A 42,824-nucleotide genomic window follows, 5' to 3' on the forward strand; every position below is an offset into this window, starting at 1 on the left:
AAAATAAAATTTAGCTTTGCGATGGATCGGAAATAAAATTTAACCCTACGACGGATATGAAATAAAATTTAGCCGTGTGGCAGGTAAGAAATAAAATTTAACTCCGCAGCGGGCGCGACTTGTCGCAGATACGGCTCGTCACGTAAATTTTACCTGCATCTGCTAATTTTATTAATTTTACCCACGCTTGCCGCTTTTATTAAATTTTGCCCGCTGCCGCTTTCGTTAAATTTAGCTCGCGTCCGAGTTTGCATTCGCTCGCAATTATCAAATTTGCTCGCATTTGCCCGAGCTCGCATCGGCTTGCTCTCGTTAAATTTGATCCGTCCGCGCCGCCGATTAGTTTAAAATTCCAAGCCGCAACGATACGCGCTCGCTACATAAATTTTATCTCGCGCCTGCCGTTTGCGTTAAATTTGGCTCGCGCCTGCTTGGATGTCGCCGCTCGTGCGATCAATAAATTTATATCAATACGGGCGCCAAAATTTTAAGCTATAATGGCGCTAAATTCCACATTAAAGGAGCGAAAATGAGCGAAATTTTAGATCAAACGCTAGAGTGCGCGAAAGAAATTTTAGGCGCCCAGGCGCTGGATCTTAAGATCGAGCGCGCGGTCGTGGGGCTGTTTTTTAGCGGCGTGAAGCTGCAAGGGGGCGCGTGCGGGCTTAGCTATACGCCGCTAAAGTCCCTATCGGGCGCCGTTTGCTGCCCCTCGCAAGCAAGCGTGATGCCCGATTCGGGCAATATCGCAGGCAAGAGCGTGCGCTATCTTCTGCGCGATCTGGGCTCTGCCGCGCCACTTAAAAAGACGCTCGCGCTCGCCGCGCTAAATGCGCTCGGCAGGGCGTGTTTCGATAAAATCCGCGCCGATTACGATGTGAAATTCGGCGCCGATCCCTTTGAGCAGCTGCGGATCGGGCGCGGCAGCTTTAGCGTCGTCGTGGGCGCGCTGGTGCCCTACATCAAGACGCTGATGAAAAATGGCGCGGATTTTAAAATTTTAGAGCTTGACAAAAGCACGCTCAAGCAGGCGGAACTGCCGTTTTACCTGCCTGCAAGCGAGGCCGCAAGCGTCGTGCCGCGCGCAGATAACGTTATAATCACGGCTACGACGCTCATCAACGACACGCTCGATGGGCTTTTGCGCCTGAAAAAAAGCGGCGCCAAGCTCGTGCTCGTGGGGCCAACCACGCCGCTACTGCCGCAGGCGCTGTTTGAGCGCGGCGTGGACTTTGCGGGCGGCACGCTCGTGCGAGATGCGGACGCGGTACTCGATATCATCGCGCAGGCGGGCTCGGGGTATCACTTTTTGGGTAAATTTGCCGATAAAATTACGATTTGCAAGAGCTAGGGCGCGGATTGAAATTTTAAAATTCTGTGCGCAAAGGGCTTAAATTTAAAGGAGAAAAATATGCAAAAGTGCGTCTATATCGTGCACGGCTACGACACTTCGCCTAAGAAGCACTGGTTTGCTTGGCTTAAAAGCGAGATCGAAAAATCGGGCGCGAGGGCGGAAATTTTAACGATGCCTACGCCTGCGCATCCGAGGCTTGATGAGTGGCTGAAAACTCTACGCGAAAGCGTAAAATTTGAAGGCGAAGTTTATCTGGTCGGACACAGCCTCGGATGCCCTACGATCCTAAATTTCTTACAAAGCAGTGCCATGGGCGGCGCAGTAGAGGGCGTCGTGCTGGTCTCGGGGCTTGCAAAACCGCTTAGCGATCCGCAATTTAAAATTTTAGACGAGTTTATGGATAAAGGCTTTGATTTTGAGCGCATAAAAGCCGCCGCAAAACAGCGCGCGGTGGTTGCCGCAAAGGATGATTATATCGTGCCGTTTAGCTTTAGCCGCGAGCTAGCGGGGCAGATCGATGCTAAGTTTTACGAGGTGGAGAAGGGCGGGCATTTTTTGGATAGAGACGGCTTTACGAAGCTCGATCTTGTGTATGAAATTTTAGAAAAAATGATGAAATTAAAAGGCTAGATTTGGGGTAAACGCGCCCGCTATATCGGTATTTACTTCTGCATTTGCCGCTCGCGTTTTCTCTCCTGAAGCTTGGATTTGATTTAAAGAGCGGCAAAAATAAGACCTCTTCGTTAGCTGCAAAGCTCCGAGCTTGCATAGATAAGCCCGCGGTGCAATCGCCGTTTGCGAGGCGAGCTCCGCGCCGTTTTAAAATTTTGTAAACGCCGCAGCGACATAAGCGTGTTCTGCATAAATGTCAAAGCGCGGCGGCTAGCGAGAATTTCATCCGTGGCAAAATTTTGCACTCGACTTGCGCGAGCTAAATCCGTGTTCGAGCCTGCAACGCGTAGAAGATAAAATTTAGCGCCCGCGACGGAGCTTTTGCGACGACGAAATTTTAAAATTTTAAAGCAAGTAGATGAGCTAAATTTTAAATCTCGCCCAGCTTGCGCAGGTTAAATTCCGTGCCCAAGCCCGTGCCGCGCGAGAGATAAAATTTAGCGGGCGCGAAAGGCGCATAGGCCTAGCTTTTCTTTTTGTTAAACGTATGAAATCACAAAAACGATCAGACAAACAGGCGCGAACGCAAATGCAAACACCGCGCTCCAGCCGGCGGCATGCTCGCCCCAAAAATATCCCGCCGCGAGGCATGCCAAAAACCCACCGTAAAAAGCACCGAGCGATAAATTTTCTACCGCAAAAAGCAGTAAACTAAGATTTGGATTTTTTACAAACAGTTTGCTGTGCTTAAAATTTTTATACCTTTTGAGCAGATACCAAAGCGGCGCGCAAGCCAAAATCGCAAATGTCGCCGCAAAAACGGCGATCCTTAGCGCACCCTCAAAAGGCAAAACCGCCAAAATCAAAGCTGCCGCCCACCAATCAAGCAAGAAAACTATCGGAACCGCCAGCAAATATCTCGCCGCTCCGTGAAATTTATACCTTTGTTCCGCGTCATCGGTCTTAAGTCCCTTAAAATTTTTAACGAAATTTATATAAAACTTTTAGCGCATCTCTATATCTCTACCGCCCAAATAGTATTTTTCTAGCGGATAATTTAAATTCCCGCAGTTATCAAATTTAAAACCTTTTCCAATACCGACTACGGCATTTTTTCTCTCTTTATAGTATTCTCTAGTAATGTCAAAATTCGTTATCAAGTCATAAATATACTCGGAATGGTTAAATTGCATATAATTACCGTTAAATATAGCAAATTTATCAAGAAACAAAGTACCTGTGACTTCTTTATCGTCGCCGTTAACCATAACTATCGGTCTGTCAAATCCAACGCTCGTATCTTTCAAATTTATTTTTAGATATTTCTTTGGATCGGTTTTTTTAGCCTTTAGCTCTTTCATCAGTATCTCCTCAGTCGTTTTTCCCTCTTGGTAATATTTTTCTAATACATCAAAACAATTTGATAAGTTTATATTTTCTAGTTCATAGTATGCAACCTCATATCTACTGGACCAAAGACTACCGAAGGTTTTCAACCTATAATTATCAATCATCCAATATAGCTTTACATCATAGTCCAAATATGCCCCTGCTACTCTTTTATACAGCTCTTCCTTCGGCAAAATTCTATTTTCTTTGAGGCAGTATCCTTGCTTGTATTTGTCGTAGTCGGAAAGGGAAACTATCACAAAGCCTCGTGAAGTGGAATAATCGGGAATTATTCGAATAAATATGGCGCAGAGTATTATTATAAGAAGTAGCGTGCCCGCTAGGACTTTAAATTTAATAGACCTGTAGAATTTCATATCAGTCCTTTTCTATCCATCCATTCGTTAGAGGCTAATTCTTTCGGGTCTGGAGGAGTTTGTTTGCCCCACAAATAATAACTCAATATATCGGCGCCGTAATTGCCCTCTAATTCTAATCTCAAATCAGTTTCTTTTTTGCCCATCTCTTATCCTTTTTCGGTTACATTCGTTAAGATAAAATTTCAACCAATCTTATCCGCCGTGAATCCACATATCCAGCTCCTGTTCCGCCGGGGCTTTGATATCAAAATTTATATTTCCGCAATTATCGTATGAGAATTTACGTCGCAGATTTTTCATATGGGTATAAGCCAAGACTTTGTTAAAGTTTTCTAAACTCTCATATCCGCTTTTTATTGCCATTAAATTTTTAATAACATTATATTCAATGTAAAAACTTATATCATCGACATCAACATAATTCACAAAAAATTGATTTTCTTTAATTAAAAATGATTTTTCTAAAAACATTTTTCCGTTATGAAATGGATTTTTCTCTTCGGATAAGATGATAGGCTTTTTAAAGCCTAAAATTTCATCCTTATACACAAAGTATTTGGATAGATCGGAGATATCTATTTGCGTCTTGTCTTTTATCTCATAATCAAAACTCTTTCTGTCGGTATTTTCAACCAAAAAATCAAACCAGTTTTCTTCATTGAAATCGCCGATTAGATAGAGCTTGGAGATGCTCGCCGTATAAAAACTATGGCCGAAATTTTTTATATCGTGCTCATCGATAATGGTATTTCGCAGAACCTCATAGTCGTAATATCTTTTAAAATAATTTATAGCAGCATTTTGAAGTAGCTCTTCGTTGCTTAAAGCTCTATTCTCTTTTAGGCAGTATCCCTTTTGATATTTGTAATAGCTAAAAATAGTAACTACGCAGGAGCCTTGCGAAGCGGAGTAATCCGGCACGATGCGGATAAGCAGGGCGCAGAAAAGTAGTGCCGCGGCTAGGATTTTAAATTTAAGTTTGCGAAATTTCATTACGATCCTTTAGGCGCCGCCCGCAAGGCTAGCACACCTCGCCGCTGCGTTAAATTTATACCTTCGCTCCGCGTTCATTACTCTGACCTTTCTAAATTTGAGATAAATTTTAGCGACACTCAAAGTTTTCTGCCTAGAGCCAAAACCTCTTTGCATCGCTAAATTTCATATCCCGCGCTAGCCAATTTTAAATCGCCGAAACATTTAAATTTTTAGTTCTCGCGGCGCTCAAATTTTACTCGGCGCGGCGCGTAAAATTCAGCGACGTGGCGCCAAAAATTTCAGATAAGCTCTAAAGCCGCGCCTTGGTTTTATGCCCGCAAAATTTAACCGCACCACAAAAAGCTACTTCGCTGCGCAAAATTTAACCGCGCCGCGCCAAAGCTCTTTGCTTCTTCGGCTTGCTTAGCTCGTAGCCGAAGCGGATCTTTTTGCTCTCGCCCGGCTTTAGCTCAAAGTCCCAGCTAAGTAGTCCATCCTTGCCGAGGCTGCTCTGCTCGGGCGAGTTTTTTAGCGCGACCTTTACGTCCTCATGCGTCGAAACGGGCGCTCGCTCTTGCAAAACCACGTTCCACGCGCGCTTGGAGCTATTTTTGATCTCGTAATCCCAAGCCATGGAATTTTTGCTTTCGCCGCCGAAAAATGAGTTTTTTGTGAAGTTGTTTGCCTGCTCTTTTTTGACTTCGATCAGGCTATTTTTACCCAGATACGCTGTAGCCTCGGAGTTTGCGGCAAAGCCTAGATGCACGAGTCCGATCTGCACGCCGTCGAGCTTTATTAGCGTTTCGCTCTCCTCTATGTTTCTTACGGGGCTAAATTTAGCTCGCACGTAGGCCGCCTCGCTGCCGTAGCCGTCGATGAGCAGATCAAATTTCGCATCTAGGCTCTGTTTATCGAAGCTAAACTCGCCCGTCTCGCCCGCTTTTAGGCTTACGCCGCTGATTTTCCACACCTTTGAGAGCGAGCTTTCGATATTCGAGCCCGTCCTTTGATATGACGATCTAGCCTCCGCCGCAGGCGCCCTCTGCATATCCGCCACCTCTAGCATCACATCCTTTTTATAAGCCGCCGCGGGCGCCGGCTTTGCAGGCTCGCCCTCGTACCACGGATAAAACGGCTGCGGCGCGGTCTGCGAGGAGTATTCGTAAGGATACAGCGCGATCGTCAAATTCGCTAGCTCGGCATTTAGCGGATTTTGCACCGAGAGTTTTTGCGCGACCTCTATTTTACCGCTAGTAAGATCTGCGGAGAGCTCGTTGTGCGTGTAGGCGCTAACATCAACGGGGTAGCTTATTTTTACAAAACTCGGATCGCAGCCAAAGTTCGCGTTTAAGCGGCGCTCGTTTTTGATCCGGTATTTTGAAATTTTCTCTTTGAGCTTTCCGATTTGCTCGTCCGTCTTTGAAATTTCGCCCGCTACGAGCAGGACTTCGTCGTAAATTTTCTGCGAATCCGTCTTTAGGCTCGCCAAACTTCTATCTTTTAAGCTCGCAAAATCGCTTAAAAAGCGCTGCTGCGCCTTAAGCGCGACCAGGCGGTCGTTTAGCTCGCGCAGGCTCTTTTCGTCCGCCTCTTTTTTGGCGAATTCCGCGTTTTTCACGGGCTCGCTCTCCTCCAAAGACAATTCGCGCACTTCGCAAGAGCCCACAATCTCGATGCTGCGGATATCCAAGTACTCCGGTACGTTCACGCTGAAGTTTGATTTTTGCGCGCCGAAGTTTTGGTATAAGAAAGCGGAGTTCGCGTAGATCTCAAGGCTATTTTCCTGTGCGCTTAAATTTACGGCAAGCGCCGCAACTGCGCTTAAAAGAACTATTTTTTTCATTTTTGCTCCTTAAAAATTTTACGTAATTGTAACGATAAATTTTGATTTTTATGCTTAAAATTTAGAACGAATTTTAAAATTCCGCCTCCGCCGCCCGCTTTGAAATTTTAAAATTTAGCCGCCGTAAAATCCCCCGCCGCTAGCGCTATATAAACTTTGTTGCTCGCGAAGTAAAACTGATAAAAATGCAGGCGCTAGCCTGCCGTAACTTTAGCGGGGTGTGGGGCAGAGCCCCGCTCGCAGGCTCGGATCTTGTTCGAACCGAGAAGTAAAACCGATAAATTTTAAAATTTTACGTAGTAAAATTTCTGAAACTTTAGGCGAGCGAAGCAATGCGAAGGAAGCGCGGGGCGCTTTCTAGCCTTCGCGAGAAACAGCGAAGCTCTCCGTCGCAGCGGTGGCTTGGCTGTCGCAAGAAGTAAAACAATAAATTTTAAAATTTTGCGCAGCAAAATTTCTGAAACTTTAGGTGGGTCGAGGGAGCGAAGCTCCTCGTCGCAAGGACGAGCTTTGCTCGTCCGCGAAGTAAAGACTAGAATGGATACGTTAAACAGCAGACCCTGCCGACCTTTTCGTTGTAGCTGACGTCGAGCTTCAGATCGTATAGTTTGCTTAAAATTTCGCTCTTTATGATCTGCTCGGCCTTGCCGTATGCGACCTCGCCGCCGCCTTTTACGAGCGCGACGTAACCGCCCAAAAGCAGCGCGAAGTCCGGATTGTGCGTGGCTAAAACGACGGTGTAGCCGTTTTTGAGAAGCTCTTTTGTGGCGCGGAGGAATTTGTATTGGTTGGCAAAGTCTAACGCCGAGGTCGGCTCGTCGAAGATCACGATCTTGGGCTCGCTGCAAAGGGCGCGCGCGATAGACGCCATCTGCCTCTGGCCGCCGCTTAGGCGCGTGATGATCTTGTCTTTTAGGTGCCAAATTTCAAGCATTTTCATGTAGCGCTGCGCGAGTTTGTAGTCGCTTTCGCTCGGCTGCGAAAAGATCCCTATATGCGCCGTGCGCCCCATCAGGACGTATTCAAAGACGCTGTAGTCGTACTCGCAGACCTCGCTTTGCGAGACGTAGCCGATGATCTCGGCGCGCCCTTTGGCGCTAAGGCTCGCCATATCCTTGCCGTCAATTGAAATTTTACCGCGCAGAGGCTCAAGCGTGCCGCTGATTAAATTTAAAAGCGTCGATTTGCCCGCGCCGTTTTGCCCCAAAATCGTCAGCATCGCGCCCGCTTCGAGGTGTAAATTTACGTCGTGTAGCGTCAGAGGGGCGGATTTTACGTAGCCGAAGTCTAAGCTCTCAACTCTAACCATTTAGCTTCCTTTTGTTTTTAAGCAGAATGAATATAAAAAATAGCGTGCCGATAAAGCCCGTAAGCACCCCTAACGGGATCTCGCTTTGATTTATGCTGCGCGCTACGTCATCTACGATTAGCACGAAGATCGCGCTTAAAAATATGCTCGCGGGGATCGCTTTGGTGTTGCTTACGCCCACGATCATGCGCGTTAGATGCGGCATCAAAAGCCCCACCCACGCGACTATGCCGCTGATACACACGCTGCTTGCGGTTAGCAGCGTCGCGCAGACGATGATGATGCCCCGCTCCAGCACGACGTTTACGCCCAGCTTCGCCGCGGTCGCATCGCCCATGGATAGGACGTTTATGCGGTAGCTCATCAGCACCAAGATAGCGATACAAACCCCCATCACGGGCGCTATCATCGCTAGCACGGAGGGATCGACCTTCGCGAGGCTTCCTAACTGCCAATACACGATGTCTGCAAGCTTCGTCTCGGGATCTGCCATAAATTTTAAAAATCCGATCAGCGCGCCCATCAGACCGCTTACGATGATGCCCGCAAGCACGAGCATTATGGTGGCGCTCGAACGCAGCGCGCGCGTGATCAGAAGCGTAATGCAAACCGCCGCGAGCCCGAAAACAAAGGCGAAAAGCTGGATCAAAAGGATATTTAGATCAAGCAGGATCGCGATCGCCGCGCCCACGCAAGCCCCCGCGCTAACGCCTAAGAGATCGGGCGAGACGAGCTGGTTTTTAAAGACGCCCTGATACGCCGTGCCGCTGATGCCCAGCGCTGCGCCCACGAGCACTGCGGCGATGATACGCGGCAAGCGCACCTGCATGACGACATTGTGGACGTTTTGCGCTACTTCGCCGCCGCTAAGCGCTTTTAGCACCTCGGTGATGCTTAGGCCGAAGCGCCCTATACAAAGCGATATCGAGATCGTCGCGATCGTCGCCAGTATCAGCAGCACGAGCATAAATTTAAAATTTTTCATACCTTCCCTTGCTTTAAATTTTATCTTTTGTCTTAAATTTAATCTTTGAAATTTCACCTCGTTGAAACCCGTTTAAAATTCCGCTTTAAATTCCGTCTTCCGGCTCGTAGACGAAAGGCTTGCAGTAAAATTCCTTCGTGATAACTCCAAGATCAATATTTCAGAAAAGATCCGGATGAAAATTTTAGCCGCCTACAAGATTTGTAGTGGCGCCCTCGCGCCCGTGCGGTCTCAGCCGAAAATGATGTTTGTAGGCACAGCACAGACGCGCTTTTGTCGCGCCGCTTCAAGCTGCCAAACGCAGGCTTGACGACAGCGCCTCCGCCTCGCACGACATCTCCTACCGATGATGACACAGAGACTGCAGCGACTTTGATTTATACATCTAAATCCTTAAACAGATGTGGCATTTTAGCACATATCATATTAAATTTTTATGATTTCGGCTTTCATATACGTGAGCGAATCTAATGGCGTGCAGCTCTGTGCAATAAGGCTTTTAGCAAAATTTAGCTTGCGGATTTCAGATGAACGTCTACGAAATTTACGCTGAGATGGAATTTTAAAATTTCATCCTTTTGCGAAAGATAGACGTAAGCCTGATGACGGAATTTTGCCTGGCTAAATTCCGCCGATTTAGCAGCAGACACGGCGTGCGGCGAAATTTTATACAGAGTCTGAAGATTTGATTTAAAATTCCACGAACGGATGCGGTGCGAAAAATTTCTTTTTATTTGACCCCGGTTTTGCTAGCCACTTAGTTGTAGAATTTTAATTGCCGTTTGGCTGAGGGATTTTATTTGTCCGCAAGAGGTTAAATTTTATCATGAAATTTCGCATCGCTTAAAATGCGATGCGAAATGAATCCATCCGTCGCTACTGCCAGCCTAGAGCTTTGCGTTTTAAGCGCATGTCGCTTACCATTTTTAGCGCAAGCGCGACCGGATCGGTATCTACGTGCATCACAGAGCCAAGCGCCCGCCTGGTGCCCTCTTTGAAAAAGTGTATGACGTTTGCAGAGCCGTGGATTTGATACTCGACGCAGTGATATGAGTCGATGCCCATTAGGCGGAATCCGAGCGAGGCATCGACGCCCTTTTCGTTCGCCCACTCGGGAGAGGTGAAGGCAAGCGGCAGCTCGTAGAGATTTTTGCCTAGTACTCCTGCGATACCTGCGAAAATTCCGCTGGAGCGAGTGTTATCGATGCACTCGCCCACGTGCCAAACCGGCGGAAGCTCGTCTTTTTCTAAAAATGCCCGCAGCGACGCGCCTGCTTTTTTATACGCGCTTTTTTGGCAAAAGCCCAGCTTCATTAGCGGGAACGACGCGCAGCCGTTGGTTAGGATTAGGACGTTATTTTCGATTAGGGTTTGTGCGACATCTATGATAGCGCGCTCATAAGGCACTTTAGGATTGGTGCAGCCGACCATATTTACGATGCCTAAAATTTCACCGCTTTTTAGCGCGTGCGCTAACGGCTCCATGCCGCCGTAGTGTTTATGGACGAATTCTACCGAAAAGCCCACTTCGGCCTCAACTTCATACGGCGGGATATATACCGGCAGCCCCTTGCGCTTTTCGTGAGATTGCAATGCGCGATCTAGAATTTTACGCGCTAAATTCCTAGTTTCGGCGATATTGCTGTGGTGATGATCGTAGCCTATATGCTCGGCTCCGGGAAGCCTAGCCGATGAGCTTGTGGTAACGACCTTGGTCTGGAAGCAGTTAGCCACGTCCATGATCGCAGGATAGACATCTTGGACATCGGCGACCCAAAGATCAAGTGCGCCTGTGCCTATGACGAGTTCGGCAGTTACGGCGTTTGAGAGCGGCACGACGCCCCAATTGCGATACATCGCCGATAGTCCAGAACAGCACACGCCGTAAAATGCGATCCCCTGCGCGCCTATTGCGCGAGCCTTGTCTTGGTACTCTTTAGAATTTCCGATCTCCACTATTAGGCTTACCAATGTCGGCAGATGTCCGTGCACGGCGATATTGACCCAGCCTTTTTTGAGCGCGCCCATATTGCTTTTGGAAGTTACGCGATCTCCTACGCCAAATAGCGCATCCGTAGCGATATTAGCAGCTACTACGCCGGTGAAGGTAAAAGCAAGCCCACAGCGCAAAAGATGCTGCATCACGCTGCGCCAGTCTCCATCCGTGCCTACACCCGTTCGGTGATACGCCTCAAAGACTTCGTTATACGCACTAATCGGCAAGATATCCAGCTTGCGCCATACTTCTTGACGCTCCTTGGGCGCGAGCGCAGTGATGGTTTTATACTCGCCGCTACTTTGCGAAAGATCTGTTAAAAGCGTATCGGCAAGCTCGATCGCTACCTCTTTTAACTCTCTGCCTTCAGTTGGAATTCCAAAGGCTTTGGCGGTATTGATGATTTTGTATTCGCCTATTATGGGCAGATCTAGCTTGCCCTGCGCCGCCCATTTTAGCGACAGCAGAAGCTCTCTGGCGTGCGCGCCGTGTTGAGCTACGCCTGCAGCTACTTGACGCAATAGGTTGCGCGATACGATGAGATCGGCGTCTGCACCGCAAGTGCCGCGATCAGCCTTTTTAGTAATTTTGCAAGGCCCCATATTGCAGATCTTACAGCATACTCCGCTAAGCCCATAGCTACACATCGGCATCTGTTTGTCGAAGCGATCAAACGCCGTATCTACGCCGATCTGCTCCATCCTAAGCATCATTTCGCGCACGGCGGGATCGGGGGTTTTCTCAAGTACTTCTTGCTTTGTAGGGAAGGTCTTTTTGTATTCAAGCACCGCCTTCATATAATCCGCCGTAAATTCCGCCTCGTGAAAATGCTCGAAAAGATTGCCCTGCGCGTCTTTATGTGTGTGCGGACTAGCCTTTGCGGGCACTAAAACTTTTGGGATACCGTGCTCGTCAAATCCAATAATCGCGCGATGAGAGTGGGGCTTGTGATCATGGCAATGTTTGTCGTGCTCGTGCGAGCTGATGACGGAATCCTCGTCGCGCTCGTGCGAATACGCCGCAGAATTTGCGCCGTATTCGTGCAAATAAGCTGCGAGGTTTTCTTCTTGATCGTGTGGGTGGGTCGCAAGATCTTCGTCGCGTAGATGCGAGTGGATTGCGGAGTTATCGCTATGCTCGTGCGAGCAAGAGAAATGGTCTTTGCTGCTTGGGCTCTTCGTAGGATTTGAGATGGAATTTATCAAAGAATCGGCCATGGAATTTGTCGTAGAGCCTATCGCGGAATTTTGGGCGTTGCTTGCGCCTTGAGCGCTTGAGTACGCCGCAAAGTTCGTAATTGAAGCAGAGCTTGCGCTATCATCGTAGCCAGACGCGGAATTTCTGGCTTCGCAATCGCACTCGTCGCAGGAATTCTCACCTGCGGCGCGATTTTTAGAAATTTTGTCGCGAGTAAGCGAGGCAGAAGTTATAGAGTTTGCGGCGGAATTTTTAGCAGTGCTTGCACTTTTGTCGAAAACGGACGCGGCGGAGCTTTTGAGCGCGTCTGCGACAGAATTTTCTCCCGTATTCGTAGCGGAATTTTCATCCGTCGCAGCCTTCTTGCGTGAGCCTTTTTGTTTTGAGATTTTGTCGTTTGCCATGGTTGTCTCCTTAAAATTTATTTTAAAAATAAGTGAGAATGCAGCCCTCAATAAATATACTAAAAGACTACACTATTTAATTCTTATAGATAAAATTTAACGTGATTGTATTTTTTAATTGCTTTAAATTCCCTTAATAGCGCACTAAAATAAAAGATAAATTTTTATGAATAAAATATACTAAATAGCTTTATTTAAATTCCGCCGAGCGGCTCGATCATCTTAGATAATCGATTAGCTTGGCGGAGATTTCGCGAAACTGTAAAATTTTATGCCCCTTTTTCTCGCGCATAAAGTCCTGTGCGTCGCGCAATCTCGCAAAAGTGATGAGATCGTCGCCTCTGGCGCTTTGCAGTACGCTGCCGAATACATAAAACGCGTCCTGCGCCCGCAAAATTTCGCCGCTTGCGTAATCGGTGACGTAAAGCTCCGCGCCACCGAAATTTACGTCGGCGGAATTCGCCTCGCGGGGATTTGTGCTAGCGGAATTTGCCTCGCCTAAATTGCCGCTAACTGGATTTTTGCTCGCAGAATTCGCTCCGGCAGAAGCTTCGCTAAAATTTGCGCCCGAACTCCCACTTTCAAAAAAATATGCAAACATCGCCTTGGGCGAAGCAAACGCGAGCGCGCTGCCGTCTTTGAGCCTTGCATAGGCGCGAAATTCAGGGTGCGCGCTAGTATCGATGCCGTATTTGGCGCAGGTAAGATTTACGTCTTTGAGCCACGTAAGATCGCGCACGCTTTTAAAATTCTGCGCCAAATCGGAACCTGTATTATCTGACGCGCTTAAATTCTGCGCCGAGCCGGAGCTCTGAGCCGCGGAATTTTGCATCTCAGCTGCACCGCAAAGCGCTATAAATGCCGCCAAAATGAGTGGAAATTTCATGCCAAATCCTTCGATCTAAAGATAAAATAGCCCAAAACGAGGCTCGCCGCGCCCAGTGCAATCGGGTAGAGCAGCGAAAAGGCGATGAAAAGCCCGCGCCCGAAGTGATCTAGGATAAAATACGCCGTCGTGCCGATGACCGCAAGATCGGGATCAAATAGGCTGATAGCAGCGATTCGGAAGTCCTCCATCGGATTTGCTAGGGCGATCGCAAAGATCAGATTTTCGTTCACTCCCGTTTTTGCGAGCAGTCCGATCAGCACGAGATCCAAAAACGCAAGGCAGAAAAGCCAGACGAAAAACGCGAGCCCAAGCCCCATCTCTTGGCTTTTTGAAACGGCGCAGATCAAAAACGCGATCCCTAAAAACGCCGCGCACAAGCTAAAAAGAAGCCCCGTATAAAGCAGGCAGATCGCCCACGGAATGCCCGTGCCCTTGATCGCACCCCAAACGATCGCCAAAAGCAGCGACAAAAATATCGGCACGAAGACTCCAAATAGCCTTCCCAGCGCCTTGCCGTAGTAATACTGCGCCTGCGAGATCGGAAAGCTTAGCAGGTATTCGAGGATGTTTAGGTCGCGATCGGCTAGGATCGCCTTGCTGGTGGTTACGAGCACGAAGACGGGCAGGATGATGATGCAGATCTGAATAAATAGCAGCAGCAGTCGCGAAAGCCCGCTAAAGCCGAGCACGCGCGAGTCGGTCACCCCCGTGATAAAAAACGCCGCCACGAGCCCGCTAAAGATCAGCAGATAGAGCAAGAACCAGCGCGAGCGGAAGGACTCTTTGATGTCCAAAGCGGCGATGGTGAGTAAATTTTTCATTCTTTTCCTTTATTGCGCCTCGGTGCGCTTTTAAATTTATATTTCTCGCGCGGCTTAAATGCACCGCCCGTCTTTAAATTTTAGCCTCGTTTTGCAGCGCGGATTTACAGCCTTAAATTTTGCCAGCCGAGCTTTAAATAGGCGGCGAAATTTTATCCGCCGCTTGCGACTGCGGCTCGCGCATAAATTTTAAATTTACGGCAGGCTTACGGCGCCTGCGAACAGCGCGCCGTTTGCCGCCCGCTATCCATCATCCGCCGCAGTTTTAAAATTTAGCCGTTTAACGGACCGCTTAAATTTTAGCTTCGTAAAATTTCAAAAACGGGGCGTATCCCGCGGCATAAATTTTAAAATTCTAAAAATCCCGCATCGGCGAATTACGCGCCGGATAAATTTTAAATTTACGGCGAAATTTTAAGCTAGCGCGTCTGCGTAAATTTTAATTCGGCAGAACGAAATCTCGCGCCGTGCGTTAAATTTAGCTACGTTACAAGATAAAATTTTGCAGCCGTTTTTTTAAGCCTGGCTTTGCCTCACGCTGAAACCGCAAGATAAAATTTCGCGGCCGATCCGCCTGCAGCTCGCTTTGCGCCGACGCTGCGAAGTAAAATTTTATCTCATCTATGGCGGCGCGGGCGGCACGCTGAAATTCAGGCTTTAAATTTAGTGCAAAACGAAGCCGCTTAAAATTTCGTCTTAGCCAAAGCGTCCTTAATGCGCGTGCCCTGAATGCATATCGTGCGCAGTGCCGTTGCCCTCGTGCATCTGCCCCATATCGTGCGGCGCGCCTTGAGGGTGCGCCGTGCTGCCCGCATCGCCGCTCATGCCATGATCTGAGCCGTGAGTATGCCCCATATCGCCCATTCCCATGCCGTGCGAGCCGCCGCCCGCTTTAAGCGCCGCGACTACTTGATCGAAGCTGAAGTCTTGCTTGCCCTCTTGCTTGTTTTTAAACGCGCCCCAGCCGAACGACATAGGGGTTTTAAAGCCCTTGTAAAAATGCGCCGTGCGTGCGTCGATAAACTCGCCGTTGCCGCTAGCGTCATTGATGTAAATTTTGGCGTCCTTCAGCCAGTTTAGTTTGTCGTTGGTAACCATAAAATCCACCAAGCAGCCGATGTCGTCAAAGTAGTGGTTTTTGCCGTCCACGCGTACATCGACGCTGAAGCGGTTGTCGCTGATCGCCATCTGGCAGTGCTCGCACACGTCTCTGTCGTAGTGGACGTTGCCGTAGTCTTTCTCGTCGCCGCAGCCTAAAAACGTAAGCGCCGCAAGTGCGCAAAGCATAATTTTAAACATTTTTGTCATCTACGATCCTCCCTAGATCCATTGAAATCATTCTTTTTACCAGTCCTCCCACTTCCTCGAGCCTATGCGAGATAAAGATCAAGCTCTTATCTTTTGCGTGGTTGTGCAAAAGCGTCTTAAAACGCTCGCGCGCGCTCGGATCGAGATTGGCGGTCGGTTCGTCGAAAATCATCGCCTTGCTAGCTCTGCCGAATGCTAGCGCAATTAAAAATTTCTGCTTCATACCGCCGGATAGCTTATGAAAGGGTTTGTTTAAATTTGAACTCAGATCAAGCTCCATTTCGTCGCAAAATTTTACTATATCCGCTCTGCTTGCGTCCGCCGTGCGCTCGGCGAAGTAGATGAGCTCATTTAGACTCAGCTTAAGCGGCGGCGGGGTCTGCGGCACGAAGCTGATACCGCGTAGCGCGCGGCTGCGCTGCTTAAACGAATCAAATCCGTCGATGGCGACGCTGCCGCTTGTGGGTATGTATTCGCCTAAAATCGTCCGCATCAGCGAGCTTTTGCCCGCGCCGTTTTGCCCGACGAAAAGCACTTGCTCGCCGTCCGCGATATCTAGATCGATATCTTTTAAAACGAATTGATCTCCGAATTTCTTGCTTACGTTTTTAATCTCTATCATAGGCTTCCTTAGATCATATCTTTTAGTTTATTGCCGATACCGAGTGCGTCTTGATGACACACGTCGATACAGCGTCCGCACAGCGTGCAGTCGATCCCTTTTAGCATAAATTTGCTCTTATCGCCTAGGTTTTCGGATGCCTTTTTTTTGGTGATGTCTAACACGTGCGAGACGAAGCAGACGTCTTGGCAAACGCCGCAGTGATCGCACCTGCTCTTATCCCAAGTAATCTTGCTAAGGCTTGCTTTCGCCGCAAGCGAATAGGTGCTTCCTAGCGGGCATAGATGAGTGCACCACGCTCGCCTGCTAAAAAATACTTCGAGCAAAAACACAAAAACGATCCAAAGCCCCGCCAGCGAAAAGCCGTAGATGATGAAGCGCGATAAAATTCCAACTACGTTAAAAATTTCAAAAACGAGCAGGTCTGTAATAGCACTTAGCAGCAAAAATACCGCCCAGATCGCATATCGCATACCGCGAGGCAGGGTGCGCTCCTTGATGACGTGCTTGGCAATTAGCGTATTATGCAGCTTCTCGCCGATCTCGCTAAGCGCTCCGTAAGGGCAGATCCACGAGCAAAACGCCTTGCCGCCCGCGATGAAATAAAACAGCAAGATCGTGCCCGAGCCTATGAGTAGATTTATCGGCAGATCCTTGTGTGCGGCGATCACCTCAAGAGTCGCGAAAGGATCTGATAGATGAAAGCCAAGTATCCGCGAGCCGCTGATGTCGCCTTCTAAAATTTGAATATCCGCGCGAAAGGAAAGCACGAAAAGTAGATGTACCAAAAATACCGTAGCGTAGCGCAGAGCCCGAATGCTGGGGCGCCATTTGCCGCTTTTATTTCTAAGCGCGAAGGTCGAGAAAAAGCTCGTATTTTTGATCGTGCATCGCGAATTATATTTATCCAAGAGCTACTCTTTAAATTTTGAAATTTCATCCGCGAGCTTATCTAGGCTCTCGTCGCTTACGTTGGTTAAAAGCCCGCTCATTAGGCTGTTTTTGATCTTGCCCGCCTTATAGTCTTTGAGACTTGCTAAAATTTGATCCTTGCTCTTGCCTCCGATCGGCGGAGCGATCTTGCCGCGTCCGTCATCGCCGTGGCAGGGCGCGCAGCTTACCAGATAGGAGCTGCTAACCTTGAAATCGCGCTCTTTGACGCTCTGCTGCAAAATTTTAATATTTTTTACGTCCTTATCGTCGATGAGATCGACGCTTTTGCTCTGCGGCGCAGGCTTTGCTTGCGTTTGCGGCTTGACTTCCTGCTGCGGCGCGCTAGAATCGTCCGAACTAGCCATAAAGATCATCAGCGCGATCAGTGCTACACCCAAAATCAAAGCTAAAATTTTGCCCGGTTTCATTTCTGCTCCTTAAATTGTTTGTTGAACTCATAAATTTCTTTCGCCATCGTCTCTATCTGCTGCTCGCTCATGCCGTTTACGAGCTGCACCATAAGTGGGTTGGGCTTTTCTTTAAATTTATACTTTTTAATCATATCCACGATCTGCGCGTCGGTTTTATCCAGAAGCGACGGACCGATGATGCCGTTGGCGTAGTCGTCGTGGCACGCTGAACAGCGCAGGATAAAATCATGCCCAAGGCGCTTTTTCATCAGGTCGAAATTTAGCTTTTCGTATTGGTTTTTGATGCTCGAATATGCCACGATGTTTTTGGTCGTTTCGTTTACATCGCCGTTTAGGTTAAAATTTACCTTTCGCTCGCCGTAAAAATCGTAGCTTACGAACTTATCGTCCTTCTTGGGCGCTTCGCCGCTTTTAACGCTGATGCGAGGCTTGGCAGTGGAATTTTGATCCGCTTTCTGCGATGCGGAATTTAAACTCGCGGAATTTTGTTCTGCGGAGCTTTGCGAAACAGAATTCTGCCCCGCGGAGCTTGCCGCGGCGGAGCTTGAATCGTCGTTATCTCCGCAGCCGCATAGCAAAAGCGCCGCAGCTAGTGAGCAGAGGTAGAATTTAATGGAGTTTTTCATTGTTTTCCTTCATAGATTGATTTGTAATCCGCCCGCGGGATTATCTCGATGATACGCGCCGGGCAGAGCTCTGCGCACGCCCCGCAACCGACGCAAGCGCTACGGATCTGCGGGGCGAAATGCGCGCCCGCTTCTATCATCGCGATGGCATCAAGTGGCTGCGGGTAAGGGCACAGCGACGCGCATAGATCACAGACCTTGCCCTCTTTCGCCGCCAGCGCGGAGTTTAACTCGCGCTCCTGCTCGGTCTTGGCGGGCTTTAGGCGCAGATCGTCTGGTTTTAAAACCTGCCCGCGATACGCCAAACAGGCGTCTAAATTTTCAATCACGGCGATACCCATCGCAACCTTTTTAGGCTCGTTAGTCTCGTGGCTGAGCGCGCCGCTTGGACAGGCGAGCACGCAAGGAAGCGCGCCGCAAAGATAGCAGCCCCGCTCTTTGGCATCGATGACCGGGGTACCGATGTCAAAAAGATGCGTAATATCGAGCAGATAGATGCTGTGATAGGGGCAGACCTGCACGCATTGGCCGCACTTGATACAGCTAGAGCGGAAGCCGCGCTCCGCTAGCGCTCCGGGCGGGCGTAGATACAAAGAGGCGGAATCCCCGCTAGAATTTTGTTTTATGGGATTCGGCGCAGAATTTTGTCCTGTGGAATTTACGGAATTTTGCTTGTTTAAATTTTGCGCTTCACTGCCTGCGGAATTGGTAGAATTTCCATCCGCAAACAAGCTCGCTGCCCCGAGTGTCCCGAGCGCTCCGCCAAGTAGTTTTATCGCTTCGCGTCTATTCTTTATCATTGCCTCATCCTAGGTTTTGGATCTTTTAGCAGTAGCTCAGGCTCTGAAAACGGAGCGAGCTTGGAGATGAAATTTAAAAGCGCGATCCCGCTGGAGCCGTAAAAAAACCGCACGCTTGGCTTATGCGCCCAAAGCCTATCCGCGTAGGCGTATGAGCTGTAGCTAACGTCGCCGTAGCCGTCACCATCGCGATCAAATCCGTCGTAATCGTCGAAGTAGTTGCCACTCCACTCGTTTTGCAAGAGCTTGGATTGGGGCGTATCGTTTAGCACGATCTCCATATTGCCTTTAAATTTATTGTTTTTAAATACACTTTTTAGCTGCGTGGCGTGGAATTGCACGCCGATGCTGTTGTATTCGATATCGTTGTTTTCAAAAACGTTAAGCGAGCCCGGCTGATAGGGGGATTGATCCAGATAAAATCCGCGGGCATTGTAAACGACTTTATTATCTGTAACCCTGAAATTTGAGCTATCCTTCATACCGATGCCTACGCCGTAGGCGCCGTCCGCGTTGCGCACGACATTGCGTCTGGCGATATTGTCGCTTGAAAACATAAAAAATAATCCCACGCTGTTGCCGTCGTAGTAGTTATCCTCCACGACGTTATGCCCGGAGTTCATAAAGTGCAGAGAATAGCGACAGCTATGGCCTTTATTGCCTGCGACGAGATTACCGTTTGAGAAGTAAAAAACGGTGTCGCGGACGTTGTGGACGTCGTTATTTAAAATTTTATTGGCATTGGAATACCAAAGCTTGATACCGTCGCCTTTAAAACTCGTGCGGTAGGCGTTACTTGAAATTTCGTTGCCCTCGATCGTTACGTCGTTTGCCTTGCTTAGCACGACGCCGTAGAGCACGTCTTTGATGAGATTATTTTTTATGATTACGCTGTTTACGTCGCTTACGTTGATCCCTGCATCCTCGCTAAGATGTTCGAAGCCTCCGTTTTGAATTGTTAAATTCTTGATTGTAACATGCGGAGAGCGGACGCGGATGACCGTTCCGTTGCGATCGCCTATGATCACGGCGGAGCGGTCTAGTCCGTCGATAATAAGGGGTTTATTGATTAAAATATTGCCGTGATACTCGCCCGCGGCTAGTTCTATAATATCGCCCGCTTTTGCGCTATCGATCGCGTCTTGAAGCTCGCCCGCGCCTAAGCTTAGCGCGAGCGAGAATGCTAGAAGCAAAAGCCTCATCTATGCTCTCGTAGAAATTTTTTCTTAGATAGCAGTGCTAACGCTGATAGTAGCGACAGGGCCAGCATTAGCCAAAAGCCAAGAGCCGGATATGAATGGGTAGTAAAATGCGCCACGCTGCCGTCGCCAAATGCTGTAGGCATAAAAGGCTTTATTTTAAACGCGCCCCAGTCTTGCAGGTTGTGCCCGAACCAATACAGCCAACCCACGTAGCAGCCTATGAAGATAAGCGGCGCGATGATCGGCAGGATCATAAGCAGAGTCTGCCCCTTGCCGTCGTAGTACAAAAACGCAAGCATACCGATCGTAGCGATTATGAGATAATACGGCGATAGCGAGTGCTCGAGCGTGCCGCCGCGCCAGACGGGATACATGCCGATGTAGTGATTTAGGGTATTCATCTCGCCGACATCGCCGCTAAAGCCGTCAACGTGGACGTAAAGTGGAATTCCATCGGGGAAAGCCTCTTTTGGATAGTTTGGCGCTTCAAGTGAAATTTTCCACACCGGTATGCTAGGTACGCCCACTTCAAATTTATGCTCCAGCATCGCGCCTAGATCATTTTTAACATCACTAGGAATTAGGTGATTTTTATACGATGCTTTTGTATAAAAATTCCATATCGGTGCGGAGTATGCGGGCAGCTGCGAGACGCTGCTAACCTGCCCCGATACGATTTTGCCTTGGACTTTGAAAAATCCGAGCGTAGGGATGGTAAAAGCGACCGTCATAATAAGCAGCGCTAAAATCGCGTAAATTTTATATTTTGGCATTTCATCTCCTTTAAATTCTCCCCCTTGCGGGGGAGAGTGGGGCTAGTTAAGACCCGCATTCTCATCGACCCATTTTAGGTATTCGATGATATCTTTGATCTCTTCGTCTTTCATATGCTGATTTGGCATGCGAAGGTTGAAGTAATTTATCATTGCCTTAACGTAGTCGTCTTCGTAGAATTTAGCAGGGTCTTTGATGAAATCGGCTACCCATTTTTCGCCGTTTTCATGGCGGAGTAGGACGCCCGTTAGATCAGGACCCGAGCTTACTTGACCGATGACGTGGCAGCCGTTGCAGCCTCCGCGTAGGTAGGCCTTCTCGCCGTTAGATGCAGCCTCGCTCATAGGAGTGGAGAGCTCGCGGATTAGGTTGTTTTTAGCGCGAAGTCCGACATCCGCGGTTTTTACTAAATACTGCCAAACTTGACCTTCCCAAAGTATCGCGCCGTTCATATCGCCTGCTTTTACCGCGGCGTCTGCCTTGGCTTTGGTTTCAGGAATTTTGCCGTATTGATCTAGCGCATCATCGACTAAAGCCTTGACCTTAGGATATTTCTCGTAGTTTTTCTCTTTTAAGAATTTAACGACTGATTGAATAACATCATCGGTGGCTTTATTCGTAGCTACTACCTTGTCGTATTCAGCTTTTAGAGCCTCTGGGCTAAGAGCTTTTAGCATAGAAGCTTTAGCTGAAGTGTATTTTTTATTCGGATCTTTTACGTATAGATATCCAAACATCTCAAGGTGCAACGCAGAGCAGAATTCCGTGCAGTAGAAAGGAAATACGCCTTCTTTATCTGCGATGAAATTTACGCTCGCAGTCTTACCCGGCTCAAGCGACATATGCAGATCATAATCATCAACCGTAAAGCCGTGAGTTTCGTCCTCGGCACGCTCTAAATTTGTCATATAGATCGTTACGTTATCGTCCTTATTAACCTCGATGTGCTCAGGATTAATATGGCTGCGGATCGCTGTAGCATAGACTTTTACGTTTTTGCCGTCGCGCTCGATGCGCTCCTGACCTGCTAGCGTCATAGCAGGGTGTTGCTTGCCGGTACGAGAGTTCGTTCCCATAGTATAGGTAGGTTTCGTATGAAGCTTACTAGCTGCGATAGAAACTACGTCGTGCGGCTCGCCTAGACCGATAGGAAGATCGTAAAGCATCTCCATTTTAGGTCCTGTAATATCGATGAGCTGGTGATTTTGCGGATGAAGCGGTCCGATAGGATTAAATCTATCGATCGAAAGCTTATCTAGCGCGATTACGTATTTGCCGACAGGCTTTGAGGATTTGCCCTCCATAGAATCAAGGTGTCCGATATTGTAGTGAACATTGATCCTATCTAAAACCTTTAGCGTTTTGTAGTTCCATTTTACGATCTGGCTATCAACGTAAAGCGATGTATAGATTACGCCATCTTGCGAATCGAAGGTGTTATGCAAAGGTCCAAGACCAAGCTCTGCTTGTCCGTGAAGCGTCTTTTGCATATCTAGGATCGGAATTCCGTATGGATCCTTGCCTGCATATTCTTTTTTATCAATTAGCTCTTTGATCTTTTTAAAATCATAAACGCTAGCGTGAGTATCTAGTTTACCGCCGATAATGATATAGCGACCATCAGGGCTAACATCGACGCCGTGAGGGGATTTAGCCTCAGGGATCAAAAATAGCGCTCCCGCTTTTACGGCGGCATCTATCGTAACGATTCTGTGTCCGTTTACGACCTTGTAGTTTTTGCTATCTTGAGCAAGTTTTTCTAGAATTTGCCAGTTGTAAACGTGCAAGTAGTCGGTATCGTTGCGGCTCATACCGGCTTCCATCGGAGGCAGACCCTTTTCGATGCCGCCTGTGTACATTTCGGAGTTGAAGCTGTTGGTAAACGCCCAGCCGAAGCTCTCGCCCTTACCTGCGTCACTTAGATCTTGCATATATGGAGGAAGCTCTAGAGAAAAGGATTTATTTACGTCGATTTTGCCTTTATCGTAGTCAAATTTCCATAGCGTTACCGCACCGCGATAGACTGCTTGATACTCCTCGATTGGGTGCCAGTCGTTATCAAAAGGGGCTGCGTATTGGCTGGTTTCGATGACGTATTCGGTATTAGGCGTTACGAAAGAGCCGCCGTGATCGCTTTTGATTACGGGATTTACGACTATTTGAGTAGTTTCGAAATCGGATAAATTTATAACCGCGATTCTTGGGTTTGCCTTATCGTTGATAAAGAGATAATCGCCCACATACTCGCCATTTTTCTCGCTGAAATTTGGATGGTGAGTATCACCCCAGTTGATCTCTTTGCCGTTAATAGAGCCCGATCTTAAGACCGCCTTACTCTCCTCATCAAAGCCGTATCCCTGCCAAGGCTCCGGGGTAAATACGCCGATATATTTGTAGATCCTCATCGACGGCACGCCGTAAACGATCACCTGTCCGCTTTGACCGCCGGAAGAGAAGACCATATAATCGTCCTTCCTACCGGTCGGCTGATAGGTCTTAGCCGCCGCTAAAACGTCTTTTTCGCTTAAATTTCGTTCTTTCATCACGCGCTCTAGGTCGCTATCTGCGGCACACAGGGCGCTTGCGGCGAACAAAACCGAGCCCAAAAGCACGGGTTTGAAACTTTTTAACATACTAATCCTTTCTTAGAATTTTAAAATTTTACCTGATTTGCTGACTACGAGGATCGCTTCCCCGTCTGCGTACATCGCTAAAAATTCGCTTTTTAAATCCACAACCTCCTTTAATCCTACTTTTTGATTTTCGTAAATTTTATCTTTAGTAGCGATAAACTGCGTGCCGTGGGCGCACACGATGGATTTGATCCAAGAGCCCACGCTTTTGCGCTCGCTACTTTTTAAATTTATAAAATTCCCCTCTATATCGCCTGCAAATAGCGTCCCGTCGCAGTCTGCAAGCGCAGTGGCGATAGAGCCGCTTAAATTTTTATCGCCAGCTTCGGCTGAAATTTCGCTTCGAGTTTTAAGCCCCTCGTCTTGAAATTTTGCGCCTTTGAATTCCGAGCCTTTAAATTCCGCGCTCTTTGCGCCGCCAGCTTTCGTTTCGTTTGGCTCGGAGGCTTGCACGATTCTCGTGCTATTAAATTCCGCATCTTTAAATTTCACGCCACTAAGCTCTCCCTGCGCGGCGCGATTAGGCGCTGTATCGCTGCCGCTAAATTTAGTCGCAAAAAGATCTGCGCTAAAACAGGCTACGCCGTTCCAGTTTGCGACGCAAAGTCCGTTAGCGCCTAGGCTAACGGCATTGATCCTGCCGTAATGAAACGAAATTCCGCGCAGCCCATCTGGGGCGGAATTTTTATTTAAAGATTGCCCGTTCGCGGTGGAATTTTCTCTTGGGGCGTAGCCGCCATCCGCGCTGTTATCAAGGTCCTCGTCTAATCTTATTAGTTGATTCTTATCCACTACCGCGTAAATCGCGTCTTTTGCGGCATAGATCGCATCTATTTGGGCTGTGCCGCTACGCCCCGTCTTAAGCGTGCGTAAAAACTTTAATCTATCGTTTAGCACCGCGATTTCGGCTCCGCCCCAAGCTAGATAAATTTTGCCGTTTTTAAAATTTAGAGCCGTGATTTCGTTATCGCTGTATTTTTGCGCGAACTCCACATCCCATTTAGCAGTATCAAACATCCTAAGCTCGCCGCCACTGCCGCATAAAAGCAGTCGGTGCGAGCTTGCGTCGAATGCGCCCAAACGCAGCGTGGCATTTAGATCAAAGCTACCAGCTATTGCCATCTGTGATAAACAAATCAAAAAGGCAATACAAAATTTTATAAAATTCATCTTAATCCGCTCTTTGTGAAATGATACTACTCCAAGGCTTAAAAATCGGTTTAAAGCTTGAGCTATAATGGAATTCTAAGTTTTCTTAAAAGTTGCGAAATTTTATGATGTAAAAACAGTTCTAAGTGAAATTTTATTTTTCACATTTCGCTATAAATTCTGCTTTAAAATTATAATTTCAGTAAATTTTTATTTTGATAGATTTTTACAATTCGTAACGCTCCTTTAATTTTGTTTAAATAAAAAGTTAGTATAATCGCCAAAGTTTGTTTTAAATTTTACTGAAGGAGAAACTATGGAGTTTCTGACAAGTTTGTCTGAAAGCACTCAATTCTTTTTGCAGCTCATTATAGTATTGGGCTGTTTGTTTTATGGTGCTAAAAAAGGCGGTATGGCGCTGGGAATTCTAGGCGGTATAGGCTTAGTGATCTTAGTGTTTGGATTTAGATTAGAGCCGGGTAAGCCGGCAGTGGACGTTATTTTAACTATCCTCGCAGTTGTCGTAGCAAGTGCAACGCTACAGGCTACGGGAGGCCTTGATGTAATGCTTCAAATAGCGGAGAAATTGCTTCGTAAGCATCCGAAGATGGTTTGCATCATCGCTCCAACTGTTGCGTGGACGCTTACAATCTTATGTGGAACCGGACACACCGTCTATACGCTGCTTCCGATCATCTATGACGTAGCTATTAAAAATGGAATTCGCCCTGAGCGCCCGATGGCTGCTTCTACAATCTCCTCGCAGCTTGCTATCATCGCTAGCCCCGTTTCGGTTGCCGGCGTTTCGATGGTCGCGATCTTGCTAGGTCAAGGCGTGCATATCGAGGGCTTTAGTACGTATTTGGATCTACTTAAATTAACAATCCCTTCTACTTTCATCGGTATGCTTGCGATCGGAACGTGGTCGATTTTTAGAGGTAAAGATCTAGATAAAGATCCGGAATTTCAAGAAAAGATCAAAGATCCAGAGCAGAAAAAATATATCTACGGCGAAAGCACGACATTGTTAGGTCAAAAGCTTCCTAGGATTAAGTGGGTTTGCATGTGGATATTCTTAGCCACTATTGCGCTAGTTGCGGTTTTAGGTTACGAAAAAAGCTTGCGTCCTGCGTGGACTAAAAATGTCCCGGGCAAATCCGTAGAGATCATCGTCGATAAAAAGACGGTCAAAAATATCACGATCAAAGATGGTCAGGTCATTTCTATGGTGGACGGCGGTAAGGTCGTCTCAAACGTCAAAGAGTCTAAAGCCAAAGATGCGACGAAATTTAATAGCGTCGAAATTTACGACAAAGATAAAAAGCTTACTCAAAGCATCGTCGCTCAGGACGGAAATGTAGTAATTACGACAGGTGATAAGAGCGAAAGTATCGCAAACGCAAGCATAGTCGTAAAAGATACTATGAAAAAGACCACAAATTTAAATATGGTCTTAACCATTCAAATTTTCATGCTTCTTGCAGCATCCATCATGATGATCGTTTCTGGCATAAAAGCGGGCAATATCGCTAAAAACGAAATTTTTCATAGCGGTATGATCGCGCTCGTAGCCATTTATGGAATTTCATGGATGGCGGAGACTATGTTTACTGCTCATATCGAAATGCTTAAGGCATCCCTTGGTGAGGTCGTTAAGGCCTACCCGTGGACGTATGTCATCGTTTCGCTTTTGATTAGTAAATTCCTTAACTCTCAAGCAGCAGCGGTTGCTACTTTCGTACCGCTAGCGGTTAGCATCGGTATTGATCCGGGCCTTATTATTGCGTTTGCACCGGCTTGCTACGGATACTATATCCTACCTACCTATCCGAGCGATCTTGCGGCGATCCAGTTCGACCGCTCCGGCACTACGCACATCGGCAGATTCGTCATCAACCACAGCTTCATTTTCCCTGGGCTAATAGGCGTTCTTACTTCATGCGCGATGGGCTTTATCTTCGCTCATATTTACGGCTATTTATAATAGCTATATGCTCGCGGGCAGACGGCTCGCGAGCTTTAAATTTCAAACTCCAGCGGCTTTATAAAATTTGATAAAATTTTGAAATTTTAAATGCTCTAAATTTTTAAATTCTAAAGCTTTCTAAATTCCGTTCATAACCCGCTCTAGGCTAATTCGTTTTAAATAAAATTTACGTTATAATCCCGCCAAATTCCACATAGGAGGCAGATATGCAAATCCCTATCGCATACGGCAAAGATGATCATCTAAGCTTAGAGATAAACGAGAAAAATTTGCTCGGCGTTTTCGATCCAAACCCCGTGGCTAAATTTGACGAAACGGCGCTCATCGCAAAGGCTCTGGCAAATCCGATAAATCAAAAAAGCTTTGACGAGTTTATAGCAGGCGAGCAAAAGATCGTCGTCATCGTAAACGACGGCACGCGCCCGACGCCGACGGCAAAAATTTTAAAGCAAATTTACCCGAAAATCCGCGATAAAAATAAAATTTTCATCATCGCCACGGGCTGCCACAGAGAGGGCACGCAGGAAGAATACGAGATGATCTTCGGCAAAGAAATTTACGCGGAGATCAGAGCCAAAAACGAAGTTCATGATCACGACTCCAAGCACGACGAGATGGTCTTTTTAGGCGAGAGCAAAAACGGCACGCAGATGTATCTAAACAAAATCGTAGCCGAAGCGAAAAAAGTGATCGTTATAGGCTCGGTCGAGCCGCACTATTTCGCGGGCTACACGGGCGGCAGAAAGGCCTTTTTGCCGGGCACCGCGTCGTACGAGAGCATCACGCAAAACCACAAACTCGCTCTTAGTGCCGACGCGCAAGCTCTGCGACTAGAGGGCAACCCCGTGCACGAAGATATGATCGACGCGATGAAAGTTCTCGCGCACATCGACGTTTTTTCGATCCAGACGGTGCTTGACAGCGAGCACGGCGTGTATTACGCAAGCGCGGGACACCTAAACGACAGCTTTTACGACTGCGTGAAAAAGGCCGACGAGGTTTTTTGCGTAAATATCCCGCGCAAGGCAGATATCGTGATCTCGGTCGCGCCCTATCCGATGGACGTCGATCTCTATCAGGCGCAAAAAGCCCTAGACAACGGCAAACTAGCGCTTGCACAGGACGGAATTTTAATCATGGTCGCAAAGTGCCGCACGGGCATCGGACCAAAGCCGTTTTTTGATCTGATGGCCTCCGCCGACACGCCCAAAAAGGTGCTCGAAAAGATCAGCGCTGGCTTTAAGCTAGGCTATCACAAGGCCGCTAAGATGGCCGAAATCTCGCTCTGGGCGCAGACCTGGGCGGTGAGTGATCTAAGCGACGATGAGATGCGAGCCGTACATCTAAAACCATACCACGACATCCAAAAGGCCGTGGACGACGCGCTCGCGCAAAAGGGCGCGGACGCAAAAATCATCATCCTGCCGTTTGGCTCGATGACGGTGCCTAAGGCCTAGGCTTGGCTAAAATTTTATATTACGACGCTAGCGCGGGTATCAGCGGTGATATGAATTTAGGCGCGCTGGTGGAGCTCGGCGTGGATTTTGGCTATCTTTGCGCCGAGCTAGAGAAATTAAATTTGGCCGGCGAATTTAAGCTGGAGCGCAAAAACGTGCTAAAAAACGGCATCGCCGCGACCAAAATCGACGTCGTGCCGCTAAAATCGCAGCCTCACGCCAGAAGCTACGCGGACATCAGGCAAATTTTAGAGAGTTCAAATTTAAGCCAGAGCTGCAAGCAAAGAGCGGGCGCGATATTTCACACGATTGCGCAGGCCGAGGCCAAAGTTCATGGCACGGACATAGAGCGGGTGCATTTTCACGAGGTCGGCGCGATCGATAGCATCGCGGACGTCGCAGGCGCGGCGATCTGCCTCGAGTATCTTTTTGAAAATTTAGGCGTCTCGCGCGTCGTAAGCTCCAAAATCGAGCTTGGCGGCGGCGTAGCGGTTTGCGATCACGGTGCGCTTAGCGTGCCAGCACCCGCCGTTTGCGAAATTTTAAAAGGCGTGCCCGTAAGCCTCGGACGCGCAAATTTCGAGATGACTACGCCAACGGGTGCGGCGATTTTAAAGGCCTGCGCGGACGAATTTACGGACAATGCGAGCTTTAGGATAGAAAAGATCGGCTACGGCGCGGGCAGCAAGGACGCAGCGGGCTTTGCAAACGTGCTTCGCGCGATGATCTGCGAGGTTGACGAGGATTTAGACGAGCGAAATTTAGACGCGCGCTCGGGCTACGGCGAGCTTTGCAAGCAAATTTTAATCTCCACGAACATCGACGATATGGACGCCGAGAGCTTTGCCTTTGCGTGCGAAATTCTGCGCGAAAACGGCGCGCTAGACGTGTTTAGCCGCTCTATTTTTATGAAAAAGGGGCGCATGGGCTTTGAGCTAAACGCGCTGTGCCGCAAGCAGGACGCGCAAATTTTAAAGGATCTGATATTTACCTACACCACCGCGATCGGCGTTCGCGAGGTAGAGGTAGCTAAAACCGAACTAAAGCGCGAGTTTGCGCGGGTGCAGACGAAATTCGGCGAGACAGGGCTTAAAATTTCTGGCAGCGGCCAAACGCAAAAGGCAAAGCCCGAATTTGACGACTGCAAGGCCGCGGCGCTCGCGCACGGCACGACGATCGAGCGGGTGCGAAAAGAGGCGCTGAAAATCTATGACGAAACTAGAAAAACTAAAGGCTGATCTGCGCGGGCTGGGCGAGCTGGCGGTTGCATTTAGCGGCGGCACGGACAGTTCGCTACTGCTACGCGCGGCGCACGACGCGCTGGGTGCGCGAGTGATCGGCATAACGATAAGATCGCCCTACATGTCCTCGCGCGAGATCGCCGAAGCCGTGGAATTTGCTAGATTTTACGGCATCCGCCACGAAATTTTAGAGCTAGGCATCGCGGAGGGGACCAAAGATAATCCAGAAAACCGCTGCTATCTGTGCAAAAAGGCGGTATTTTCGCGTCTAATCGAGCGCGCCCGCGAGCTTGGATTTAGCCGTGTCGCAGACGGCACAAACCGAGACGATCTGGGCGAATACCGCCCCGGGCTCAAAGCAAAAGAGGAGCTAGGCGTGCTCTCGCCGCTGATAAATTTAACTAAATCAGAAATCCGCGAGCTATCGCGCGAGCTGGGCTTACCCACCGCCGAAAAGCCCGGCTACGCGTGCTTGCTAACGCGCCTGCCGCACGGGCGCGAGATCGATGAGAGCGAGCTAAATTTGATCGAAGCTGCGGAAAATCTACTCATCGCAAGCGGCTACGCAAACGTCCGCGCGCGGTGCGACCGCAAAAATATAAAGCTGCAAATGCCCTTTTCTAGCATGCGAGACTTCCTAAACGACGCTAAATTTAAAAGCGTCATTAGACAGCTCGTGACGCTTGGCGCAGCGGATGTGACGCTCGATCTAAAGGGGCTTAGAGAGGATGTTTTGCATGAGAGAGGATGAAATTTTAGAGCTTTTCGCGGGGATAAAAAGCGGCCGCGTTAGCGAGCAAGAGGCGCTAAAATACCTAAAAAACTACCCCTACGAGGACGTGGGCTGCGCCAAGATCGACACTCAGCGCGCACTGCGAAACGGTGCGGGCGAGGTGATCTACGGCGAGGGTAAAACGGATGATGAAATTTTACGTATCGCTGGTGCGATCGGCGCGAGAGGGCAAAATATCCTAATCACGCGCACCAACGAGCGGGTTTTTAAGCGTGTGCATGAAATCTTGCCGCAGGTGGAGTTTAACGCTCGCGGTCGCGTCATCAGCGTCAAATTTAAAGAACCCGCACTCACGCAAAGCTACATCGCGATAGTCTCCGCAGGCACCGCCGACGGCGCGGTCGTGGAGGAGGCGTACGAAACGGCGAGATTTCTAGGTAACGACGCGCGTAAATTTAGCGACGCGGGCGTGGCTGGGCTGCACAGGCTAATCGCAAATTTAGACGAGATACGCGGCGCAAAGATCGTCATCGCGGTAGCGGGCATGGAGGGCGCGCTAGCTAGCGTGCTAGCAGGGCTTGTTAGCGTGCCGGTGATCGCGGTGCCCACCAGTGTAGGGTACGGAGCGAGCTTCGGCGGGCTGGCGGCGCTGCTAGCGATGCTAAACAGCTGCGCAAACGGCGTGAGCGTCGTAAATATCGACAACGGCTTTGGCGCCGCGTATAACGCGAGCCTGGTAAATCATCTCTAAATTTACGCCGCCGCGCGGGTCAAATTTAACGGCTAAATTTAAAAGGAAAGCGTTGCGAGAGGAAAATTTAAACGAGCAAAATGCTGGGCCGAAGGGCGCAAAAAAGCTCGCGCAAAAGGCGCAAACAAAGCAAAGCGCGCGGATGAGGCTAGCGTTTTTAGCCGCGGCAGTTCTGATTTTAGCGGCTGAAATTTACATCGCGATCTGCGTAAAGGGCGGCTTCGTGCGCCACTACGCGGGCGACGTTTTGGCCGTTATCTTGCTTTACGCGCTCGCTAGGGCTATATTTAGCATGCCGCCTTTAAATTTGCCGCTTAAAATTTTCGCGTTTGCGGCAGCTTTGGAGCTCGCGCAGTATTTTGGCGCAGTGCAAATTTTAGGCATAGAAAGTAAAATTTTAAAAATAATGATCGGCGGGACGTTTGATTTCGCCGACCTGCTCTGCTACGCCGCAGGCTGCGTCCTGGCGGGCGCCGCCGAAAAATTTGAAAGTAAAAACCAGCAAAGGAGAAGCGATGGATAAAGAAAAAGCTGTGCAAAAGATGACCGAGGTCATGGCGAAATTCGTCGGCTACACGGGCAAGGTGCTGCCTGACGACGTGATGACGAAGCTACATGAACTTAGCGAATGCGAGACGCAGCCGCTGGCAAAGGAGATCTACAAAACGATGTTTGAAAACCAGCGCCTAGCCAAGGAGCTAGACCGCCCGTCCTGTCAGGATACGGGTGTGATCCAGTTTTTCGTGCGCTGCGGAGCGAACTTCCCGCTCATCGGCGAGCTTGAGGAGCTGCTGCGCGAGGCCGTACTGCGAGCGACGCGCGAGGCTCCGCTACGCCACAACAGCGTCGAGACGTTTGACGAGTACAACACCGGCAAAAACGTCGGCAAGGGCACGCCGAGCGTATTTTGGGAGATCGTGCCGGGTAGTGGCGAGTGCGAGATACACACCTATATGGCGGGCGGCGGCTGTAGCCTGCCCGGCAAAGCGACCGTGCTGATGCCCGGTATGGGCTACGAGGGGGTCGTAAAATTCGTCATGGACATAATGACGAGCTACGGCATAAACGCCTGTCCGCCGCTGCTAGTGGGCGTAGGCGTGGGCACCTCGATCGACGTAGCGTCCTTGCTATCCAAAAAAGCGCTGATAAGGCCGCTAGGCTCGCGTAATCCAAACGACCGCGTCGCGCTAACCGAAAAGCTACTCGAAGATGGCATCAATAAAATCGGCCTGGGCCCGCAGGGCATGAGCGGCGCAAGCTCGGTCATGGGCGTGCATATCGAAAACTGCGCCCGCCACCCAAGCGTCATCGCCGTCGCCGTAAACGTAGGCTGCTGGTCGCACCGCAAAGGCCACATCGTCTGGGACGAGCAGCTAAGCTTTGCCGTAAAATCGCACAAGGAGTTCGCGCTATGAGTAAGAAAATTTTAACCACGCCGATCAATGCCGAGGATCTGGCGGATATCAAGATCGGCGACGTGATCTACCTCAGCGGACACATCGTCACCTGCCGCGACGTGCCGCACAGACGCGTCGTGCAGGAGTGCCGCAAGCTGCCGCTAGATATCAGGGGCGGCGCGATCCTGCACGCTGGACCGATCATCAGAAAAACGGGCGAAAAAAGCTTTGAGATGGTCTCTGTGGGGCCGACTACTAGCATGCGGATGGAGAAATTCGAGCGCGAGTTTATCGCCAAAACGGGCGTGCGCCTGATCGTGGGCAAAGGCGGCATGGGCGAGGGCACGATGAGCGGCTGCAAGGAGTTTGGCGCGATACACTGCGTATTTCCCGCGGGCTGCGCGGTGGTGGCTGCGACGCAGGTCGAGGAGATAGAGAGCGCGGACTGGACGGAGCTTGGGATGCCCGAGACGCTGTGGAAGTGCCGCGTGAAGGAGTTTGGTCCGCTCATCGTCTCGATAGACGCGCACGGAAATAACCTTTTTGAGCAGAACAAGGTCAAATTTAACGAGAAAAAAGACGCGGCGCTAGCTGAAATTTTACCGCAGGTCGGGTTTATAAAGTAGTTAAATTTGGGTGGCTTGCGCTTTAAATTCTGCGACTTAAATTTTTGCACCCTGTCGATAAATTTTAAAATTTATCGCTCTAGCGATGGTTAAAATTTAAGAGCCTTGCGTGGATATACACGGGCGTAGGCGGTCAAGAAAACAGGCGGAAAAACGGAGCGCGAGATTAAATTTTATCTGCAAATTTAGTTAATCGCGAGGGATAAATTTTAAAAATTTAGACCCATAGAACTGCCGTTTTCTAAAATGCAAGCTTTAAAAACGGCGCTTCTAGCCCGCGGAAGCTTTTTCGTAAAATTTAGCGCTATTTTTTCTCCGCAAATTTCACGCTTGCATAGAGGTAGCTTGCAAGCCCCAGTGCGCCCAGTATCGCGCCCGCCTCGCCTATGTGTTCAAGCCCGAATCTCGTTGCGACCTGATGCCCCAAAAGCGCTCCGCCGCCGATACCTACGTTATAGATCGCCGAGTAGATCGATATCGCGACATCGGTAGCGTCGGGAGCTAGCGCCAAAACCCTAATCTGCAAACAAAGCCCGAAGCCGAAAATCCCCACTCCCCAGACGAAAGCTGCAAGCAGCAGCGCCGCGTCATTTGCGACAAAAGCTTTTAACGTCAGCACAGAGGCTAGGATAAAAAGGATCGAGCAGATCAAAAAGGCGTTCGCAAATGAGCGGTAAAGCTTTGAAAAAAGCACGCTTGCGGCGATTCCCGAAGCACCGAATGCAAGCAGGACGTAGGTTACGAAGTGATCGCCTGCGGGGTTAAATTTCGCTACGAAGGGCTCGACGTAGCTGTAGGTCGTAAAATGCGCGCCTACGATCAAAAACGTCAGCAGATACAAAGCAAGCAGCATCTGGCGCTTTGCAAGCATTGGCAAGCTCACAAGAGAGCCCGCGCGACGGCTTGGCAAAAACGGTAAAATTTTCCAAAGAAGCAGCGCTTCCACCGCCGCAAGTGCGCCGATTGCGAAAAACGTGATGCGCCAGCCGAAAAGCTCGCCGACCACGCGTCCCAAAGGAAGCCCCAAAACCATCGCAAGCGAGGTGCCCAAAGCCAGCATGCCGATAGCCTGAGAGCCTTTATTTATCGGCGCTAGTCGCACGACGAGCGATGAGGTGATCGACCAAAAGATCGCGTGCGAAATCGCGATGCCAAGGCGCGCGATTACCAAAACGGCAAAATTCCATGCAATGGCGGCCAGGACATGGCTTAGCGTAAATAGCACGAAAAGTCGCAAAAGCAGCCTCTTGCGCTCGAGCTTTGAGGTTAGCAGCATCAGCGGCAGCGAGAGGATGCTCACCGCCCACGCGTAGATTGTGATGATTATCCCCGTGCTCGTAACGTCCATGCTAAAATCCGCCGCGATGTCGCTTAGCAGCGCCACGGGGATAAATTCAGTCGTGTTAAAAATAAAGGCGGCAAATGCTAACGCGATAACTCTAGCGTAAGCTATTTTATGGACGTTCATCGGTTTTCTCTTTTCAGCTTTTAAATTCAGACTTTAAATTTAGCGCATTTAGCGGTTTTTAGCTTTTCGAGTTTTGCTCGGAATTTTAAAATTTTAAAATTCCGCGCCATATATACATGCCGCGTTTCGTGCTAAATCTAAGCGAAGGATTATAGCTAAATTTATCCTCCGCGCAGCTTGCGGAAATAGAATTTACGCTCAAAACGCAAAGTCGCATAGAGTAAAATTCACGTAGCGATCGATCGATGAAATTTTAAAATGAAATTTGCACCGCGCTCGGCAGGTGGCAATAAAATTTCTTGTGTTTGGCAGAATGCGCCGAAATTTTATATACCGCGATGTCGCAAGCCATAAACAAAATTTCGCTACGTCGAGCTTGGATGCGTATAGCGGTTGAGGCTTTGTAGTGGCTAAATTTTATCACCCCGGTCTTGTTAACGATATGAGACTTGCCCCATTTTGTGGTAGGTGCATTTTTAAATTTCTTAATTTTCGCGTATTCCCGTCATTTGATATTTGGGTTAGAATTTCAAGCCAGACGGCTAAATTTGCATTAATCTCTACCCACTGCTCGCGATCTGCGCTTAAAGTACGCAAAAATTTATTTTCAAAGCGGTGAAAGAACCCGTTTCAAATCGCCCACAATGCTCGTCTAAAACTGCCAGCAGATCGCGCTTGTAGCCCGCCTGCTGTGATAAAGCTTTAGAATTTTATTCGGTTTGCGAAGCATTTAAATTTTTAAGCAATAAATATGTAAAATTAGTGAAATTTGATAATTCCAAAGGAACGAAAAATGGCAAAAGTTATGAAAACGATGGACGGAAACGAGGCGGCGGCTTACGTCTCATACGCCTTTACCGAGGTCGCGGGCATCTATCCGATCACGCCTAGCTCGCCTATGGCGGATTACACCGATATTTGGGCGTCGCAGGGCAAAAAAAACCTCTTCGGCATGCCCGTTAAAGTGGTCGAGATGCAAAGCGAGGGCGGCGCGGCGGGCACCGTGCACGGCTCACTCCAAGCGGGCGCGCTTACGACGACGTACACTGCATCGCAGGGGCTTTTGCTAAAAATTCCAAATATGTACAAGATTGCAGGTCAGATGCTTCCGGGCGTCATTCACGTCGCAGCGCGCGCGCTTGCGGCGCAGGCGCTCTCCATCTTCGGCGATCATCAAGACGTCTATGCCTGTCGCCAGAGCGGCTTTGCGATGCTTGCAAGCGACAGCGTGCAGGAGGTGATGGATCTGGGCGGTATCGCGCATCTTGCGGCGATTAAGGGGCGAGTGCCGTTTTTGCACTTTTTCGACGGATTTCGCACGAGCCATGAAATTCAAAAGATCGAGGTGATGGACTATGCCGAGTTTGATCGCTTGCTGGATCGCGAGGCCGTGCGTAAATTTAGAGCTGATGCGCTAAACTCTGAACATCCTAAAACTCGCGGCACGGCGCAAAACGACGATGTATATTTTCAGACGCGCGAGTTAGTCAATAAATTTTACGACGCGCTTCCGGACATCGTCGCGGAGTATATGAGCGAAATTTCAAAGATCACGGGGCGGTCGTATGCGCCTTTCGTCTATTACGGTGCAAGTGAGCCGCAGCGCGTGATCGTCGCGATGGGCTCGGTCAATCAAGCCCTTGAGGAGGTGGTCGATCATCTAAACGCGAAGGGCGAGAAAGTGGGCGTGCTAAAAGTGCATCTCTACAGGCCTTTCAGCCTCAAATATCTCTTCGCCGCGATGCCTAAAAGCGTGCGCAAAATCGCAGTGCTTGACCGCACGAAGGAACCGGGCAGCCTCGGCGAGCCGCTGTATCTGGACATAAAAGCCGCATTTTACGGGCGTGAGGACGCCCCGCTCATCGTGGGCGGCAGGTATGGGCTAAGCTCCAAGGACGTTGATCCAGCGCAGCTAATCGCCGTGTATGAAAATTTAAAGGCAGACGAGCCTAGAAACGGCTTTACGATCGGCATCGACGACGACGTGACGCATCTATCTCTACCCGTGGGAGATAAAATTTCGCTCGGCTACGAAGATGAGACCGAGTGCTTATTTTACGGTCTGGGCGCGGACGGCACCGTGGGCGCGAATAAAAATTCCGTCAAAATCATCGGCGATAAAACAGATCTTTATGCGCAGGCGTATTTCGCCTACGACAGCAAAAAATCCGGCGGCTACACGCGCTCGCACCTGCGCTTCGGCAAAAGGCCGATCCGCTCGACCTATCTCGTCTCAAATCCGCATTTCGTTGCTTGCTCGGTCGCTGCGTATCTGGACATCTACGACGTCATCGGGGGCATCCGCGAGGGAGGAACCTTTCTTTTAAATTCCATCTGGGATGCCGAGCAGACGGCGGCAAAGCTTCCGAATAAGGTCAAAAAAATTCTAGCTGCCAGACGGGTAAAATTTTACATTCTAAACGCCACCAAGCTGGCACGCGATATAGGGCTCGGAGGCCGCACAAATACGATCATGCAATCGGCGTTTTTCAAGCTTAGCGGCATCATTCCGTTCGAGCAGGCGCAGAGCTATATGAAGGAATATGCCAAGAAAACCTACGCTAAAAAGGGCGAGGCGGTCGTGGCGATGAACTGCGACGCGATCGATAGGGGCGCGGATGCTTTGGTGCAGGTAGCGATCGATCCTGCGTGGGTAAATTTAAAAGATGACGCGGCGGATATAAACGACAAATACAAAGGCGACGAATTTATAGAAAAGATCGTAAAACCGATGAACGCAGCGCGCGGCGATAGCTTGCCAGTGTCGGCGTTTTTAGGACACGAGGACGGCGGGTTTGATGCGGGCACGACGCGATTTGAAAAGCGCGGCGTGGGCGTCACGGTGCCTAAATGGATCGAGCAAAACTGCATCCAGTGCAACCAGTGCGCCTTCGTCTGCCCTCACGCCGTAATCAGAGCGTTTTTACTAGATGAAAAGGACGAGGACGCCGCGCCTTTAAATTTAAAAGAGCACCTGCTAGAAGCCAAGGGCAAGGAGCTAAAGGGGCTAAAATATAAGATCCAAGTAAGCCCGCTAGATTGTACGGGCTGTGCGCTTTGCGCCGAAAACTGCCCGAGCAAGGAAAAATCGCTCGTCATGGTGCCGCTTGAAGAAGAACTCGCAAAAGGCGAGCAAGAAAGCGCGGACTTTTTATTCGAGCACGTAAGATACAAAGATGATTTGATGGACAGATCAAGCGTCAAGGGCGTAGGCTTTGCCCGCCCGTATTTTGAATTTCACGGCGCATGTCCAGGATGCGGCGAGACGCCGTACATCACGCTGATCACGCGACTTTTCGGCGATCATATGATCGTAGCCAACGCCACGGGCTGTAGCTCGATCTACGGCGGATCGGCGCCTTCGATGCCGTACCGCAAGGATGAGAACGGTCGCGGCGTCGCGTGGGCGAACTCGCTTTTTGAGGACAACGCCGAGTTTGGGCTGGGAATGAAGATCGCAAGCGAGACGCTGCGCCATAAGATCGAAGATCTAATGCTAGGCTCGCTCTCAAGCGTGCCAAACGCGCTAAAGGCGCTTTATCACGACTGGATCGAAAACAGAAACGATACGCTAAAATCCGCTCAGATCAGAGATAGGCTGGTGCCGCTACTAGAACAAAATTTGGACGCGCCCGGGGTTCGTGAAATTTTAGAGCTAAAGCAGTATCTAAACAAAAAATCGCAGTGGATCATCGGCGGCGACGGCTGGGCTTACGATATCGGCTACGGCGGGCTCGATCACGTGCTAGCTACCGGCGAGGACGTAAACGTGCTGGTGCTGGATACGGAGGTTTACTCAAACACCGGCGGGCAGAGCTCCAAGGCTAGCCGCCGCGGCTCGATCGCGCAGTTTACTGCAGGCGGCAAGCGCGTTCAGAAAAAAGACCTCGGTCAGATCGCGATGACATACGGCAACATCTTCGTCGCACAGGTAAATTCCAACGCAAACCAAGCCGCGACGATAAAGGCGATCATGGCGGCGGAGGCTTACCCGGGACCTAGTCTCATCATCGCGTATTCGCCGTGTATCGCGCACGGCATCAAAGGCGGCATGGGCAGCTCCGGCGATCAAGCCGAGCTTGCGAGCAAATGCGGCTATTGGCCGACCTACACCTTCGATCCGCGGCTTGCGGCGGAGGGCAAAAATCCGCTTAAAATTTCATCCAAAGAACCGGACTGGAGCCTTTATGAGGAATTTTTGCTAAACGAAGTGCGCTACAACGCGCTTAAAAAGATCGATCCACAGCACGCGGGCAAGCTTTATGAAGCAAACAAAGCCGACGCGATGAGACGTTACCGCCAGCTCAAGCGGCTTGCGAATGCCGATTTCGGCGATGAGGTTGTCTCTGCGGGCGCCGCGAGCGAGAATGCTTAAGCTTTGCGGCTATTTGTTGAAATTCCGGCTCTGCGAATTTTGTAATCCGGAATTTTATTAAATTTCGCGGGACTGCATAAAATTCCGTATAAATTTTAAAAGGAAAATCCATGAAAAAAATCGGACTAATCGGCGGCATGAGCTACGAATCTACGATTACCTATTATGATGGGATCAATCGCAAAATTAACGAGCGTCTAGGCGGGCTAAGTAGCGGCGAAATTCTGCTAAGTAGTCTAAATTTTGACGAGATCGAGCGGTGCCAAAGAGATAATGAGTGGGGCAGGGCGGGCGAAATTTTAGCTCGTCACGCGCGGGTTTTGCAAAGTGGCGGCGCGGATTATATTTTTCTTTGCACTAATACGATGCATAAGTGCTACGAGGCGATAAAAGCCGCTATATCCGTGCCTTTCGTGCATATCGCGGACGCTACGTTAAGTGAGCTGCGAAAACGTGGCGTGCAAAAAGTAGGGCTGCTCGGCACGATCTACACGATGACGCAGGATTTTTACAAACAGCGCTTGATAGATGGCGGCGTAGAGGTGCTCGTGCCGAACGTGGACGAAATGGGAGCGGTAAACGAAGTAATTTTTGATGAACTTTGCTTTGGTAAAATTTTACCGCACTCCAAAGAGAAATTTTTACGGATTATTGAAGGACTTAGAGCTCGCGGCGCGCAGGGCGTGATACTGGGCTGCACGGAGATCGGGCTGCTCGTATCGCAAGCAGATACCGCCGCGTGGCTATTTGATACTACGCAGATCCACATCGATGCGGCAGTAAGTCTAGCTTTAAGCGAATAAATATCAAATATGAGCCGGTAAAATTCCGGCTTATAATTTCAAATTTTTATATATATTATCAGTTAAATTTAATCTTTCTCTGTTATAATAACAACTATCAATCATAAAAGGGGATGAAATGAATGTTTTAGTTATAGGAGCAGATGAGATTACGCCCATTAAGGCGGTTTTAAAAGACCTTGGCGCGAGCAATATCGAGCACTGGGATGCACGAAACGAAAATCGCGTAAATCGTAAGCCGATCCCGCAAGATACCGAGTGCGTCGTTATGCTTACGAGCTTTTTAAACCACAACACGATGAAAAAAATCAAAGGCGAAGTAAAAAAGCGCAAAATCCCGCTCGTATGCGCTAAAAGAAGCGTTAGCTGCGTATTTTGCGAATACTGTAAGGTTTTCAATTTAAATCAAGAATTCGGTTGCAAGCCTTGCGAAGATGATTAAAATTCCAAGGGATTTAAATAATGCCGGCAAGCCCAAGCAAGCGGTTAAAAAATCGCACACTGCGTCGCAATCAAATGCTTACAAAGATGAAGCTGGCGAGCTAAATTCCAAGGATTTTTTAAATTCTAGCAAATTTAACGCTACTTGCTTTGCGCACGCCGAAAGCAAGAAATTTAGCGGCAAATTTAAAAAGTTTTCAAGCGATAAATCGGACGCACTTAATCATAATGCCTCTAAGCCGTGCGTTGCAAAGAGTGCGCAAAAAGGTGGCGCGAATAGGAATTTGACAGCAAAGGCTTTTTACGACACTAGCTCCGCGCAAAAGAATTTTTTCTGCGCTAAGCGTTCGGACGAGAAATCAGCTTTATTACAAGATACTACCGCGTCAAAACGAGATATCGCGGCGCGCGAAAAACGCCAAAAAGCGGATCTGCGGCGCGATAATGAGCTTATTGATGATGAAATTTTAAATGCCGAAACTTTTAATAAAAAATTCTTTTGCGGCGAAATTTTTGGCTTTGATGCGAACGGGAGCGAGATTGCGCCAGAGGCGCTGCAGGATTATGATGCGGCTTCACGAGCTCGGGCGATGCTAGCTCTATATAATTTTAATGTTAATGCGAGCTATAGAATTTCGCCCAAGTATTTGCAGGGCGAGATACAATTTCGAGCGGCATTTTTAAATTTTATCGCTTCCGAGCTTGGGCGCGGTGCTCGTAAAATTTACCGCTTCAAACCCGCCGTGAAATTTTGCGCGGCGGATAACGCGATAATCTTTTCCTATCTGCGCGGCATGCCGCTGCCTGCGCTCGCTGCAAATCCCCGCTACAAGCTGGCTCGTGCGATAGTTAGTTTGCGCAGAGGCTTGTTGTTAAACGTAGACGATGCGTTTCGCAACTTCGTATTTTGCAAAATCGCGCTTCGCAATGCAGGCGCACAGCTGCAGCTTGTGGGCAAATCAGGCGAGCTCATCGTAGTTCGTAAGAGCGGTTTTAGCCTAGGCGTGGTTACGAGCTTTAAAAAAATTTTACCTCAAAATCCAGCCATTTATGATAATGATATAAAAAAAGCGCTAGAGCTTTGCTGCGGAGCAAACATCGACGCCGTGTATCTTGTATATCCAAAAAATGAAAATTTTAACCGCCACGTCGAGATAAAAAGCGAATGCTTTAAGGGAAATTTCATTATGAAATTAGTACCATACAAGCTTACCGACAAAATTTATTAAAAGGATACCAAATGGTTGGAATTATTTTTGGAAGCTCGATGGGCAATACTGAGGACGCCGCGAAGCTGATCTCCGAAAAGCTAGGCATAGAAAACGAGCTAAAAAACGTTGCGGACATCGCGCCTGCAGATCTAAATAAATACACTGCGCTCATCATCGGCAGCTCCACATGGAACGACGGAGAGTTGCAGGACGACTGGGCGGGCTTTGACTTTTCAGCCCTTGATGTCGCGGGCAAGACCGTCGCGATTTTTGGTATGGGCGATAGCTCAAGCTACAGCGACGCCTACTGCAACGCAATGCGCGAGCTATACGACAACTTCAAAAAAGCGGGTGCAAATATCGTAGGCGCAGTGCCTACCGACGGATATGAATTTGACGAGAGCAAGGCCGTAGTGGACGGCAAATTCGTAGGTCTCGCGCTAGACAATGACAATCAAAGCGACCTCACCGAGAGCCGCATCGAAGCGTGGGTAGCGCAGATCGCTCCATCTTTTAAATAGTCCTCCTTTAAATTTGCCGCGGAGCGTGCGCTTCGCGGCAAATTAGAATTATCATTAAAGCTCTAGCTAAATTACAAAGCTATAAAATTTTAAAATTTCTTTCTGCTTGTAATTTTTTGTATCATACTGGCAAATAAAATTTAGCCTATTTTTATCACATAAAATTTTGTTGCCGATAAATTTAGTGAGATTTTAAAATATTCCGCTAATGCTTAACAATTAATCTCAAAATTTACCTCAAATTTAATCAAATTTTAAGCGGGGGGGGGGCTAGTATTCCTTACTTTAATCTTAAGGAGTAAGTATGAAGCTCAGATATATGATGGGTGCCGTAGCGGCGGCTTTGGTGTTAGCAGGATGCGGTGAGGACGAGATAGAACTCGTCAAAAACTATACTTTGCCCGATTTTAAATCTATGAGTATAGGCACGGCGATCGAGGGGTCGAAAAGATGTAAAAATATCACGTGGTCGAAGGCTGATCGCGGTGGGCTAAAATCCGTCACGATGGTGTGCGACATAGATATGGAAGCATTGAATGCCGCAAAAGAGAAAGCGACCAAAGAACGTCGCGAGAAATATAATAAAGATGCTTTAAGTGGTAACATGGATAGTACTATGAAGTTCTACGGGGGTAAAGCTTATGATAGGAATAGCTTGCTTCAGCTAGCTAACAAACTTTGTAAACTAAACGACGCGAAATTCCAAGAGACTATAAAAGCAAAAGGTGAGATAGAATACGAAGATCAGAGGGGATTGATCGATTGCGATAAGTCGCTAGAGGATGAAATTCTAAAAGACCAAGACCCTAAAAAAGATAAGACATATCTACCGGGCGTTTTAGATTTCTTGAAAAATGCGGTGTATCATTCGCAATTGACGCCAGAGCAATTAAAAGCTAGTTATATGGTGCATATAATAAAAAAGCGCCGTCTAGTGCAACTATAGAGCTTAATTTCGTCGTCAATAACGATAAAAGCGTAGATTTGGCGCCGGGATTTAAGATAATGTCCGATGGCGAAGAGGAGCCTGCCGGCAAAAATGATACATCTAAAGACGCACTAGCAGTATTTTATGCAAGATAATATGCTGCGGAATTCTTGAGTAGCGGAGCAGAATTTTAAAATTCGCTCCGCTACGAAATTAAAGAATTTCATTCTCGGTAAAATTTCATAGAATTTCG

Annotated in this window: 39 protein-coding genes; 16 read left to right on the top strand and 23 right to left on the bottom strand. The window is 48.6% G+C overall.

Translation table 11 applies throughout. The features are described 5' to 3' along the window. Positions 1-529: 529 nt before the first annotated feature. Positions 530-1,351: a DUF364 domain-containing protein gene (locus Q0413_RS00300; protein ID WP_298986113.1), complete on the top strand. Its 822-nt coding sequence runs from the start codon at positions 530-532 to the stop codon at positions 1,349-1,351. A 60-nt stretch (positions 1,352-1,411) separates the two neighbouring features. Beyond that, on the top strand, positions 1,412-1,984 hold the full coding sequence (locus tag Q0413_RS00305; RefSeq protein WP_298986114.1) for an alpha/beta hydrolase: 573 nt from the start codon (positions 1,412-1,414) through the stop codon (positions 1,982-1,984). Positions 1,985-2,505: 521 nt separating this feature from the next. Here Q0413_RS00305 and Q0413_RS00310 read toward each other — a convergent pair. From Q0413_RS00310 to Q0413_RS00410, 21 genes are all read right to left on the bottom strand, one after another. Then, the gene (locus Q0413_RS00310) at positions 2,506-2,880 is read right to left on the bottom strand and encodes a hypothetical protein (protein ID WP_298986116.1); all 375 of its coding nucleotides are present in this window, start codon (positions 2,878-2,880) and stop codon (positions 2,506-2,508) included. A 90-nt stretch (positions 2,881-2,970) separates the two neighbouring features. Next, positions 2,971-3,732, bottom strand: a complete 762-nt coding sequence (locus Q0413_RS00315; protein ID WP_298986119.1) for a hypothetical protein — start codon at positions 3,730-3,732, stop codon at positions 2,971-2,973. Then, positions 3,729-3,878, bottom strand: coding sequence for a hypothetical protein (locus Q0413_RS00320; RefSeq protein WP_298986121.1), 150 nt, complete (start codon positions 3,876-3,878; stop codon positions 3,729-3,731). Before Q0413_RS00320 ends, Q0413_RS00315 begins: the two co-directional genes overlap by 4 nt. A gap of 49 nt (positions 3,879-3,927) precedes the next feature. After that, positions 3,928-4,728 carry a hypothetical protein gene (locus Q0413_RS00325; RefSeq protein WP_298986122.1) on the bottom strand — a complete coding sequence of 267 codons (801 nt, stop codon included), beginning with the start codon at positions 4,726-4,728 and terminating at the stop codon, positions 3,928-3,930. A gap of 364 nt (positions 4,729-5,092) precedes the next feature. Then, entirely contained in the window at positions 5,093-6,553 is a 1,461-nt protein-coding gene (locus Q0413_RS00330; protein WP_298986124.1) for a DUF4139 domain-containing protein, read from the bottom strand. Positions 6,554-7,085: 532 nt separating this feature from the next. Further along, positions 7,086-7,862: an ABC transporter ATP-binding protein gene (locus Q0413_RS00335; RefSeq protein ID WP_298986126.1), complete on the bottom strand. Its 777-nt coding sequence runs from the start codon at positions 7,860-7,862 to the stop codon at positions 7,086-7,088. Next, positions 7,855-8,847, bottom strand: coding sequence for an iron ABC transporter permease (locus Q0413_RS00340; RefSeq protein ID WP_298986129.1), 993 nt, complete (start codon positions 8,845-8,847; stop codon positions 7,855-7,857). The genes Q0413_RS00335 and Q0413_RS00340 overlap by 8 nt, the downstream gene beginning before the upstream one ends. Positions 8,848-9,356: 509 nt before the next feature. Then, on the bottom strand, positions 9,357-9,497 hold the full coding sequence (locus Q0413_RS00345; RefSeq protein ID WP_298986131.1) for a hypothetical protein: 141 nt from the start codon (positions 9,495-9,497) through the stop codon (positions 9,357-9,359). 226 nt (positions 9,498-9,723) lie between these two features. Beyond that, the gene (locus Q0413_RS00350; RefSeq protein ID WP_298986134.1) at positions 9,724-12,444 is read right to left on the bottom strand and encodes a carbon monoxide dehydrogenase; all 2,721 of its coding nucleotides are present in this window, start codon (positions 12,442-12,444) and stop codon (positions 9,724-9,726) included. 217 nt (positions 12,445-12,661) lie between these two features. Beyond that, the gene (locus tag Q0413_RS00355; RefSeq protein ID WP_298986137.1) at positions 12,662-13,330 is read right to left on the bottom strand and encodes a nitrous oxide reductase accessory protein NosL; all 669 of its coding nucleotides are present in this window, start codon (positions 13,328-13,330) and stop codon (positions 12,662-12,664) included. Then, a complete protein-coding gene (locus Q0413_RS00360) occupies positions 13,327-14,154 on the bottom strand; it encodes an ABC transporter permease subunit (RefSeq protein WP_291940222.1) in 828 nt (275 codons plus the stop codon). The genes Q0413_RS00355 and Q0413_RS00360 overlap by 4 nt, the downstream gene beginning before the upstream one ends. A gap of 711 nt (positions 14,155-14,865) precedes the next feature. Further along, entirely contained in the window at positions 14,866-15,462 is a 597-nt protein-coding gene (locus Q0413_RS00365) for a hypothetical protein (protein ID WP_298986140.1), read from the bottom strand. Further along, positions 15,446-16,084 carry an ABC transporter ATP-binding protein gene (locus Q0413_RS00370; RefSeq protein ID WP_298986142.1) on the bottom strand — a complete coding sequence of 213 codons (639 nt, stop codon included), beginning with the start codon at positions 16,082-16,084 and terminating at the stop codon, positions 15,446-15,448. The genes Q0413_RS00365 and Q0413_RS00370 overlap by 17 nt, the downstream gene beginning before the upstream one ends. 8 nt (positions 16,085-16,092) lie before the next feature. Next, complete coding sequence (locus Q0413_RS00375) at positions 16,093-16,995, bottom strand: NapH/MauN family ferredoxin-type protein (protein WP_298986145.1); 903 nt, start codon at positions 16,993-16,995, stop codon at positions 16,093-16,095. A gap of 3 nt (positions 16,996-16,998) precedes the next feature. Next, on the bottom strand, positions 16,999-17,445 hold the full coding sequence (locus tag Q0413_RS00380; protein WP_297960423.1) for a cytochrome C: 447 nt from the start codon (positions 17,443-17,445) through the stop codon (positions 16,999-17,001). Next, positions 17,442-18,074, bottom strand: coding sequence for a hypothetical protein (locus tag Q0413_RS00385; protein ID WP_298986148.1), 633 nt, complete (start codon positions 18,072-18,074; stop codon positions 17,442-17,444). Before Q0413_RS00385 ends, Q0413_RS00380 begins: the two co-directional genes overlap by 4 nt. Next, entirely contained in the window at positions 18,071-18,874 is an 804-nt protein-coding gene (locus Q0413_RS00390; protein WP_298986151.1) for a 4Fe-4S dicluster domain-containing protein, read from the bottom strand. The genes Q0413_RS00385 and Q0413_RS00390 overlap by 4 nt, the downstream gene beginning before the upstream one ends. After that, positions 18,871-20,076, bottom strand: coding sequence for a nitrous oxide reductase family maturation protein NosD (locus Q0413_RS00395; RefSeq protein WP_298986154.1), 1,206 nt, complete (start codon positions 20,074-20,076; stop codon positions 18,871-18,873). Before Q0413_RS00395 ends, Q0413_RS00390 begins: the two co-directional genes overlap by 4 nt. Then, on the bottom strand, positions 20,073-20,849 hold the full coding sequence (locus Q0413_RS00400; protein ID WP_005870834.1) for a hypothetical protein: 777 nt from the start codon (positions 20,847-20,849) through the stop codon (positions 20,073-20,075). The genes Q0413_RS00395 and Q0413_RS00400 overlap by 4 nt, the downstream gene beginning before the upstream one ends. Positions 20,850-20,891: 42 nt before the next feature. Next, the gene (gene nosZ, locus Q0413_RS00405) at positions 20,892-23,483 is read right to left on the bottom strand and encodes a Sec-dependent nitrous-oxide reductase (protein ID WP_005870833.1); all 2,592 of its coding nucleotides are present in this window, start codon (positions 23,481-23,483) and stop codon (positions 20,892-20,894) included. 12 nt (positions 23,484-23,495) lie between these two features. Next, the gene (locus Q0413_RS00410) at positions 23,496-24,653 is read right to left on the bottom strand and encodes a hypothetical protein (protein WP_298986156.1); all 1,158 of its coding nucleotides are present in this window, start codon (positions 24,651-24,653) and stop codon (positions 23,496-23,498) included. Between the two features lie 295 nt (positions 24,654-24,948). Here Q0413_RS00410 and Q0413_RS00415 point away from each other — a divergent pair, with 295 nt between their 5' ends. From Q0413_RS00415 to ttdB, 8 genes are all read left to right on the top strand, one after another. Beyond that, positions 24,949-26,616, top strand: a complete 1,668-nt coding sequence (locus Q0413_RS00415) for an anaerobic C4-dicarboxylate transporter (protein ID WP_297989672.1) — start codon at positions 24,949-24,951, stop codon at positions 26,614-26,616. Between the two features lie 209 nt (positions 26,617-26,825). Further along, the gene (gene larA, locus Q0413_RS00420) at positions 26,826-28,076 is read left to right on the top strand and encodes a nickel-dependent lactate racemase (RefSeq protein WP_298986159.1); all 1,251 of its coding nucleotides are present in this window, start codon (positions 26,826-26,828) and stop codon (positions 28,074-28,076) included. A 2-nt stretch (positions 28,077-28,078) separates the two neighbouring features. Beyond that, entirely contained in the window at positions 28,079-29,314 is a 1,236-nt protein-coding gene (larC, locus tag Q0413_RS00425) for a nickel pincer cofactor biosynthesis protein LarC (RefSeq protein WP_298986161.1), read from the top strand. Further along, complete coding sequence (larE, locus tag Q0413_RS00430; protein WP_298986162.1) at positions 29,286-30,068, top strand: ATP-dependent sacrificial sulfur transferase LarE; 783 nt, start codon at positions 29,286-29,288, stop codon at positions 30,066-30,068. The genes larC and larE overlap by 29 nt, the downstream gene beginning before the upstream one ends. Then, the gene (gene larB / locus Q0413_RS00435; protein WP_298986185.1) at positions 30,055-30,801 is read left to right on the top strand and encodes a nickel pincer cofactor biosynthesis protein LarB; all 747 of its coding nucleotides are present in this window, start codon (positions 30,055-30,057) and stop codon (positions 30,799-30,801) included. Before larE ends, larB begins: the two co-directional genes overlap by 14 nt. Before the next feature lie 52 nt (positions 30,802-30,853). Continuing rightward, positions 30,854-31,324 carry a DUF2809 domain-containing protein gene (locus Q0413_RS00440; protein ID WP_298986164.1) on the top strand — a complete coding sequence of 157 codons (471 nt, stop codon included), beginning with the start codon at positions 30,854-30,856 and terminating at the stop codon, positions 31,322-31,324. Then, positions 31,317-32,216 carry a L(+)-tartrate dehydratase subunit alpha gene (ttdA, locus tag Q0413_RS00445; RefSeq protein WP_298986168.1) on the top strand — a complete coding sequence of 300 codons (900 nt, stop codon included), beginning with the start codon at positions 31,317-31,319 and terminating at the stop codon, positions 32,214-32,216. Before Q0413_RS00440 ends, ttdA begins: the two co-directional genes overlap by 8 nt. Further along, positions 32,213-32,824 carry a L(+)-tartrate dehydratase subunit beta gene (ttdB, locus tag Q0413_RS00450; protein ID WP_298986171.1) on the top strand — a complete coding sequence of 204 codons (612 nt, stop codon included), beginning with the start codon at positions 32,213-32,215 and terminating at the stop codon, positions 32,822-32,824. The genes ttdA and ttdB overlap by 4 nt, the downstream gene beginning before the upstream one ends. 304 nt (positions 32,825-33,128) lie before the next feature. On the opposite strand, the gene Q0413_RS00455 is transcribed toward ttdB, so the two are convergent. Beyond that, the gene (locus Q0413_RS00455; protein WP_298986173.1) at positions 33,129-34,292 is read right to left on the bottom strand and encodes a sugar transporter; all 1,164 of its coding nucleotides are present in this window, start codon (positions 34,290-34,292) and stop codon (positions 33,129-33,131) included. Between the two features lie 253 nt (positions 34,293-34,545). Continuing rightward, the gene (locus Q0413_RS00460; RefSeq protein WP_298986175.1) at positions 34,546-34,716 is read right to left on the bottom strand and encodes a hypothetical protein; all 171 of its coding nucleotides are present in this window, start codon (positions 34,714-34,716) and stop codon (positions 34,546-34,548) included. A 369-nt stretch (positions 34,717-35,085) separates the two neighbouring features. On the opposite strand from Q0413_RS00460, the gene nifJ reads away from it, so the two are divergent. The 6 genes from nifJ (at position 35,086) to Q0413_RS00490 (ending at position 42,589) form a co-directional block, all read left to right on the top strand. Beyond that, entirely contained in the window at positions 35,086-38,667 is a 3,582-nt protein-coding gene (nifJ, locus tag Q0413_RS00465) for a pyruvate:ferredoxin (flavodoxin) oxidoreductase (RefSeq protein WP_298986177.1), read from the top strand. Positions 38,668-38,777: 110 nt separating this feature from the next. Further along, the gene (locus tag Q0413_RS00470) at positions 38,778-39,470 is read left to right on the top strand and encodes an aspartate/glutamate racemase family protein (RefSeq protein WP_298986179.1); all 693 of its coding nucleotides are present in this window, start codon (positions 38,778-38,780) and stop codon (positions 39,468-39,470) included. Between the two features lie 118 nt (positions 39,471-39,588). After that, complete coding sequence (locus Q0413_RS00475) at positions 39,589-39,912, top strand: DUF2325 domain-containing protein (protein WP_297945424.1); 324 nt, start codon at positions 39,589-39,591, stop codon at positions 39,910-39,912. Continuing rightward, positions 39,905-41,140 carry a hypothetical protein gene (locus Q0413_RS00480; protein ID WP_298986181.1) on the top strand — a complete coding sequence of 412 codons (1,236 nt, stop codon included), beginning with the start codon at positions 39,905-39,907 and terminating at the stop codon, positions 41,138-41,140. The genes Q0413_RS00475 and Q0413_RS00480 overlap by 8 nt, the downstream gene beginning before the upstream one ends. Positions 41,141-41,151: 11 nt before the next feature. After that, on the top strand, positions 41,152-41,643 hold the full coding sequence (gene fldA / locus Q0413_RS00485; RefSeq protein WP_177389208.1) for a flavodoxin FldA: 492 nt from the start codon (positions 41,152-41,154) through the stop codon (positions 41,641-41,643). Positions 41,644-41,947: 304 nt separating this feature from the next. Continuing rightward, positions 41,948-42,589: a hypothetical protein gene (locus Q0413_RS00490; protein WP_298986183.1), complete on the top strand. Its 642-nt coding sequence runs from the start codon at positions 41,948-41,950 to the stop codon at positions 42,587-42,589. Positions 42,590-42,824: the final 235 nt, after the last annotated feature.

This window comes from uncultured Campylobacter sp., assembly GCF_938045465.1.
Taxonomy (GTDB): domain Bacteria; phylum Campylobacterota; class Campylobacteria; order Campylobacterales; family Campylobacteraceae; genus Campylobacter_B.

Bases quoted from the DNA above. Each gene is read 5' to 3' on its own strand.
- fldA (WP_177389208.1), top strand. From the start codon at position 41,152: ATGGTTGGAATTATTTTTGGAAGCTCGATGGGCAATACTGAGGACGCC.
- Q0413_RS00330 (WP_298986124.1), bottom strand. From the start codon at position 6,553: ATGAAAAAAATAGTTCTTTTAAGCGCAGTTGCGGCGCTTGCCGTAAAT.
- larB (WP_298986185.1), top strand. From the start codon at position 30,055: ATGAGAGAGGATGAAATTTTAGAGCTTTTCGCGGGGATAAAAAGCGGC.
- Q0413_RS00315 (WP_298986119.1), bottom strand. From the start codon at position 3,732: ATGAAATTCTACAGGTCTATTAAATTTAAAGTCCTAGCGGGCACGCTA.
- nosZ (WP_005870833.1), bottom strand. From the start codon at position 23,483: ATGTTAAAAAGTTTCAAACCCGTGCTTTTGGGCTCGGTTTTGTTCGCC.
- Q0413_RS00480 (WP_298986181.1), top strand. From the start codon at position 39,905: ATGATTAAAATTCCAAGGGATTTAAATAATGCCGGCAAGCCCAAGCAA.
- Q0413_RS00410 (WP_298986156.1), bottom strand. From the start codon at position 24,653: ATGAATTTTATAAAATTTTGTATTGCCTTTTTGATTTGTTTATCACAG.
- larE (WP_298986162.1), top strand. From the start codon at position 29,286: ATGACGAAACTAGAAAAACTAAAGGCTGATCTGCGCGGGCTGGGCGAG.
- Q0413_RS00320 (WP_298986121.1), bottom strand. From the start codon at position 3,878: ATGGGCAAAAAAGAAACTGATTTGAGATTAGAATTAGAGGGCAATTAC.
- Q0413_RS00335 (WP_298986126.1), bottom strand. From the start codon at position 7,862: ATGGTTAGAGTTGAGAGCTTAGACTTCGGCTACGTAAAATCCGCCCCT.
- Q0413_RS00305 (WP_298986114.1), top strand. From the start codon at position 1,412: ATGCAAAAGTGCGTCTATATCGTGCACGGCTACGACACTTCGCCTAAG.
- Q0413_RS00370 (WP_298986142.1), bottom strand. From the start codon at position 16,084: ATGATAGAGATTAAAAACGTAAGCAAGAAATTCGGAGATCAATTCGTT.
- Q0413_RS00350 (WP_298986134.1), bottom strand. From the start codon at position 12,444: ATGGCAAACGACAAAATCTCAAAACAAAAAGGCTCACGCAAGAAGGCT.
- Q0413_RS00470 (WP_298986179.1), top strand. From the start codon at position 38,778: ATGAAAAAAATCGGACTAATCGGCGGCATGAGCTACGAATCTACGATT.
- Q0413_RS00380 (WP_297960423.1), bottom strand. From the start codon at position 17,445: ATGAAACCGGGCAAAATTTTAGCTTTGATTTTGGGTGTAGCACTGATC.
- Q0413_RS00365 (WP_298986140.1), bottom strand. From the start codon at position 15,462: ATGACAAAAATGTTTAAAATTATGCTTTGCGCACTTGCGGCGCTTACG.
- Q0413_RS00490 (WP_298986183.1), top strand. From the start codon at position 41,948: ATGAAGCTCAGATATATGATGGGTGCCGTAGCGGCGGCTTTGGTGTTA.
- Q0413_RS00475 (WP_297945424.1), top strand. From the start codon at position 39,589: ATGAATGTTTTAGTTATAGGAGCAGATGAGATTACGCCCATTAAGGCG.
- Q0413_RS00355 (WP_298986137.1), bottom strand. From the start codon at position 13,330: ATGAAATTTCCACTCATTTTGGCGGCATTTATAGCGCTTTGCGGTGCA.
- Q0413_RS00415 (WP_297989672.1), top strand. From the start codon at position 24,949: ATGGAGTTTCTGACAAGTTTGTCTGAAAGCACTCAATTCTTTTTGCAG.
- Q0413_RS00395 (WP_298986154.1), bottom strand. From the start codon at position 20,076: ATGAGGCTTTTGCTTCTAGCATTCTCGCTCGCGCTAAGCTTAGGCGCG.
- Q0413_RS00360 (WP_291940222.1), bottom strand. From the start codon at position 14,154: ATGAAAAATTTACTCACCATCGCCGCTTTGGACATCAAAGAGTCCTTC.
- nifJ (WP_298986177.1), top strand. From the start codon at position 35,086: ATGGCAAAAGTTATGAAAACGATGGACGGAAACGAGGCGGCGGCTTAC.
- Q0413_RS00400 (WP_005870834.1), bottom strand. From the start codon at position 20,849: ATGCCAAAATATAAAATTTACGCGATTTTAGCGCTGCTTATTATGACG.
- Q0413_RS00325 (WP_298986122.1), bottom strand. From the start codon at position 4,728: ATGAAATTTCGCAAACTTAAATTTAAAATCCTAGCCGCGGCACTACTT.
- Q0413_RS00300 (WP_298986113.1), top strand. From the start codon at position 530: ATGAGCGAAATTTTAGATCAAACGCTAGAGTGCGCGAAAGAAATTTTA.
- larA (WP_298986159.1), top strand. From the start codon at position 26,826: ATGCAAATCCCTATCGCATACGGCAAAGATGATCATCTAAGCTTAGAG.
- ttdA (WP_298986168.1), top strand. From the start codon at position 31,317: ATGGATAAAGAAAAAGCTGTGCAAAAGATGACCGAGGTCATGGCGAAA.
- Q0413_RS00455 (WP_298986173.1), bottom strand. From the start codon at position 34,292: ATGAACGTCCATAAAATAGCTTACGCTAGAGTTATCGCGTTAGCATTT.
- Q0413_RS00390 (WP_298986151.1), bottom strand. From the start codon at position 18,874: ATGATAAAGAATAGACGCGAAGCGATAAAACTACTTGGCGGAGCGCTC.
- Q0413_RS00385 (WP_298986148.1), bottom strand. From the start codon at position 18,074: ATGAAAAACTCCATTAAATTCTACCTCTGCTCACTAGCTGCGGCGCTT.
- ttdB (WP_298986171.1), top strand. From the start codon at position 32,213: ATGAGTAAGAAAATTTTAACCACGCCGATCAATGCCGAGGATCTGGCG.
- Q0413_RS00340 (WP_298986129.1), bottom strand. From the start codon at position 8,847: ATGAAAAATTTTAAATTTATGCTCGTGCTGCTGATACTGGCGACGATC.